Raw genomic sequence first — 57,671 nt, forward strand, 5'->3', positions numbered from 1 at the left:
ATCTATTATTCCCTTACCGGTTGCTTTAGCTGGGGCTGCGGCGGCAGGAGCTGCAGCAGCTGGCTGTTCTGTTTGGGCAGGTGCTGAAGGAATTTCGGAAGCAGCAGGGGCGCCTGCACCATCCTTTTTGGCGGTTTCATCTATTTGCGCCAGTAAATCACCAATATTTAAGGTGTCACCTTCTTTTCCAACCGTTTTAAGCACACCGGCTTTTTCCGCGTTTACTTCAAATGTCGCCTTTTCACTCTCCAGCTCCGCAAGCACTTCATCACGCTCCACATAATCACCATCCTTCTTCAACCATTTAATCAGCGTTACTTCATTGATAGATTCCCCAACTGTTGGAACTTTTATGTCAATCATAAATATTTATTTCTCCGTTAGTTTAATCTTTTGGTGGTCATCAGTGGTACTGGTATCATCAGCCGTTGCGTCGCACACTGCAGCTTTGGTTACAAAGCCCGGCAGTAGTCTGCCCAATCAAAGTACAGGCTTCCGGGTACCAGCTGCCGTGCCGAAAAAGTAAAATAAGCAATTATCAATTCTTTTCATCCCTCATCTACCTCGTAAGTTCAAAAGCATAAAACGAAGTCCGCTTATGCCAGGGTCGTATAGTTAATCCACTTTTTCAAGCTGCCCGTTGCACTATGATGTATAATCCGACGCAAATGCTTTGCGGGTACATGACTTATAATAGCATAAACAGGGTGGTCTCCAATTACTTAAGCAAACGGCAACGATCAATGGCAACTAGATTGTGAAAGCCGTCTCAATGATTTCAGCCTGTTCCTGTGCATGCACTTTCGCATACCCGGTAGCAGTTGCGGCACTTGGTTGCCTGCTGATCACCCCGTAATTGATACCCTTGAGGTTCATTTGTAAAAAGCTTGCCGCACCCATGTTAAATGGCTCTTCCTGAACCCAGAACCAGGTGGCCTTGTTGTATTTTTTATATAATGCTTCCAGTTGATTGGATGGCAGCGGATACAGTTGCTCTACCCTTATAATGGCTACCTCTTTACGGTTCTCCTTTTGTTGGCGCTCTGCCAGGTCAAAGTAAACTTTACCTGAGCAAAACAGGACCTTTTGTACACTTTCGGCATCGGCAAATGTATCGTCGATAACTTCCTTGAAACCTCCTGAAGTAAACTCGTCCACTTTACTGTAGCTGCCAGGATGCCTCAGGTTTGCCTTAGGGCTGAAATTAACCATTGGCTTTCGGAACGGCCAGATAATCTGCCGGCGGAGGGCATGAAAGAAGTTCGCAGCAGTGGTAATGTTTGTAACCACCATATTCAGCTCAGCGCACATTTGAAGAAAGCGTTCGATCCGGGCACTGCTGTGTTCCGGTCCCTGCCCCTCATAGCCATGAGGTAATAGCATCACCATTCCACTCATCTGGCGCCACTTGGTTTCACCGCTGGTAATAAACTGGTCAATCATCGTTTGGGCCGTATTGAAAAAGTCGCCAAACTGTGCTTCCCAAAGAACAAGGCTGTGCGGGTTCGCAATTGAATACCCATACTCAAAACCTAAAACAGCAAACTCGCTTAACAGTGAATTATAGATCCTGAACTTTCCTTCTGCACCTGGTATCCTGCTTAGGCGGCTGTAACTTTCGTCGGTATTCTCGTCGCGCAGTACTGCATGACGGTGCGAGAAAGTGCCCCTTCTTACATCCTGGCCACTCATCCGAACGTCATTTCCTTCGAGTAGCAAGCTGCCATATGCCATCAGTTCGGCTGTTGCCCAATCAACAGCTTTTTCGTTTTCAAATAACTTTATCTTATCCTGTAACAGCTTTTCTACTTTCCTCAACGGCTGAAATCCTTCGGGCCACTTCATGAGGCTCTCGAAAATGTTTTGAAATTGTTCCGAGTTGATTGCGGTGGTTGGCGAACTTTCAAAGTCCGCATCATTGGCCTTGCGTAGGTCACGCCACCAGAGTTCTGGTTTCTGGTAAGTATAAGGCAGTGGGTTTTGCTTTACCTCGTCAAGACGTTCCTGCAACTCGGCCCAGAACTTCTTTTCCATTTCTTTTGCGAGATCGGCGTCGATAGATCCGTTTGCAATTAACTGCTGGCTGTACACCTCGCGAGGGTTAGCGTGCTTATCGATAAGGGCGTATAGTTTCGGCTGGGTATACTTTGGATCATCTCCTTCGTTATGTCCATGCCGGCGATAGCAAACCATATCTATAAAAACGTCACTATTGAATTCCTGGCGGTACCTGGTTGCGATCTCTGCGCACTTTACAACAGCTTCCGGGTCATCACCATTTACATGAAACACCGGGGCCTGCACCATGGAGGCAACAGAGGTGCTGTAGTCAGCAGTTCTAGCGTCGTCGAAGTCGGTTGTAAATCCAATTTGATTGTTGATGACAAAGTGAATTGTACCACCGGTATAATAACCGCGAAGCCCGCTCATTTGCAACACTTCGTATACAATTCCCTGTCCGGCAACGGATGCATCACCGTGAATAAGTATGGGTAAAATATTATCGTAATCACTTTCGTAAAGCACATCCGCCTTACCACGTGAAAACCCAACAACAACCGGGTTAACAGCTTCAAGGTGCGACGGGTTTGGCGCGAGCTGCAGGTTTACTTTCTTTCCTTCAACCGTAGTATGCTCAGCCCTGAAACCAAGGTGATATTTTACATCACCACTTCCCATTGTTGTATCGGGTGTAGAGGTTCCTTCAAACTCACTAAATATTTGCTTATAGGTTTTACCGAGAATGTTTGCCAAAACGTTCAGTCGTCCACGATGCGCCATTCCGATCACGGTTTCCTGTACACCATATTCTGCAGCAATATTGATGATCGCATCGAGAGCAGGGATGGTTGTTTCACCACCTTCCAGTGAAAAACGCTTTTGCCCTACATACTTAGTGTGCAAAAACTTTTCAAACATTACACCCTGGTTCAGCTTTTCCAGAACCCGCTTCTTTTTTTCTATGCTCATCGGAGCATGAAAGGTTTGTTCAACTTCACGCTCTAACCAGTCTATTCGTGCCTGGTCATTGATCGCTGAATACTCAACTCCAACGGACGCAGTATAACATTTTTGAAGATGGGCAACGATGTCTTTTAATTTGGCATTGGGAACACCTATAAACTTACCGGCGTGAAAGCTTTTATCGATGTCTTGTTCTTCAAGTCCGAAAACCTTTAAGTCTAAACCGGCCCTGCGATCCTTTCTCTCACGAATGGGGTTGGTTTTTGCTACCAGGTGCCCTTTTCTTCGATAAGCCGTAATCAGTTGAAAAACACTAAACTCTTTGGCCAATTGGGTCTCGTCTACTCCATGGCTTGCTGAACCATTAACTGCAGCTTGTTTGGTGCCATTTGCAGATACCGATCCAATTGCAAAGTCAAACCCCTCAAAAAATTTACGGAGGTCCTGGTCGACACTCTCGGGATTTGCAACAAAATCGTTGTACAGGCTTTCGATATAGGCGGGGTGAGAATTGGTGATGTATGAAAAATCCTTCATAATGGCGATTTTGACCTTATTTGAAGCTGAAAAAGCTAAATGGAATGCAAATATCGGCTTTTGACTTAAGAAACATAGATCAAAAATAACCGGAATTGGCTCATTTTTGTGCCTTGATTTCAGCTGAATATACTGTGTACAGTGTGCATTAACTCCCTGTTTCTGGTTGCTGTAAAAAATGGATGGAACCCAATAAAGTGCTGATGAGTAAGAAACATAAACAGGCAGATAAATTTTTCTATTCTCAATTACGCAACTTGTTTTGTTTTCTCTTACCTTTGCCGTCCTTAAAATAAAATTATGGCAAACCATAAAGCTACCAAGAAAGATGTACGCCAGGCAGCAAAACGCAGAGAACGCAATCGCTATTACGGAAAAACAACCCGTAATGCTATACGTGATTTGAAAGAGGTGACAGAAAAAAGTGGATTCTCCGAAAAACTTCCTGACGTTTCTTCTATGATCGACAAGTTAGCCAGACGCGGTATCATACACAAGAACAAAGCTGCTAACCTGAAGAGCAAATTGGCGAAGCGGGTTGCTAAGTTGGCATAATCAAACTTGCATCAAAAAAATTAAAAACCTGCGTGAGCAGGTTTTTTTGTTTTGGCAATAATGCCCGTTATATCGTTTCAGTTGGGAAAGCATCTTTAAAAAGCCGGACAACACTTAGCAACCTCTAACGTTATTAGAAAGACACCCGCCTTGTCCATTTAGTTTCAATTATCCTTCCTGCTATACCTGCTCCTGCTTATCTACTTCTTTTAAAAAGTACCCGAATCCTGGCTTAGTATGAATGAGTTTAACCTCATGTGCTTTATCCAGCTTATTTCTTAGAAAGCTGATGTAAACCTCAATGGTGTTCGTACCGGTATCAAAGCTCAGGTTCCAGACTTTCTCCATAATCTCCTGCTTGGCGATTACCTTGCCTTTCGACTTCGCCAACAGCACGAGCAGTGCAAATTCCTTTGCGGTTAAGTTTATTTCTTTTCCTGCCCGCTTTACACTTTTATCCTGGAGATCAATTTCAAGATCAGCAATCACCATTTTTTCACCCGGATCAGGTGAACCATCCGAACGCTTAAGAAAAACTTTGATCCGTGCAAGTAATTCGTTGATGTGAAAAGGTTTGACCAGGTAATCGTCGGCGCCGAGATTGAAAGCATCTAATTTGTCATTGATCTCCCCCATAGAAGTAAGCATGATAATCGGGATGTTTCTTTTTGCCTCGCGAAACTCCTTACATAAGGCAAGTCCGTTTTTGTACGGTAGATTTACATCCAATAATACAATGGTGTAGTTGTGCTGAAAAAAGAGTTTTTCAGCAATCTGGCCGTCAAAAGCCACATCCACCTGGTATCCATGACGGGTTAGCTCCTCCTGAACGATTTGTCCAAGACGGGGTTCGTCCTCTGCCATTAAAATTCTGGGCTTATTTTCCATTCTTTTAAGCAAATTTTAATCAATTTAATGAAAAAAAAATTCTATCTGAGTTTTCTTTTGTTTTGGTGCCTTTTAACCAATGCTCAAAAACATATTACCACTTACGAAAAATCGGGTGGAAAAGAAACTGCTACCTACTTCGAAACCATAAATTTTTATGAACAGCTGGCTGCCAGCTACAGAAATATTCAGATACGAACATTCGACACCACCGATGCAGGATACCCTCTGCACCTGGTAATGTTTTCCACAGAAAAAGACTTGGATTGGAGTAAAACGGATAAGCAAGATAAAATTGTAATCTTAATAAACAATGGAATACATCCGGGAGAACCAGACGGTATCGATGCCAGCATGATGTTACTGCGCGACTATGTTACCGGCAAGCTTAAGCTACCGGCGAATATTGCACTTGCATTTATCCCGATTTACAATATTGGCGGCGCCCTAAACCGGAACCAGTTTTCCCGGGCAAACCAAAACGGGCCAGCAAGTTTTGGTTTCCGTGGTAATGCGCAAAACCTTGATCTTAACCGGGACTTCACCAAATCCGACTCCAAAGACGCACGGGCATTTGCATCGATCTTTCACTTCCTTGATCCGGACATCCTGGTTGACAACCATGTAAGCGACGGTGCCGATTACCAGTACACCATGACCTTGCTGACGACACAACACAACAAACTAGGGGGCGAATTGGGCACCTTCCTGCACAACGACTTTGAACCGGCGCTGTTCAAAAGCATGGACCTGAAAAAGTGGCCGATGACCCCGTATGTAAACTTCGAAGAGTCTTCTCCCGAAAAGGGGATGACAGCTTTTTACGATCCGCCGCGGTACAGCAGCGGCTATGCGGCCCTATTTCAAACGATTGCCTTTATGCCGGAAACGCATATGCTTAAACCGTTCAAATACCGGGTAACGTCAACATATGCCCTCATGCAAACCATTATTGAAGAAGCCTCAAAGAGTGCCCAAAAACTCAAAATGGCACGACGGGCAGCTATAAACTCGGTGACCACGGGAAAGACTCTTCCGTTGGGTTGGAAACCTGATAGCACCAGGTTCGAAACCATTCGCTTTAAAGGTTACGAGGCGCAAAGCAAGACCAGCGATGTCACCGGCTTACCACGGTTGTACTATGACCACAGCAAACCATTTGAGAAGGACGTTAAGTTTTTCAATTCGTTTCTTCCTGAAAAGAATATTACAATTCCACAAGCATACATTTTACCACGGGGATGGAACGAGGTTGCCCAAAATCTAAAAAGAAATGGGGTAAGAATGCATGAGCTTAAGCGAGACACTTTGATTGAGGTTGAATGCTACCATATCGAAAGCTATAAGAGCATGCCCAGGCCTTACGAAAAACACCACCGGAACTCTGATGTTGTAGTAAGCACCAAAAAGGAAAAGCTTCGATTTCTTAAAGGAGATTACCTGATCTATTGCAACCAACGCGCAAACCGGTACCTGGTGGAAATGCTGGAGCCAACAGGTGACGACAGCTTTTTTGCATGGAACTTTTTCGACGCGATACTCCAGCAAAAAGAAGGGTATAGTGACTATAGGTGGGAAGATCTTGCTGCAAGCTACCTGGCAACAAAGCCTGCACTAAAGAAACAACTTGAAGAAAAGAGAAGGGCAGATCCGACCTTCGCCGCATCGTCCAGTGCCCAGCTCAATTTCATTTACCGCAACTCGCCTTATTACGAACCGGAGCATATGCGATACCCGGTATTCAGACTACCTTTAAAATAGGGCGATGTTCCCGATAAAACAGGTGTACAAAACCCCGTGTAGTTAACCTTTTCAGGCCGCTGACACGGGGTTTGTATTTTGTAAAGAATATGGTAGGGAACTTACTGCCTGTCGAGTGAGCACAGATAAGTGCATTGCTGGGGCTATTCAGCCTGGCTTACCTTATCCACTGAGCCACTCCCGGTTATATTCTTTGATACATCGGCATTGCCGGCATAACGAATGCTCCCACTTCCCACGATTTTGGCTTTCAGCGCCACATCAGCAAAAGTTTCGGCGTCGCCACTCCCCACGATATTAATGTCTGCCACTTCTGCCTTGAGTCCTTTGCCACGATAATTACCACTTCCACTGATATCAACTTCAACATCCTTAGTTTCACCCGCAAGGTTTAGGTTACCACTGCCTGAGATATTGCCACGAACACGCGGGGTATTTACAATCATGTATATGTCGCCACTTCCGGAAATTGAGAACCGCATTGGTTGTTTTGAAGACCATTTATCTTCGCCAGTTACGTTGCCACCTCCGGATATTTCAACTGAGTTGAGCGTTGGTGTACTAACATAAACCTTAACCGGGTTGTCCGTTTCAATTCGCACATTTCTACGGTATCGGATTACGAGCTCACCATTCTTTACCACTGTTTCAACATAGGGCAGTATGTTTTCATCTCCTTCCAACCTTACGCTGGTCTCACCGGAGCTTAACTCTACATCTATCCCCGCCGTTAAACTAATTTCAGTCACCCCACTCACGCTCCTTGTTTGCGTTCCGGCTTTTCCATTTCCATTTACCCGGCGGTGATTGTTGAAGCAGGAAACAACCGCAATCATAAGGAAAAGCGCAAGGCATGGATAAAGTATTCGCATAACAGTTTTTCGCCAAATATGTAATTATTCTATTGAATTAGGAAGAAGCTGCAATTATCTTTTATGCATGGTCTTTTAAGTAAGAAAAACAGGGAGGTAAGTTTAAGCATCCGGTTTCAGAAATGCTGAACCAGCCTTATTTACTAAGTGGATAATATTCGTCCAAACCGGTACAGCCCAGGAGGCTGCCAGGGCTTAATCGTAATTTAACCGCCCTGCCCCAAAAAACGGTTATTCGCAGTCTGGTAGATAACTAGGCGACAATGCATGCACCTATTCGTACGACAATCCACTTCTCTTAGAAGGATCATAAAACAGTGGTTCAAAATTTTGCTCAAGGGTGTGGCATTGTACACTAATCGTATTGCAACTAACATTCCCGAATATCGTAGCCACAGCAGAATCTGCGGCATCACGACCAGTTGCAATTTTGATGAGCCCATTCAGCGGTGCAAGTTTCGTAGCATCGAAAAGTATCCAATTTCCACCGAGGTATGCTTCGAAACAGGCATGAAAGTCCGGTGGATTCAATTGATAGGCGTAGCCTGTAAAGTACCGGGCCGGTATGGTTAGTGCCCGGCATAAGGCGATGCCAAGATGGGCAAAATCGCGGCAAACCCCGGCTTGCTCGGTAACCGTATCGTAAGCCGATGTTTGCGAGTTTGTTGAGCCGCTCAGGTATTCAACGTTTTTATAGATCCAGTCTGTTAAGGCAACTACCTTTTCAAAGGGGTTCGCAATGTTTCCGAATTTTGTATTTGCAAATCGAAAAAGTTTGTCCGATTGGCAATACCTGCTTGGGTACAAGTAAGGAAAGACGGATGTTTCCAGTTTTGATACCGGCTCTTCCTCCAGGTTAGTAAAATCAATTGAAGTAAAGTGGTTATCTACGGTTGCTTTATAGGTTATGCTGATGTCGCAAGGTTCGGTAATCTCCAAACGGGTAAACCGGTTTTCACCTTGAATGGCATTCAATTCTTCAAAGCGGATGTATGGCTCAATGGTAAATAACTCCTCGATCACTGTTTGACGGGCGCTTCGGAGGGCATGTATATTTAACAACAATGTAGAAGGACTGGAGATGGTATAACTCAGGCTGGAGTTCACTTCGAATTTCATGCAGGGATGTTTAGTCTTTAAGGTAATTTATCAAGGATCGCTTCCATCCAGTCGTCGGGCATTTTTTCAAGGGCTACTTTCAACTCCTGCGCCCACAACGCTGAAATATTTTCCAGGTCCGACTTTTCGTAACGGTGTTCCGATAACTTAAAACTGTCTTTGCGATACAGTACCACATCAATTGGAAAGTCCACGTTATTTGAACTCACACGGGTGGAGTCGAACGATAGGAAGCCTGCTTTTAAGGCAAGACGCATGTCTGATTCGTGGGTAAGTGTGCGGTTCAATATAGCCTTACCATGACCGGAATTGCCAATGACTACGTAAGGTGCGCCATTGCCTAGTTCAACCCAGTTGCCCTCCGGGTACAATAGAAAAAGTTTATGTTCATCATCGTTCCGAAGCTGGCCGCCAATAATCGTATTCAGGTCGAACTTAAACCCTGAGCGTTCAAGATGGGCCCTGTCTTCTTCCCGAACCCGACGAACCTGTTCACCAAAGGCATTTACAGCTTTGTATAATTTGTCGTGATCCTCGTTTTCGATCAGCTCTTTAAAGTACACAATTGCCTTATCCCGCACTGAACGTAGACCACTGGTCATAATGAAAAGGGAATAATTATCTTTTTGAACCGTAAACACCTTCACTTTCACACTGGTGTCGGTTCCTGAGGTGATACGGGTGTCGGCGATGGCAACGAGGCCGGACTTTACTTTAATACCTAAACAATAAGTCATAAACGTTGGTGTGCTGATCCGTTTTTCCAGAAAATTTCCAGGACCACTTCGGTTGAAATATCCTGTTGCCCCCTCTATGGCGACAATCCTGGTTTACCTGCCGGTCGGCACCTGAACGGCTTTGCAATGCTATCCGGAAACAGATACAATTACTGTTATATCAAAAACCGGGAAGCAGGTTAGATGGTAGTGAATAAATGGTATGGAGCAATCGGAACGGCAACTTACAAACGCGCAAGTTGCCGGCAAATTAGATAAAGAGGCAGGTTAAAAGAACTATGCCATATAACCCGCAACTTTATGCTACTGTCATTCTAAATCAGGAAGACATGGTAGCTGCCTAAAGCTATGGCATTTTCTTAAACCCTTCCCAGCGTACTTTCCATGTTTCATCTTTTGGTATACCAGGATTAACAACCGTATTGCCATCATAACCTGCGCACATCATTGCGATAGCGGCAAGAACACCACCATTACCCGGTAAATAGATGCGAAGCCGATCATCCTGGTAGTTATGACCATTGGGTAGATACGTATTGGTTTGTATATTCATCAGTAATGCATCTATTGCTTTATCGGGCATTCCCAGGCGGGTTGCGGTCATGGCAACCATTGGAAAGTCCCATCCCCAGGTATCTTTCCAACTCCAGTTTTTCCAAACCCAATCAAACGTGTTTTTCATGATGGTTGTATCTACCTGGCCCGTTGAGGGCATCATGCCAAGTGCACCCAACACGGAAGGATGATCTGTTTTATACTCCGGGTTTGTATAACTGTCTGTGGCGCTTTCGGTGGCCAGGTAAAGGTTGTTTTGTATTGGCAGCTTCGAGAGCTTTTGCACCACTTCGTTCCATTTGGGATTGGGAGCAAGGTTTAATCGCTTACGCCATTCCGCGGCAGTCTTAAGTGCCCAATGCCAGTAAACCAATTCATAAGTCGGGTTAAATGTTTCTTCTGCTTTAAAACGTTCCTGGGCGGGTATTAGTCCCTTTCCCAAGATGTAACGATTTTTATCTTTCTCAAAGAACGGGTAGGATGCCATGAAGTCGGCCGTAGCAAATACCAGGTCCTTGTATTTGTTGAGCTCAGCGGCACCAGGTTTATCGCGGTAGGCCAACTCAGCGAAGTAGATCAGGTGTGGCTGTTGCCAGATCAGGAAAGCTCCTACCGAAGACGGAGCTTCCTGGCCGTCGTTATCGGTCATCTTTTGCCAGCGAACACCTTCATACCCCTGCCTTTCTGCAATACTTTTTGCAATACCGTACACCTTTTTGTACCATCCCAGGCTACGTTCCAATAGATCCATGCGGTTCCATAAAGCATACTGCATACTGTGCCAGTAATGCATTTCGAGGTGCGGTTTACCAAACCAGCTATTATAGGTAAGCCCGGTTTCCTGGGGTGGAAAATCACCCGCTTCCTGAATGCGAAGGAGGTACTGTGACAAAATTACCCGACGCTCGAGTTCAAAAGCGCGTTTATCCGTACTCCCCGAGAAGTCAACGGCAGCCCCGCTATTCCAGAACTGCGGCCACGCTTTAGTATTACCTGCCACGGTTTGCGCGTAGGAAGGTACGGTAGCACGTGCGTTGTTCGAAAACCGGCAACTGAATGAAAAGGTGTTACTTCCGGAAGGCGAAACCAGGAAGTAATGTGGTTCCTTTTGACTCGTCGTAGCTGTGCCATCCCATCCTATAGCGGCGTAGTAGACGGTGGTATCAAGCTGATGCTTCAACACCACACCACCTTTGCTGCTGTTTTGGATTGAAGAGCTATGTTTTTGAACGTTGCCATAATTCGCTCCTTCATCAATCCAGTCGCCGGTCGGATATGGAAAACGTACATTTATTTTAAGCCGGCCTGTTGTAAGTAGCGGTGAAACCACTTTTGCAGATATGGCATCTTCCTGCTGGTGACCAAACGTACTCACGTCAACAGGTACACCTTCAACAGAAAAGTGGCTTTTGATTTCACCGGTATACATATTTAGTTCCTGCCGTACGTCTTTAATATCATTTAAGCCGGCCAGCGATCCATCGGCAAGTTGAATGTCGAACCCAACGTTTCCGAGTTGAAGGCGGTGAGGGTTTTGGCGAAACCAGTTCGAAACAGCTTTGTTTCTTTCCGGGCTATTCCATTGAACCGTATAGGTTACATCCCTGCCATTTAGGTTGTATGTTTTATAAGCTTCGGATCGCTTATATCCGATCGTATCTATGAAGCTGTGCCAGCCCCACTCAGACTGGGTACCGAGGGGAACCCCGCGTGAATACTCCTTTGTAAAGGTTTGAAGGCCCGTGATATCTGTCGTAAAAGCAAAACGCCCGTTTCCTACCGAAAGTGAAGCGAGGGTGTCCGGTTTAGTCACCATAACGGTATGGCGCAAAACGAGCGCTTTCCGGTCAATCCGGGTTTGGGCAAAAACGGGCAAACAAATGATCAGGCAAGCCAGGTAAGCCGTAAAAAGGAGTAATTTTTTCATTTTGGAGCAGTGTTGGAGCATTAATATAGCCTTTCACCCGGCTGGTATTTATTTAGAGATACGGGGTCATCGTGCATGAAGGTATTCTGCGTGGAATAGTATGGAAACCAGTACAAGGTTGATTAATAAGTGTAGACCATTTATATTGGTTCGCTTACTAACCTACACGAGTAACCGGGTTGCTGTAAATATAAAGATGCCGGGCAAAACTGCCGGCATCTTTATTAATATTTCCCTTATGAAGCAGAGGATATCCGCCATTAGCGCCGCGGAGAACCGTTGCAGGTGTTATAGCTTTTTAGCCTTCATTGGAACTGCAAACCAGTCACAAGGCAATAATGCCTGGAAAACCAGAATGATTTATTCCGACGATTACTTGGCCTTTTCGTAAACAAGTTTCATTGCGTTTTCGCCGAAACTTGAAGAAGATTTAGAGTCCAGCACCAATGACTGTCCGTCGCTTGAAAGTTTGTAGGTTTCGGTAAGCTTGATCTCTGTTGACTCTCCATTCATTTCAAGCAGAATAACGGAATTTACGTTGAGTGTCTGACCGTCTTCGGCCCACTTTGCTGTAGACTTTTTCTTGGTGTTACCAAAAACGGTGCTCTCTGTTTCTTTGCCATCGAAAGTCAGCCGATCTTTCATGGTAAGTGCTTCGCCTTGTGGATTGCTTCCAGCTTTTTCGAAGTTGAAACCTTCGTTTTCTAAGGTTATTTTCATTGTTCTCGAAGCCATGCGAGCACCAAATTGACCAAGTTCACTTTTTGTTTCATTCAATTTCCACTCACCTGAAAAATCAGGGGTAGCAAGACGCGGAGCCTCGAATGATGACATGGTTGTAAAAGCAACCGCAGACAATACGAGGGTTTTAGCAGAGAAACGGGAAACGATGTTTTGATGAAAGCTCATTGTAGTGGATTTAAGTATTGAAATTAATTGTTTATAAAAGATTAGTAGATTATTGTACCAGGAATTTGTTCAGTGGCAAAGCAGGCAGCTTTCTAATGCCTTCAACAACGCCTGCTGCATTCAGCTTTGCGCCGGCCTTATTCGTGTGCGTATGATCTTTTTCTGTAAAAAATGCTTTTGCTTTATCACTCCCCAATTCGTCGTATTTATCCGCAATTATTTGGTTAAGGTCGACAAAGTAACTGCCGGTTTGTTGTGCAACCTGCGCCGCCCAACCTCCGTAACTGTCTGCTGCACGGCTTACCTTTCCTTCTTTAAAATTGTTGCGGGGTATAGGAGAACAGATAATTGGAATAGCACCCTTCGCCTTTGTATCTGATACGAATTTCCTAAGGTACCAGCCATAGGTGTATACGACTTCCTGTTTTTTGGTAATAGGGTTGTAAATTTCTTTGCTTTCGTCGCCTACACCCTGTATGGTTCCTCTTGCCCGCGCAGTATCGTCAAGTGGAGAGCCGTCGTTATGACCAAACTGCATAATTACATAATCACCTGGCTGCAATTTTTCCAGCACTTTATTCCACAAGCCCTGGGTTTGAAAAGTACGGCTGCTGGTACCCCCAAGTGCATGGTTTTGTACTGCAATCCGGTTTGTATCAAAATAAGCTGCTATAAAGTCGCCCCATCCCCATAGCCCGCCAGCACCATTGCCTCTTCCGTTTTTAACAGTAGAGTCTCCAATGGTATAGAATGTTGGTCTTTTTTCTTGCCTCAGGATGACAAAAGAAGCAGAGCAACAGAAAATACAAAAAACAAGTATAATGTGTTTTGCTTTCATATGGGGAGTACAATTGGGATTATCTATGACCTTCGCAGGTATTGGTTAAGGGCGAGTTTAGGTTGCATTTTAATGCCGTCCGCAACGGATTGGGCATTTAGTTCTGCCCCTGCCTTATTGGTATGTGTATGGTCCCCCGGAAAGAAGGCTTTTACGCTATCCGCACCCATGCGGTCGTATTTGTCTGCAGTTATTGCATTCAAATCAATAAAGGGTACGCCTTCCTGCTCCGCAACTTCCCTCGCCCACTTGCCAAAATCATTTGTCGCACGCAATAATTTCCCTTCGCGGAACTCGTTTCGCGGGATCATTGATAACACTATTGGAGTTGCCTTTTTAGCTTTAGCGTTTCGAACAAATTGCCGGATGTACCAACCATAGGTATGCACGGTTTCCTTTCGCCCATCACGGTATACAAGTTCAATAGTCTCGTCACCAGTGCCCTTAAGTGTTCCCCTGTTTCTTGCAGATGTATCAGGATAGCTGCCATCATTGTGTCCAAATTGCATCATGACGAAATCACCGGCCTTTAGTAAGGAGTCAACCCTAGCCCACCTGCGCTCATTGGTAAAGGTGCGGGAACTTCTACCTGCCATAGCATGGTTGGCAATTGTGATCCGATTGGTGTCAAAGTAGTTTGGTAGCATCGTGCCCCACCCCCATTGTTCCTGGTTGGAATTTCTGACAGTTGAATCACCAATGATATACAAAACGGGCCGTTGAATGTCGGCAAAAGCAGCCAGAAACACCATCACCAAAGCCAGTAAAAAAGAGTTTAAAATATACCTCATGAGCTGTGTTGTTTTCGCCATTACCCCTGTCGGAGTAGCAAAACCGATGCAATTCGGTTATCGATCCAGGTTGAGGGCGTCTGCAATTTGCAAACAACGTACCCATATAGGCATTAAGGAATAGTTATCGGTGAAATGCACGTACATAAAGGTAATCCCTGCCAGGTGCCTGAGGAATTTAGAACCTTGCGCGATTAACCATGAACTAAACTTAACACCTGAGACCGCTCAGTACTTCCCGCAGAGCCTAAAGCTCAATGTTGGGCTGAGCCACGACGGTTTTTGACCAGTACGCCTTGCCAATCTGCAACATACTTCGTTGGCCAGCAAAGTTACCGGTACTAAAAATGGCAGTCCCCCTTACGCATTTAAACCTGCGGGAACAGCAGAATAGCCAATCAGATGGTGTGCATGAGGGCAATAAGTTTTTGAAACAGGATTGCTGAGGATTTGGGCAAAGCGGCAACAACGCTTGTTCATCATCTGCTTTTCTCAATTCACATCATTATGTGGTGGACATCGGCTATACCGCATATTACTTTTGAATTCAGTTAAAGCCACGAACGGAAATTTAAGTGCCGGACTTACTTTCTTTCGCCGTGATTTTGACTCCATATCCTGCTAACAACTTCGCGCGACCGACAATTATAAAAACACATTTCAATTTAGATCAACAGCCTTAAAAAAGCGAGTACCTGGGGTCAGGGTATTACGCATTGTTATACTTGGGCACCTCACGGCTCATTGTCCCGCAATGCTCTCCAGTAATTCCATGTAATACCACTAAAATGAGATGTATGTCTTGATCCAGGGCGTCAGTCTCCAGCTATTATAAAAACAATATCAAAAAAACGAGTAAATGAAACAAAAAATATTATTTGTCAAAGCGGCAGTGCTGGCAACGGTTATCATAGCTGCTACATTAGGTTCCTGGGAAATGTATCTCCGGCACCAGGGCAGGGGAATATCTTACGATGATGGCGGCAGTCTTTGGAGCGACAAGCGTAAACAGGTTTACGAACCTAAAGACAAAGCCACTGTGTTTATCGGTTCCTCACGTATAAAGTACGATCTTGATATACCCACCTGGGAAAGTATCACCGGCAATCATGCCATCCAACTTGCAAACGTTGGCAGCAGCCCACTACCTGTACTAAACGATCTTGCAGCCGACGAGCAGTTCAAGGGACGACTGGTAATCGATGTCACCGAGTTTCTGTTTTTTCAACCAGCTCCTTATGTAAACAAAACACCGGTTGAAAACCTCGAGTATTTTAAAAAAGAAACCCCGGCGCAAAAGGTTGGTTTTGCCTTAAACAAGGCACTTGAGTCGGAATTCTTGTTCCTTGATAAAGAAGAATACTCATTGAATGCCCTACTCGCATCAACCCGCATTCCAAACCGCCCCAACGTTTACGAGTTTCCGGATTTCCCCGAAGGCTTTACTCCCGTAAGCTTTGATCGCCAGTCATACATGACGGAAAACTTTGTTAAGGATACAAACCTGATCAACCAGGTTACCGCAGTGTGGGCAATGTTTGGCGAGGCTGCCGCAAAAATGCCCCCAATTACGGAGGCGCAAATCAATGCTACCGTTGCAGCTGTAAAAGCAGCTTGCCATAAGATACAGTCGCGTGGTGGTGAAGTTATTTTTGTGCGGACACCAAGCAGCGGACCTATGCTTGCTATGGAAAAGATGGCTTTTCCAAAAGAGAGATTCTGGAACAAATTATTGGCTGCTACCGGCTGCCGTGGTATTCATTTCGAAGACTATCCGCAGATCGCCCACTTTCAATGTCCGGAATTTTCACACCTCAGTGTACCACAAGCAAAAACATTTACCGAAGCATTCATCAACATTTTACGCGAGAAAGGCTGGTCATTCCAAACAACGCAAAACACCATTGCCCTCAACTAACTTTTAAAATTACTATCATGGTATTTAATTCTTTAACCTTTGTTGTCTTCTTTGCAATCATGCTGGTATTGCACAACCTTCCGCTTGCATGGAAGGTTAAAAAGACAAACCTGCTCCTTGCCAGCTACCTGTTTTATGCAGCATGGAACCCTCCATTTATATTATTGCTTTGGCTTTCAACAGTGGTAGATTTTTTTGTTGGCAAAGCGCTGTACACCCAACAAAACCCAACCAAAAAGAAACTGCTGCTCGTTGTCAGCCTCATCGGCAACCTGGGTATGTTGTGCTTTTTTAAATATGGCAATTTCCTGCTCGAAAACTTTGTACAACTCATGTCGGTTATCGGGCTGGATTTTCACCCCGCAAAACCTAACATTATCTTACCAGCTGGAATTTCATTCTATACTTTCACAACGCTTTGTTATACGATCGACATGTATAAGAAGCGTAGTGAACCCGTAAAATCGTTACTCGATTTTTCGCTCTTTGTTACGTTTTTCCCGCACCTTGTTGCAGGACCCATTGTACGACCTGAGCAACTGGTACCGCAATTTGAAACTGCGCGTAAGGCCAATCAGACACAGCTGCTTCGTGGGCTATTTCTACTATCGCTTGGCTTGTTTATGAAGGTGGTGCTGGCAGATGGCATGCTTGCTTCTCCTGCGGATACGGTCTTTGGTTCACAGGCTCCTCTTGCAACACTGGATGCATGGATGGGGGTACTTGCGTTTTCGGGCCAGATATTCTTCGACTTCGCCGGATACTCTACCTGCGCCATTGCAGTGGCTATGTGTCTTGGCTTTGTACTACCCGAGAACTTCAAATATCCGTATGCCGCAAACGGGTTCTCCGACTTCTGGAAACGCTGGCACATCACCCTATCAACCTGGTTACGCGACTACCTCTACATTCCACTGGGTGGCAACCGCAATGGTAAATTCAGAACCCACCTCAACCTGATGATCACTATGCTGCTAGGCGGACTTTGGCATGGTGCCAACTGGACGTTTGTGGTATGGGGTGGCTTGCATGGATTGTTTCTTGTGGTAGAAAAGCTTATCCAGGACTTCACGAAAAAACAGGAAAGCGTTGTTGTAAAAAAACGTGCTTTCGCCATCCAGGGTATCAGTGGTGTGGAACTGCTAAGAGCAGCGTCATCATCCCGGTTGTTTGTTGTGTTGCTCACGTTTTTCCTGGTAAATGTTACCTGGGTATTTTTCCGTTCGCCCGACTTCACAACTTCATGGCGATTGTTAACTGCGATGTTTACCAATGTAAAAGGCGGCGCAGCCGTACTACCTACATTAACCATCATAAAGGTTGCTGTAATTATCACGCTCATGCTGGTATGCCATTGGGTTATGCGCAACAGGAGGGTATTACCGGTAAGCAGTAAAATCCGTTGGTGGGTACTTGGGATTGTGTGGGCCGCAATGGTTATCCTGCTGATGCTGAGCCAGGAAAGCTCAAACTCGTTTATCTATTTTCAATTTTAATGATTATAACTGTTAACTGAGCCAGGCGCTACAGAGACCAGCAAATTATATATACTGTAGTTGCAGGTTGAACCTGCAACTACAGTTTTTTTTGTTCAAGTATTTAGTGATTGCTTACCGCCAGGCAGCTGGTAGTATGATGTGTTTGGAAAATAATTGTTCCTGGCAACATGGTGCAGTGGCGGCGATGGCGTTTTATCTTCTTTGGGCGCCACCCCAAGCTGCGCAAGGGGTCGGGCTTTCCGCTACTACTCCGCCACAAGCTATACTGCAGGGCCTTCAGCGGGGTAGCCGCTTCAATCCCTGGCGCATGGTTTTAACTAAACCACATGCATTACCGCTCTCAAATTTTCGTGTTGTCAATTGACATCGGTTTCGATATATGCAGCACCATCTTTGACGTGGCACATGAAGGGGGGTGTTGTTGCATACTATTGCAACAAGGAAACCAGGAATAACCTTTCATGAAGTCACCAGCCTGTTATCACTTTCGCCGCGGTATGGTAACCTTCGGTTTGGGAGGTTGTTTCATGCCCTCGCCCATGTGAAATCCGGTATGCGGCGGCTGGTTATAAGCCACGTTTTGCCATGCAATACTCAAACGATATTGTGGATCGTTCATAAGGCTATAAAATTTTTTATTGGTTGGTATCGGAGTGGAAAATATTCGCAGTTCGTTATTGTCCTTTGTAGAAAAGATCACTTCTTCACGCCAGTCTCCAAGGATATCTGCCGATAACACCGGGGTTGATTTCGTTCCATTATTGCTTCTGCAACCAAACATGCCCGCATCGAGTAAGGGCTTTGTAACGGCGGCTGTATAATCCCATTTATCTATGCGGGTACTGTTTAGTATTTCACTTAATACATCACCGTCCCAAAAAATACCAAAATTGCAGGATGGTGTTCGATCAGCGATTTTATTGCCCTTACAATCAAACATTCCGGTAATGCCTGCGCCGGCAACCCAACACTCATAACCTGGATAACGCGGGTCCACGTCAAGCGCCAATCCACGTCCAGGTCCCTCTCCATCGTCGCCTGCTTTAATGGAAGCTTTTTTCCAGAGCACTTCACCGGTTTTAGCATCCCTGAAATTTGCACCCGCATCTCCAAAGCGTTCTTGTATGTCAAACACCTCAAGACCAGGGCGGGCAGGATCCAGATCGGAAACATGTAAGGCATCTCCGTGCCCAAGGCCTGTTGAATAAAGCCCTTTGCCATTATCATCGATGGTCATGGCGCCAAAAACAATTTCATCTTTGCCATCATTATCTACATCTGCTACAGATAAGTTGTGGTTACCCTGCCCACGATAGGCCTGGTTACCGGGGGTGCCATCATCACTGTCGAAAGTCCATTCCCGACTTAGCTTTTTTTCATCCCACTTCCAGGCTGTTAATACCGCGCGGGTATAGTATCCCCTTGTCATAATCAATGAAGGGCTTTTACCATCCAGGTAAGCAACACCCGCAAGAAAGCGGTCCATACGGTTACCATTGCCGTCGCCCCAGATTGCTTTCATTTCCTCCGTAGTTGGATTTGCAGAAGTGGGATGGCGCGCCGGAACAAAATCAGTGGTGAATAAGGCTGCCCCGGTAAGGCCGTCGAAAATGGTTAAGTATTCAGGACCTGCCAGGATGTAGCCCCGTTCATTTCTCCAGTCTTTTAAAGCATCCCCGATCACTTTACCTTTCCCGTCGGTGCTTCCGTCTGCCGTTTTCATGGCAATCTCCGCCCTTCCATCACCATCCAGATCATATACCATGAACTGGGTATAGTGTGCCCCTTCACGAATGTTTTTGCCAAGGTTGATGTTCCACAATAAAGTACCATCGAGTTTATACGCCTGGAAGATGGGCGGATCAGTTTCACCGGCATGACTGTTATCGTGTGCCCGCCCGGTTTGATGCAATATAATTTCGTACGCGCCGTCCCCGTCTAAATCACCAACGCTGGCGTCGTTAGGTGCATAACCCGCCGGCGTTTGCAAGGCAATGGAGAAGTAAGGCAGGCTGCCCCTTTTTAAAATGAAAGCCTTAGATGGCGGGCCTTCCTTCCTGTTATTTACCTCGGTTACATAATACTGTAATACCGAACTTGTATCTGCATGGTCATCTACAAAACCTGTTACTGTATTAACCGGGGCCGGGTTAATCTTTTGAGCTTTCCCGTTTGTTGACCGGTAAACATTGAAGGCAAGGCCATCAGGATCACTTGCCAGCAAACGCCAGCTTACAAATACTTTGGTGTCGGCGGTGCGCACGGCTACAACACCGCGGTCAAGGAATTCCATCACACGTTGTGCGCTTACCGACGAAGCGAAGAACACTGACGCAATAAGGAGTATCTTGTTCATAGCAATAAATTCAATTATTAACAACAAAAAATTTCACAGTTGCAAGTGCAACAGGGAAGATGCAACCACGAAGACGCTTATGGACCCAGCTTCAATAATTCTAATGGATGATCGAAATGGTACAGCCGGGTTTCTAAGAACTTCGATAAATAAGCAGCATTAATGACTACTATAAATTCAATGTCGTTTACTTAAGAGTATTTTGTTTGGTGACCAGCATAAGGAATACTAATCTCCATCGTTGTGTCACTCACTTGTACCGAATCGCTTTATTCACCACAGTCCTACTGCCGAGGTTAGGTAAACGACACTGACTCATAGCTCCTCTCCCCTACTGCTTCACACCGGTAGAATTCTTTATGTTCAGCGACGAGTTATCAGCGGCTTTGATCTCCATGTTTTCGAACTTCCAGTCTTTTGCGAAATTGATGTCGCCTGCGTTTGCAGCAACTACCTTTACGTTGCTGAAATTAAAATTATCAAGCGACGACTTTTCGTAGCCACTTGCATTAATCGCTTTCCTGGCATACTTCACCTGCACATTGTTTATGAAAATATCTTTGAAATGCGGCACTCCCTTTTCAGCAGGCTCAACACGTTGCAACATCGTTTTCCAATGCGCCGGAATGCTATCGTAATTGTAACCGGCAGGCAGGGTTGAATAGCTATAGGTTGGATTCCAGTTCATCGTATATAAAAAAGCGTTTCCAACCGTATCCATTACTACATTTTCAAAATGTATATCCTCAATCACACCACCGCGTGTTGCAGCAGATTTAATCTGGAAACCATTGCTTGTTCCCATAGCCCTTACGTCGGTTGCAAGAACATGACGTATGCCGCCCGATGTTTCACTCCCGAGTGTAAGAAGCCCGCCGCCTTTGCGCGCAATACACTTGCGGATAACAACATATTCCGTGGGGCGATTCACGCGTAAGCCATCCCAATCACGACCGGCCTTTAAACAAAAGTCATCGTCGTTACAATCAATGTCAGCATTTTGAATCAGCACCCATGATGAAGAGTCAACATCAATACCGTCCGTACTGGGGCCATGTCCGTCCTCATTGTTTCGAATGGTTACCCCATCAACGGTAAGATATTTTGAGTACAACAACTGAACGGTCCAAAACCCCGCGTTTGAAAAAGTGAGGTCCCGAAGGGTGATGTCTTCAGAAGACTGAACAAGAAAAGTACGGACCCGTTTTGCATCATAATCAACAATCCATCGCAATCCTTTTGGTTCGTATTCGCGGCGCATTGCCCAATATTTGTCCCAGCAAAACTTGCCCCTTGCATTCACTTTACCCTGCCCTGACACGGCAACATTTTTCTGATCGATAATATTGATAAGTGCAGCCGGCCATCGCATCTCTATACCGGCGATCCGGGTATCAATTTCAGGATAGTCCTCGAACCGCTGACTGCCCAGGATAAGCACCCCCTTGTCAATTTGCAGGTGCACGTTTGATTTGATAAAGATGGAACCCATCAGGTATACACCAGGTTTAAACTTTACGATACCGCCTCCTGCCCTGGCGCAAACATCAATGGTTTGCTGAATTGCCCTTGTGCTCATACGCGAGCTATCGTTAACAGCACCATAGTCGTTTACGAGGTACACCTTTTTGCCGATGGGTATACTGCGTGCACCAACCTTTTTTGTCCAACCCATATCAGGTTTAGCAACCACCCCGCTTGAGAAATGCAGAATTCCAAAAAATACCACCAGGCGAAGGACAATATTGGTAAGCTTGTTCATTATTGACTTTTTGACTACACGGGCTGACAAAGTCCCTGTTGATTATTAACTCAACCATTTACCGCCAATGGTTTTCCTGGTCTTTATTGTTTGATAAGTTTGGTGGAATACCGCTCATCGTTGTCAACTACTGTAACATTATAATACCCTGCTTTCATCGCCGGCAAACGCCTGTTGATCATGTTGCTTAATTGTGTAACCGAGCCTTTAGCTTCGAACAACAACCGGCCATCGGGCATGGTCACCCGAAGCACCAATGCACTGTTGTCTGATGCAAACTGAAGACGGGTACTGCCACTTGCCGGATTAGGATATAACTGCAATTGTTTAGTAGCCGCAAAGTTCAATGTGCGCGTGGTTGAATACGTTACTTTTCCATCGCGGTCCACCTGCTTCAAACGGTAATAATTTACTCCCGTATTCGGCTGGTCGTCGTTGATCGTATAGTAATTAACTGTGCCGGTATTACCCTTGTCCTGCACGGTAACAAGGGATGCGAAAACGGTACCATCAACGGAACGTTCCACTACATAATAATCAGCATTAAACTCGTTGGTTGCGCTCCATTTTACCTGTGCTTTTTTGCCCTGTTTCAGAACATCAAAAGAAAGCAGCTTAACCGGCAAGGGAGCTGCACCGGCAATAAAGATGTTTGGCCGCGGAGGAGGAAGCATTGAATCCCCGATGTAATAGGATGGATAAGGTGGCTGATTATAGGCCGAATTCTGCCAGGCAATTGCAACCCGGTACTGCGGATCGTGCATCAGTGTTGGAAGGCGCATTGTTGTGGGGATGGTGGTGGTGAAGAGCAGCAGGTTCTGATTGTCCGCGCTGCGGTAGATCATTTCTTCGCGCCAGTCGCCAAGAAGGTCAGCACTGAGACCGGGGTTAGCTTTTGTTCCGTTAACCGAGGCAGCATTACCGAAGTTGTTAATGGTTAGGAGCCGGTTGGAGGTTTTGGTGATATGATTCCATTTATCTAGCCTGGTACCATCCAGCAGTTCGCGCATAGGGTCACCATCCCACCAGATACCAAAGTTTACCGAAGGCTTGGTAGTTCCAATCTGGAGCCCTTTAACATTGTACAGGTTTCCTGACGATCCCCAAACTTCATAACCCTTGTAGGTCGGGTCGATGTCGGCAGCCATTGAACGTCCGATGTCGCCATTGTCGCCGGTCAGCGGACCCCATATTGGCTGACCCGTTTTAGCATCGCGAAACTCAAGCCCATAATTGCCGTAAGATCCCGGGTCCTCATGATTCTGCCATACTTCCTGCCCTGGCCTGTCAGGATCCATGTCGGTCATATGCAAGGCATCGCCATGTCCATGCCCTGGGGCATACAAGCCCTTTCCATTATCGTTAATAGCGCTGGAACCATTGATGACTTCGTCCTTGCCGTCTCCATCCACGTCGCCGATGGTCATGTTGTGATTGCCCTGCCCTGCGTAAGCGGCATTACCAGAGGCATTGCTGTCGAACACCCAACGAAGTGTAAGCTGGCCATTTCGCCAATCCCATGCTGCACGTACGAGGCGGGTGTAGTACCCACGCCCCATGATGAGGCTTGGTCTTGCGCCGTCGAGATAAGCAACTGCATTTACAAACCGATCCACCCTGTTGCCATAATTATCACCCCAGGAGGTTACTGCACCACGTGCGGGGATATAATCTTTGGTGGCCATGGCAGCACCGGTCATACCATTAAACATCGTTAAAAACTCAGGCCCTTCAAGGATATAACCGCCGCTGTTTCGATAGTCCCTGGAGGAATCACCAATGACGGTACCCGTGCCATCGATGGTGCCATCAGCCGTTTTGCAGGCCAGTTCGGCTTTTCCATCGCCATCGTAGTCGTACACAATAAACTGGGTATAGTGTGCACCTGCACGTATGTTTCGGCCAAGATCAATCCGCCACAAACGGGTGCCATTCATTTTGTACGCATCAATGTACACGTTACCGGTATAGCCGCTTTGCGAATTGTCTTTCGCGTTGGATGGATCCCACTTTAGAAATATTTCGTATTCCCCGTCGCCATCCACATCACCTACGCTGCAATCATTGGCAGTGTAGGTGTAGTTTTCACCTGATGGTGTAACCCCTGGAGGCGGTACTTGTAATGGAATGGTCTTGTAGATCTGCGACCACACGTCTACCGGGGGAGTTGCGGCCAGTTCAACCTGGTTGATAACCGGCCGGATGGAATAACTTCCGTCGGTGGAGCTGTTGTCAACGTAGTTGGTCGAGCCCGTTATTGGTGTATCGTTTAGCTTAACCCCGTTGCGATAAACGTTGAAGCTTATGGAAGAAGAATCCGTTCCTAACAGCCGCCAGCTTAGAAACACCTGTGTTACACTTGACCTGACTGCAACAAGGCCGCGGGTGAGAAACTCCATTTGTTTTGGTGTTGTTACTACCGAGTCTGCCGGAGGTGGAGGCGGTAGTGCCGTTAGCGAATACCTACGAACCACCGGGGTGACAACAGATGAGATACCCGCTTTAGTATAAACGATGTAAGGTTTGCTGCTGTCTTCATCAACAGCCAGGGACAAATTACCGGCGGGCTCATCAACCCCGTCGGTCACATCCGGACTCTTCAGTTCCGCCCAGGCAGTACCTCCGGCTGCCTGTTTGAAAACACGCGCAACACTCCTTCCAGAACCATTTGACATGGCATCGGTAAAGGTGCTGTAAAGGTTTCCTGCCCGGTCGCGATATAAGCTATTGTTGGTAACATCTCTTGTTGAAAGCGTTCCACCATAGCTCCATGTTGATGTTGTTCGATTGTAAGTAATAATGGTTGCACGATTGCTGTTGCCTGCGTTGAAATACGAGAGGACCGGGTTCCAGGTGCTGTTAAAGGTTATTGCTGAATGTCGCAGACCGGTTGTGGCCCCGGTGGTTGCACTTCCGCCAGGGATGGGGTTCGGAACGGGTACTGACTCCCAAACGCCATTGGTAAAGCGATAAAGTACGAGGTTGCCCGTAGTAGCGGTTGCCGAACCCTGGTTGAGGTAAACGACATAAGGTTGATTGGTTGCGCTATCAACAGCAATGCCCAGCCCAATTGCTCTTTCGGCCGACATCGCCGATCCACCAACAACTTCCCAGCCGTTAGCTGTAAAACGTTTTACAAAAGGGTTCAGGTTTGCGCCATCGGCGTAAGCGATATAGAAATTGCCATTGTTGTCGAAAGCGGCCGCGCTCCGGGCGGTAGTGCCATACTGACCAATGTTGTTGGTAACGCTTCCTGCAGAAACATACAGGTTAGCCGGATCACCATTAACCGGTTCCCACGCAGCTGCTGTGGCATTAAACGTTTTCACCGCCAGGCGATTGCCATTGGTCGCGTCAACATAGGTTGCATATAAACGGTTTGAAGCATCCGAATACAGCCGGGTATAAGTGGCATTTCCGGTAGAAACATTTCCACCCACTTGTTGCCAGGTGCCTGCGTTGTAGCGTTTTACTTTAGCAATGTTGACCTCTGTAAAAATTACATACGGCACCGATGCGTTACCTTCTTTGACCATCGTTAGCGAGGTATAATTTGAAGCTCCCGAAGCGATCTGCAACTCGCTGCCGATCACCTCCCATTGTTGGGCTATTACCGGTGTGGCAAACAGGAGGCAGGCCATGGAGAGGATATGAAGAAAGGCGCCACAGGAAGATTTTTTAGCAGCGCCAGCGAACCATTTCTGAGTAAAGTTTTGTTGCATAGCAATCGTTTAGAATTATGGAATTATGTATTGGAGAGGAACCATCCAACTCGGTAGTTACCGGGTTAGCGACCTATTATCAAATTACAATTAAACATCCGGCCTGCCCGATATAAGCAGGAGAATTAAGCCTGTCTTTAAGGATTGCCGGGCGTTTGAGATTTCCACTGATCTGTTCTGAATGGTGAAGCGGGCAGGCCCGAACCATTGAAAAGGTCTGCGACCGGGATGTTTCGCCAGGCATACCTGACCGCAACCGGCTGTGTGACCCCGGCAGCCGAAACCACTACCTTATCTCGTTCAATTACAGCTGTCGCCAACACAAAATGTTTATCTGCCCCTGCAATCATAAACTCTTTTAAACCCTGCGGACTATTGAGTCCCTGCGCATGGTCGAATTCTATAATGATCTTATCGCCACTTACCTTCATTGAACGGTAGAGCGGACCGGAGTACTCCCCCTTTTTGCCGTAGAGTTTATTCAATGCCCAAAGGCTTAATCGTTCTCCGACCGGTTTTTTATTGCGGGGGTGAATGTCGAGTGAGTCGCCATTGTCGGTTGTAACAACTATCCCGGTATTGGGGGTGTTACGATAAGTGAGTAATTGCGCCTCGCGTATCTCCGGATTTTGGCTGCGGTGAGGGGATATCTGCACGAAATAGAAAGGCAGGTTTTTGTTTTTAAAGTCGTAGCGCCAGCTGTTGATTAACGCAGGAAACAACTTCTGGTATTGCTGTGCCCTGGTCGCATTACTTTCGCCCTGGTACCATAAAATACCTTTAAGCGTATAGGGTACAAGCGGTGCAATCATCGCATTGTACAAACGATAGGGTGACTTATCGGGGTTGGGTTTAGCAGGTGCCACGGGTTTGGTTCTGGTTGTATCAGCGCTCCAGTTTGCCAAAGCCGATTTATGCTTTTCGGATGCTGCAGGATAGTCGGCCACCTGTTGATCATAACGTTCTATCAATCGTCTTAAGCCGGTATCTGCAAGCAAGACTTCTTTTTTAGTCCACGACTCGGCAGCGGTACCACCCCATGTGGAGTTGATAATGCCGATAGGATAGCCGGTTTCCTGGTGAACTTTTCTGGCGAAATAATAAGCTACCGCGGAAAAGGTGTCCACTGTTTGCGGACTACAAACTTTCCAGTCGCCCCTGAAGTCTTCCTGCGGCTCATCGGCGTTTTTGTTTGCCACGTCTATCTGCCGGATCATTGGGAAATTTGCCGCCTTAATTTCCTGTTCATAATTGATTACACCGGTATAGGAAGCATTACGTGTTTTGCTGACAAAAAACTCCATGTTCGACTGCCCTGAAGCAAGCCAGACTTCACCCAGCAACACATTTTGGACATTAAGGATATTGGAACCTTTGAAGGTAAGCTGATAAGGACCGCCGGCAGCTGTGGTGCTTATGGAAGCTTGCCATTTGCCATTGGTGCCGGTAGTTGTGGTAATACTCTTGTTGTTCCAGCTTCCGGTAATGGTAACTTTTTCGCCGCGTTCAGCCCAGCCCCATAAAGCTACCTTTGACTTTTGTTGGAGCACCATGTTGTCGCTGATCAGCGCTGGAAGCCGAACTTTTGCGTGTAAGGTTGTAAGCAGGAATAAGCACAACACTGCACTAATACAGCGCATGGAGAGGGTGTTCATACAACAGCAACTTTAGATGGTTAAGGTAACGGGAAGCAAATGCTTAGCTGTCCTGAGGCATCCTGAGGTGGGGAGTGGGTTGGGGAAGAAGTTGATAAGTTGATTGGTTGATAAGTTCGGTATTAAGGTATTAAGGTATTAAGGTATTAGGTATTGAGGAGAGAGTTGATAAGTTGATAGGCTGGGTATTAAGGTATTGAGGTATTTGAGGTATTGGGTATTGAGGAGAGAGTTGATAAGTTGACTAGTTGATAGGTTGATAGGATAGGTTGCTCAATTCATTCTGTGGCAATCCTTCCGATCCTGTCATCCGTGTCATCCGTGTTCAATTCATATTCATCCGAAATTCGCCAATCCGTAATCAGCTAATCCCTACCATCCTTGTCATCCGTGTTCAATTCATATTCATCCGAAATTCGCCAATCCGTAATCCGCTAATCCCTATCATGCGTGTTCAATTCATATTCATCCATTCATCCGTAATTCGCCATTCCGTAATCCGCTAATCCGTGTTCCATTAAATCAACAGTAATCCATCCCATCCGTGTCATCCGTGTGCCATAGTTATCCATCCCATTCGTGTGCAACTCCATAACTAATCAATCCTGCACATCCATCCAATCCGTGTCATCCGTGTTCCAAAGTTTTTTATTTCGAAGCGATTTTCCCCGCAGTGAGTTTTTCGAATTCTGCTTTGGTTACGGTGAAAATGGTTCCATGACGAACGCCTGCCGGTATCTTGATCTTATCCGAGATGTCGGTCCAGTTCTTCAGATCTTTTGATGCGACTGCCCCGTACTTGTGATCTCGGTATTTGTCGAAGTATACCACCCACTCTTCGCCTAACTTTAGCACCGTAGGTCCTTCAGCCCAATAGTTGCCGGTGATGGGTGCAGATGGTTTCGAATAGCCCTTTGTCAAATGTTTGCTCGTGGCAATACGCAGGTTCTTTTGCACGGGCCTGATGGTCTCATCTTTCAGGAACATGACATACCGGTTATCGATCTTTTGAATCGTTGCATCTATGACGTTGAAGTTTTGGTCGTACAGCAATTTGGCCTTGCTAAAATTTTTGAAGTCTTTTGTGAGCACGTAATAAATCCGGTGGTTATTGTCGCCCAGTGTGTCGGTTGCCGGGAACCTGCCCTTAATGGTTGTTGCCCAATAGATCATGTACTCTTTAGAGGAAGCATTGTAGTAAATCTCGGGCGCCCAGCAATTTTTGGCCGAATCTTCGTGCGCCATTACCGGGATATCCTGTTGTTCCGACCAATTGAGCAGGTCATCGGAACTCGCATAACCGATGCTGCGATCGTTCCAGCTCACGGTCCACACCATATGGAACCTGCCATCGCCGCCGCGAACGATGCAGGGATCACGCATCAGCTTGTCTTTGCTTACCGTCGGTCGTAAAATTGATTTATCGTTGAACATGGAGGTCCAGCTATAACCATCCTGGCTCGAGGCCAGGTGTAGGCCATCCTGCCCATTGTTTTTGAAATAAGCAAACAGGTAAACTTCGTTGGTTGTTTGTGCACCCGTTTTCGAAAACACGGAGAGGAGTAAAAGGCAGGAGAGCAGAGGTTTCATAAGGGAGCAGGTCATGGGTAATAAGGTATTTGGATTAGCGAATTACGAATTGGAGATCGGGTATTAAGGTATTTGGTGTTGGGATTAGCGGATTACGAATAGCGAATTACGAATTGGGGATTGGGTATTAAAGTTTTTGGTGTTGGGATTAGCGGATTACTGATACGAATTACGAATTGGAGATTGGGTATTAAGGTATTTGGTGTTGGGATTAGCGGATTACGGATAGCGAATTTCAAGGGATATGAGTTATGGGAGATGAGAGATGAGTCGTAATTGGTTGGAACCTAGTTTAGTTAATGAATTTACTACTTGTATTAAGTAATTAGGATCGGAAATAACCGGCGAATTGAGCTATGCCGTACAAGGGAGTGACACAACGATGTTGAAAAGAGTTCCATCAGCTTGTCCCAAAAAACTTCTTTAAGCACCGACATGTGTACTATATCGCGTAACTAAATTCAGGTACATGTATCAACAGCTCCGCTTTTCGAATTTTTACCTTTGACTTTTGCCTTTTACATTTTTCATTTTACATTTGATCTACTCTCTCACCAATGTCACGCTCATCAAACCAATAACCACATCGTTTGCGAGGGTTTGCAATACCAGGCTGGCCAACGTTTTCGAAGGATCCAGTGGCAGGTCAAGAACAGTAGCTGCGCCACCATCTATAACCCGGTTGGAAAATCCTTTTATACTCGTGTAGTTTTTGAATTCTCGGGTATCTATCCCTGATTGCAGGTGAACACGCACGGGTACAGGTGCATCGGTTGTGAAGGCATACCGATCATTGAGGTAGTCTTCCTGGATGGGCCACCAGTTTTCGGGGTTCTTCAACAACAACTTAGCACTTGTGCCATCTGTATATTTAATCAACACCTGGCCATTATCAAAGCGGCTTTGCATAGGGTTCGTAGAGCCAGCCATCAATAAATAAACATGACGGGCTTTACCACTCAAAGGGATACTAAGGGTATCGGGATAGTTGTCCCATAACGAGGTAAATGCAATATTGCGGCTACCATACTCGGCAGGGGTTGCAAGTGGTATACCCTGGCTAAGCACAATTTCGCCTTTACTGCCTGCCCTTTGCCTTAGCCCGGAGTCGTTGATGTGTGCCGTTACAAGCGGGTAACACCAGTTGCCGATACCCTGGATGGGAAGTTGCAACGTTGGTACGGCCGGCCGGGGTGACAGGTATTCGTTTTTGAATATGCTGGTGACCGCATCATTAAACCAGTCGTCCATATCAAGACGCTCTGTCTTTACTTCCGGAAGTTTGATGTTCCAATTGGTATAAGTAAGCGTGTCGGTATTTTGGCCGGATTGGAAAAACAACTGGTTGGTGCCGGGCATCAAGTGTTTCAGCGGCAGGTCAACCATCGTGTTACCATGTGCACTAATGCTGATTGCATGGTTATAGGGTGTTTTACCTTTCGTAATCAACCTGCCGGATAATGTGGAAGCACCAAGGTTCCTAATTGTCACCCGGTACGGATGCGCCGGCGTAGCAGCATCTACAAGTTGAAACCGATCGGCAATGTTAACGTTCAGCGGGATCCACCAGGTAAACTGTCCTTGCCTAACCTTCGCGAAGGCTGTGTTATCCGCGGTTTCCCGGGCGGTGGTTGCCGACAGTTTCAAAGCCGTATGCTTTACATCAATCAACAATTTTCCCGGATCGTAAATAGCTGCAAATTTTGCGAGTTTAGTCGAAACCACCAGGTTTGCTGCCGGTGTTAGTTGTGCCGGTATTGCCGGCCTTTCAAACGGTTTGCCGGCCCATGATACCTGCACCTCGTATTCGTTTGCTGCTGCTGCCCTTATTGCCATGCAGGGTGTTCCTATGGCATCAGCAACTGCATCCCAGTCAGCAGGTTTACCATTTACCGTTAATGAGCTTATGCTGTCCAGGCGGGCCGGCAGTTTGAGCAGCAAAGCAAGGGTTTTACCTTCCCGTTTGATTGAATAATGATCCTGTTCGCCAGTACGTTTAAATGCATAACGGATGTCCGGGGTTGAGAGTGATGCATGATCCCAGGCCTGCGGAAAACCCGGTGTAATGTGCAGGGTATCCTTCAACGCATCCGGAAAAATGCCAAAGAGTCCTTCAACAAGTGTGCGACCAGCCATACCAACAGGATCAGCAAAGTCGCGGTAGAGCTCACCCCTGATCGCATCGTAAAAAGAGAGCTGCTGAAAGCCGCCCGGACTCGACGATAGATACATGCTTTCAACAATGGCACTTTTCCAAAGCCGGTACGCTTCTTCTTTGCGTCCGCCCTGCCAGTACGCCAATGATGTATGCAATACCTCAGCAAGAGCTACATTGTTGATCGACCAGGTATAAGGTTGCCAGTTCGAGGTAGACAATAAGTACAGGCTTGTATCGGCAAGTCCCCTTGCACGAACAGGGATATGCGGGATGTGGGTGTCGATATAGCGCAACGAACGATAAGCCTGGAAGGGATCAGTAATTTTGGAGTCAATGGCGTGGTAGATGGTCCATATTCCCGGGTTTGTATGCACCCGCTTTAGCCCAAGCAAATCCTTGTATTCGGCATAAACTCCCTTTGCCGGCAACCAAAGGTTCGTATTCAGCGCTTTTAAGATATGATCCGCCTCAGCCTGGTAAGGAGTTGGATCTTCGCCAAGCATGGTAGCGAGCCCGGCGACGGTTTTATTCGCACGATAGTTATATGCCGAAGAATGGGTAACTCCACCACCGCTGTATTGCAATGCATCACTCGCCCATATCGCCGCATAAGCATCGTATAAACCATCTCCATCAACATCAAAGTTGCGCTTCTCCCATTTCAGGTGACGCTGCAATAGTGGAAACATTTTTCGGGCAAACGCAGTGTCGCCCGTATACTGAATATGGTTGAGCAGTTGATCAATAAACACCAGGTTCATATCGTAGTGATGCGCCCGGAAATCACCACCGGGATTACGGCTGATATAACCACTGCTGAATAACGAGGTCCCCAGCTTTTCGAGTTGCCGGGCAAGGTGTAATGCCGTATCCGAAACAACCGGACCGGTTTCGGGCGTGGTTACCTGCGAAAGGGCATAGCTGCTGAAATGTTTTCTTGCACGGTCGTGCCATCCCAAAGGATCCGCAACGTATGCACCACGCCATGCATTCAATCGCATTCGCCACGCCACGGCGCCGTGCAGGAAAGAAGGATCCTCCCAGATGGCATCGGCGGCCATTGATAATGCACCACCTATCGTGTTGATGAATGGATCAGGGGTGTTTACTTTAATCCGGCTGGCCAACGCCTTCGCTGCCGACTCTGCTTCAATGAAGTACAGCGGCAATTTTTTGTAGTCGACAATCTGGCTTGCCGATGGATTTTCAATACAATAGTAATAGGTATCGCTGCCCCTCACCAAGTAGGAGCCGCAAATAATGGGTGCCGATCCCGCCCTGGATTGTAATAGTTCTGTTGGCGAGGCTGCCAGGTTTGCTTCGGCGAGCCGTATGTCGGAGCCGGTTGGCACTGTTCCAAGCAGTTGCTTTCCGGCGACCTTCTCTCCCTTGATTGCTGAGTCGGGGCGATGCTGCACCTCGTAACGTTCAGCTTCCGACAGTATGGTACCCGTGCCATATTGAAGGCGAAATACGTTTTTATCTACCCGGTAGATGTTGTCGCGGCAATAAGCGGGTTGCATATAAAACACCGACTCCGGGTCGGCGCCAATATCGCCATCACGAGAGAATTTCTTCCCAGACGCGCCACCGTAAGCCCAAATCAAACGCAAGCTATCCACCGGCTGAGCAATTTCCGTTTTGATGATCATACCTTCCTTTCCTGCCAGCGCCAAAACCGTAACCCTGATCGTGCCGGTTCCCAACATTGGATCGGCAATATCGTAGATCATCGAACCTGTCCGATAGGTGGCTTTTACCTGCTGTGCAGCTGTCAGCCATTTACTATTTTGCCCCACCGCAATTCCCAGTTTAAAGTTGCCGCCCATGCCGGGCATATACAACGCAAATTCCGGCAGGTCACCAGCTTCCACCCGAAAGCCGGTATTGGTACCATAAAGTGCCCGGTTAAAACGTTGCCTGCCGTTTACGCAAATAAAGTCTTCACCCTGTGGTGTATAATGAATGCTTCGCGCCTTACCATGCCAGTTTCGTGTTGAGTCCGAAACCTGTCCACTTGAAACCGCAGGCAATAGCAGCCCCAGCAATGTCAAAATCATTAAGCTTCTAATCGTCATATTCAGACTAATGAGAGGGTTCAAAGTCCCCGATTTTGAAACAAAGTAAGTGCATGAAAAAATGTTTTTTATGGCCTTAGCGACGGTACTACTATTTGGCTTTTCTTGCCACGCCCGCCCGGCCAAGGCCATTCGGACGGGCTCGCTTGTACGGCAACACATTATTGAGCAAATCTGTAAAGCCATCTCGCTCACCAAGTCTTTCATATCTATACTCTATGGTTGCAATAAAACATTCTAAGTATCAGGATCGAAAAGTGTTGTTGAGCAGGGAAATGATTTAGTGTTCCCAGACTGATTCGACTGTCGTGCTCCTTTTTACTTTTTATTTTGACTTTAATTTTCTTAAAAAACATTATCAATCACCGGCCTGCTGTACTGCTCTTTACTGTTGTCTGTTTTAGGCAACCCAAAGTAGAAATAGAGGGTGCGTTTAATGGGACCTGCGATTTTCGTTGGCTCACTTTGCGGGCCAAGTGCTGATGTGTTGTAACTAATGTTTAGTGCCAGCTTGGTACCAATTGGCGGAATACAATCAAGAAACGAGATATTACCAACGGGCAGTTCGGGGTGGGGACGGGCACCCGTAAGCCCATAGAAATCGAATAGCCGTACGTATAGTCCAGTGTCTTTGCTGGCCATGTAAAACTTTCCTTCTACGGTACTAAATTCCATCCAGGTAATGTCGCCATAGTAGCCCTTAAATTCAGGTAATACCAGCGGAGAATAACCTGTCTGGGTATTGTTGTACATGTTCTGCCAAACATTCACCGGGGTACCGGCCATACGATTCTTCCACTGGCGAAGCGGCCCTTTTCCCAACCACTTTGCACTAAGCATAAAGTTTTCCGGGTAGCTGAAACTCACACCCGCAAAAGGGTAACTGCCATTGAGTGTATACTCATATTCAAGGCTTACCCATCCACTACCCAGCATCTTCCAACGCGCGTATTTCATTGCACCGTCATAGGTAAATTCAACAACATGGCTTTTACCTTCCTCGTAGTGCCTGCTGGAAACCACGTTTGCCGTTCCCTGCACCAGCACCGGTCCCTTTGCAAAGGATAGGTTGTCCATTGCAGCGTTTTTCGTTCCTGCCAGCATACCGGTACGTTTGTTCAAAAACACCGAATTTTCTCCGCCGCGTAAAATATAGGTGGTGTCTGTTTCCGTAAAAGCAGTTGCGCTGTCATTCTCCAACACGATATCAGCAAGTAACTGTGTATTGCTTTTCACCTTCCAGGTCCATTTATAGATTTCTTTTTTAAAAGGATCGAGTGCTACGAGCATTAAGGCATCGTATTTTTTATAATCAGCCGGAAGCTTTAATGCGATGTTACCTTTTGCAAGTGGGGCAATAGCGGTTGTGCTTGCTGATCCTTTTTGCTGCACAGTATAGCCATCAAATTGTTCCTTTGGCTTACGGTAGTTTACAAGTGCCCACTGAAAAGTGCATTGGTTAATGTTGGTAAAATGAAACCTGTTTTCTACTTCAATGCTGCCATTAAAGTTTGCAGGCAGTTCCGTCATGCGGATTTTAACCGGTGAAAATATTTCGCGTAGTGCATAATAACTGCCTTCTTTTTGCCGGTGTGGGCCGAGTATACCATCGGGTGCATTAAGTCCGTTTGCGTCGATGATGTTGTTCATGTCGGTGCGCACGATTCCTTCATCCACCATCGCCCAAATAAAGCCACCTCCCGATCTTTTGGCGTTCCAATGCAGTTCCCAAAAGTCGTGCATTGCCGAACCACCACCACCGTCATCCTGGGAGTGTAAAAATTCTGTCGGCATATAAATCAGGCTGTCGTTGAGGATCTTTTGGGTACTGTAATAATCTTCGTAGTGATTACAGTCGATGCCATTGAAGTCATTACCCGGCCGGTGGTGTGGATGTATCACTGGTCGTTTGCTATAATCCCATCGTACAAATTCTTTGTCGAGTTCTTTGTTGGTTCCACCCTCGTTTCCATTATCCCAGAAGATGATGGACGGGTGATTCAGGTCGCGGGTAACCATTTCCCTTACCAGTGGAATACCGGCTTTGGTACTGTAGAATTTCTGCCATCCTGCAAGTTCATCCAGCACATATATGCCGAGCGAGTCACAGAGGTTTAAGAAGTTTACATCCGGGGGGTAGTGTGAACACCGAACGGCGTTCATGTTCATTTCTTTTAGCAGGCGCACATCCAGCAGGTCAACATCCGGGTTGGTCGCCCGCCCGGTTTCGGGCCACCATACGTGGCGGTTGACCCCCTTCATTTTTATCTGCACCCCGTTCAGGTAAATGCCATCTCCCCGCCGTACCTCAATGGTACGGAACCCAAACTTTTCGCTGGCCTGGTAACCTGGCTGGCTGCCTGAGGCGAGACGAACGTTGACCTTGTAGAGGTTTGGTGTTTCGGAGGTCCATTGCAGGGCATTGGTGACTTTGGTATTCAGTACAACCATTGTGTCACCCTTTGCCGCTTTACCTGTTGCACTTCCAACAACTTCACCTTTTGTATCGGTGATATTGGCGGTGACAGTTGTTGGTTGCGATACCCCCCGCAGGTTAACCTGCATGCTAAACGAGCCATCTGCTTTGGCGTCAATAGCGGTATAATCAATATGGGTCTTGGGAACAGCTTCGAGCAAAACCGGGCGGTATATGCCACCAAATACCCAGTAGTCGGCCAGGCGCTCAGCATTGTTTACGCTTACGTCGGAGCTCATCTTACTTACCGTTACTTCCAGCAGGTTTGATTTGCCAAACTGGAGTTTGTCGCTGATGTTGTATTTAAACCGGTAGAATGCGCCCTGGTGAATGTCACCCGCTGGTTTACCATTAATCTTCACCTCGGTGTCAGTCATTGATCCTTCAAAAACAATAAATACTGTCTTGTTTTTCCATGCGGCGGGCACCATAAACCGGTGTTTGTACATCCCCTTCTCGTCGGCGAAGCGGAAGTTTTTACCGTAGGTTTTGTAGTCACGGCCATAATTGTACGCACCGAAACCCTGTTGTTCCCAGTGCGAGGGCACCTGGATTTTAGTCCATACCCCGCTATTGCGGCCGCCGGTGCAAAAGAAATCCCAGGACGCGGTGTTTTTCGTGTCGGTTCCGGAGAGATAGACCACCTCCTTGGTCTGCGCGAATGGATTAAGGCTTAGCAACAGGAGTACAACCAGTGTGGTAAAGGATTTCATATGAGCGTTAATTGTATTGATCTGCGGTACAATGTAGGAACAAACGGGGTATCCCAAGCGGGGGCGGCAGAAAAAATAGACTACAAGGGTAAGTTCAGAATCAGGTTAAAGTGCGAGGGAACAGCCGAAACCCGGAATGATGTTTAAAACAGCACGGGCGCGCGGTATGATAAGGCGAAAATTATCCCGCTGCAAAAGTGCTTACAGGCAATTGGCACGCCGCACTTCTGGCCGTACGTAACAGCTTTTACAGACAATAATTGGCAAATGCTCCCCAAAGCGATGCGGTTGAACGGAGCGTCGCAACCGGGGCTGATAAAAGAACATCCGCTGGTCAACAAAAAACAAAGCAAGTGAGTAGGTCTGCGCGTTATGGCTTGCCATACTTTATTCCCTCTGACGTCATAACGATGCGCTTTATCGTACCATCTTTATTGTAGTACAACCGGTCGATACAAACGGAGCGATGGTAACTTCCGGCATCGGGAACAAGCGCACCATTGTGGTAAATAAAGTAGGACTTATTCTTAAACTCGATTATGGCCTGGTGGTTGGTATTGCTGTTGCCGGCAATCTCGTTGATGATACCCTTAAACTCCCATGGCCCGTTGATATTACGGCTCATGGCATAAGCGATCTTCTCCGGGAACTCGTAAGCATACGAAAGATAATACCAGCCATTGTGTTTATGTACCCAGGGTGCTTCGGTAAAATGCGGCAATTTGATCGATTTAAATTCGCCATCCATCTCCACCATGTTGCTCTTCAGCTTCACATAACGCAAACCCGTGTTACCCCAAAACAGGTATGCCTGGCCATCATCGTCGATGAATACCGATGGATCAATATCATCCCAGGTGATTTTTGTATCGGTGGTCATATCATTGGTGATAAGCGCTTTGCCAATGGCATCTTTAAAAGGGCCCGTTGGTTTATCGGCAACTGCAACACCAATCGCTTTACCGTTTATCGTTTTATGTTCAACGGCGACATACCAATAGAACTTATTGTTCCGGTAAATAACCTGGGATGCCCACGCATCGCCCTTGGCCCATGAAAAATCCTTGACGGACATAGGTGAAGGATGTTCTTTCCAATTGACCATATCAGCAGATGAATAACACAACCAATCATTCATAACATATCGCGACTGCTTATCGGGAGCCTCATCATGACCGGTATACAGGTATACAGAGTCTTTAAAAACCATTGCCGCAGGATCGGCGGTGAACTTATCACGAATGATGGGATTCCCGGTAAAACGTGCGGTATCAACAGTACCACCGGCAGGCGCAACGGATCGGCGGCTACGGCAACCCCAATTTAATGCAAGCAAACTAAGTCCGGCAATTACGAGAAGTTTATTGATTTTCAATTTCGCAGATTTTGTGTTTACAAATGACAGCCAACCGTTCCTAAATTATTTCAATTGGATTTGAAGCGCCGCATCGGACAGGCCTGCTGAAGAAGCCCGCACAGTTACCGATCCTCTTGTTTCCTTTGCCTGGATGATGAGGAGAGCAAGCCCGTGAAATGCCTTTCTCGAATTGGCTTTGAACGACTCATGGCTAACCGGGTTACCGTTGTCGACTCCTGCAATTGTTGCTTCACCTTTTAGTTCGAACTGAACCAGGTTATCGGCATGGGGCACAAGATTTCCGCTTGCGTCCAGTATACGCACCTTAACAAAAGACAGGTCGGTACCATCCGCCTTTATCGATTTACGGTCCGCAGTAAGCTCAATTTTTGCAGGTGCACCGGCTGTGCTGATCTCCCTGGAAAGCACCACCGCTCCTCCCTTTCGGGATACGGCTTTTAGCGTTCCGGGTGTAAACGGAACCCGCCACATGATGTGCAGGTCGTTCCCTTGTTTTTGCTTTACCCCAAGCGATTTCCCGTTTAGAAATAATTCAACCTCATCAGCGTTGTTATAATATGCCCACACATCAACAAGCTCCCCTTCTTTCCAGTTCCAGTGCGGGAAAATGTGTAGCACATTCTTGTTGGTCCACTCGCCCTGGTACATATAGTAAACATCTTTGGGAAAACCCGCCAGATCGATGATGCCAAAGTAAGAACTCCGGGCAGGCCATGAGTATGGGGTAGGCTCGCCAAGGTAGTCGAAACCGGTCCAGATGAATAAGCCCGAAAGAAAGTCGTGTTGCTTGATCACTTTCCATGTTTCCTCGTGCGTAGACCCCCAGGGCGCAGATACATTGTCGTAGGCGGATACCATATAGTCGGGGTTCATGGCAGCGGGGGTACGCGGGCCGGAAGCAGGCCGGTTTTCGGGCCACCGCATGATGCTGTCGGATGGCATCTGGTAGAAACCACGTATTTGCAGAGCGGAGGTGGTTTCGGTGCCAATAAAGATTCTACCCGGGTACCGCTCGTGAAACTTTGCGTATTCGTTATGGTGGTAGTTGTAGCCGGTAAGGTCTATAGCTCCCGACTGAATAATTTTATTGCGCACATCGGGGTTGTTGTTGGCCGCGGTAATTGGCCGGGTGGTGTCGAGCGCCCTGATTATCCCGGCGAGTTTTTGGGCAAGTACCCCAGCCGAACTATCTGCCTGTTCCGGAATTTCATTGCCAATACTCCACATCATTACACTTGGGTGATTACGGTCGCGCTTCACCTGATCGGCGAGGTCCCTTTCATGCCATTCATCGAAATACAAATGGTAATCGTAGCGCATCTTACGCCTGCGCCAAACATCGAAAGCCTCATCCATGACCACGAAGCCCATGCGATCACAAAGGTCGAGCAGTTCAGGAGCAGGCGGGTTATGGGAGGTGCGAATGGCATTAACACCCATTGTCTTGAGGATCTCCAATTGCCGCTCGAGTGCGCGTGTATTTACAGCAGCCCCAAGCGCGCCGAGATCGTGATGATTGCAAACACCAAGCAGTTTCATCGGCTTGCCGTTCAGGCTAAAACCCTTGTCAACATTAAAATCGAAGTAGCGTATACCAAATGGGGTTACATAATCGTCCACCAGTTTCCCGTTTACCAATACCCTGGTTAAGACCGTATAGTTGTATGGCCGTTCAACCGACCATAGTTCGGGGCTTTTAATGGAAAATGTTTCCGGGAAACTGACTGCTCCTTTTGCCGACATTCTGCCCTGCTCCGTTTTTCGTGTAACTTCTTTGCCGGTGGCATTGCGGATGATTGTCTCAACAATAAATCCAACTGAACCTGCGCCTGCACTTTTTAGACTGGTTTGCACAACTACAGTTGCGAGCCCCTTGTTAACTACGGGAGTACTAACAAAAGTACCCCACTGCTGAACTGCTACGGGGCTGGTGGTAATAAGGCGCACGTTGCGATAAATGCCGGAACCCGAATACCAACGTGAATTGGGTTGCTTTGAATTATCCACTTTAACTGCAATCACATTCGGTTCACCAAACTTCAGATAAGGCGTAAGGTCATACGAAAACGAGATATAACCATTCGGCCGCAATCCAAGATAATGGTCGTTGATCCAAACTTCAGATCGTTGATAAACACCATCGAATTCTATGCTCACCAACTTACCTTTTGAAGTTGCTGGCAGGTTAAACCGCTTACGATACCAGCCTATACCACCGGGCAGCGCGCCACCTTCGGGAGTGGCCGGATTGCGCCGATCAAATGCCCCTTCTATGCTCCAGTCGTGTGGAAGATTTAGCGTGCGCCAGGCGCCGGAATTAAAGCCGGCATCTTTGTACTGGTCGTTTTTATCCACTGTATCGGCATAATAAAATTGCCAGGTTTTATTGAAGTTTTGGATTTGACGTGAACCCTGTTGAGCAAAACAATTATGCATGCAAAAGGCAGCAACGACGAAAGCGATCAGCAACAACCTGGTCATGGCAACGATGGTATTTAAACAATTCTACGAACCTATTTTGTAAAGCTGTGCAATTCTAATCAAACCATCAAATGCATGCACAATGCATTAAACATTAATCCCCCGGAACGGCTACCGTTACAATCAGATACTGCCACCATCCACGTTAAATTAAAATACAACAACAAATGATGTAGGGTCGTGTGCTGTATTGCAACAAGCGGACATGGATTTTAGTGAGCCTGAAAGCTAACCGGGGTAATTGTTACCGGCCCCAACAGACCTGAAGGAAGCGGCTGCCAGCCTGAGGCATCAAAAATGCCGTTTTTTGCATTTTCACGCCTGCGGGCAGGCATGTTGGTATTATAGAACTTCTTCCAGGAAATGTTGTTTTTGTCCATGTAGATGATCCGGTTTGCCATCAGGTTTGCGATAGTAATTTCGAGTTGATTGGTTGCCTTCAACGCTGTAGCCGGTATAACCAGCAAGAAGTCGGGGCCTATTAAAGTACCCAATTTTTTTCCGTTCAAAATCACTTCAGCAGTTTCGTGCACCTTGCCAAGATTAAGCTTCCATCCGGTTGCGGAGCCTGCAGGTTTTGCAAATGCAATGGCGTATCTGGCTGTGCCTGAAAAGTACTTGTAAGCGTCGCCTTTCAGATCTGTCCATGAACCTAGGTTCGGTATCACGATATTAGCCGGCAGAGATGGACCACCTTCAATAAAGGTCAGTTTCCAATCACCCTCAATTGGCTGTGCTTCCCCGGTGACGGTAGCATACGGATATTTGTTACCCGACTTAACGGATGTAAACAGTTTCACAATTACAGATTCGTATGGCTGTAATTGGAGCAGTACTTCAGTTGTGCCGTCTTCACCGGCTCTAAACCTTGCGATGCCACTGTTTGCCGTCATGGCATCAAACAAGGCAACCGATCGGGCCTTTCCCTGCAACGATACCCAGCTTTCAACCGCTTTATCGCTTCGGTTTGCAATGAAATAGGTTTGTCCATCCTTGTTCTTGCGCCGGATAAATTGTAGACCTAAATCGTGCAAAGTTTCCCGGCGCACCTTAGCCGCTGATAGCATTGCCTGCATATCGTTGCTAACCATAAAGAAACCTTTACCAATTGTTGCAGATTGCACATTACCACTGCCGGTAAACTTTAGAGCAGCCAGGTTGTTTTGAAACGCTGCCCTGTTCTCTTTAAGGTGAGCGTAGCCCGGAACATCTTTCGGCAGTTTTTTATACACCAAAATAGTAGCACCATTTCTTGCAAGTGCTACCAACTTTTGGAACGATGCTGCAGGTATATATTCATTGGCAGGCAGTAAGATGGTTTGGTAGGCATTGCCACCTGTCAGCACCTGTTTGCCCCCGCTAAAATGTTGAAGTTGCTTATCTGAAAAGAAGTCGAAGCTGTAACCATTTGCCTGCATCCATTCTGAAACCGATTTGAAGTCTGTACCTTCAAACTCGCGACCCATGCCGTCGAAGTGCTGCAGGAGCTCGTTCTCCGGAACAGCATATCGGTCGGCCAACGGGTAGTAAACAAGGATATCGTTATCGGGTTGTCCCGCTTGCAAAAACGACTGGTTTCGGGCGACATAGGCATTCAGCTTATGAAAGTCTTTCCACTGTGGATTGGTTTGTTGAAAATGAACGGCTGCATAAAAAAGCCAACCGGGCCATTGTTCTTGTTTTGGCGAGTAGTTTACCCCATGGTAGAAGATGTGGTTAACCCCACCAAGCATAAACAAGTCGAGGATTTTTTTTACATCTCCCCACGACGATAAGAAATGTTCGTTCAGCCAGGTGGCAGCTTCGCAGGAAGCAAGCGGCTTACCCAGAACGTGGGCCGCAGATGTTGCAAACTTATAACGCATGATGTCAATACCCTCTGTTTCGGGTATATCAATGGCACCATACAAGTCGAGCAGGTTGGCAGGTGAGCCATGCGATTGGTTACGGATGATTGCGCCTTTTGTTGTCCCCCATTTTTTCCACTCCTGGGTAAAGTCTTCTAGGATCAGTTCGCCAATGGTGGTGCGATAATCAAACAGCACCCGGCTGTTCAGGTCAGCATCGGATTTTTGAAACAATGCCGGAAGAAATTTGCTGAGGTCGTAACCTCTTCGGCGTTGAAATTCCGACAGCAGGTTAGCTGTCCAGTTCGACTGACCGCGGGCATCATCCACTTCGTAGCTATCGTTAAACAGTGCACGGATACCGGAGATGTCGTGACCTTTAAAAGCTTCATCGAAATTTTTGAAGTAGTGTTTTAATGCATCAGCAGAAAAGTGATCTATGGCATATCCTTCACCGCCGGGTGCCGCACGCTCCACCATCTTACCATGCAGTGCTTCAAATAGACCATAAAGGGTCCAGTTACCTTGCGGGGCTTTCCAGTTCAGCTTTCCTCCTGCGCCTACGTTTGCAGTGATGTTTATGGCTTCACCCTTATCGCTGTATGCCATCAGCAATTTCAGGGGCAGTTCTCCTCCGAACTTTACCTGGTCGAGTGCAAGTTCCTGAAGGTTCTTGTTTTGTGCAATTACCGGAAGTATGTCTTCCACTTTCGCCGTCTTATTGTTTGCAGTTCGCACAAAAGGCTCTTGTACATAAGTGATGTTATCCCTGAGCTCCTCGCCTGATGCAAGTGCCCAAGTTTTGTATACAACCGTCTTACTTGCTTCCTTTTTGGTTATTGCTGGCCCACCAAATGGCCAACCTGTACCGTTCGCGAGATCGATGCCCAACCCCAGGCGTTTTCCTTCTGCAAGTGTATGGTCGAGCATGGCCATCCATTGCGGGGATAGAAAGCTGAGGAACTGTTTTTCATAACCCATCACACCATAGATGGGCGTAATTTCCAAACCGCCCAAGCCAGCCGCTTTGTACTCCTGCATGTTGAGGGTGAGATCTTTTTTATTTACCGCACTTCCCTCCCACCACCATCTTGCCCAGGGTTTGGCTTGTTGTGTTATCGCGGGCCATGTTACCTGCGCCTGTGTAGTAATTAACGATGTACTTATAGCAATGGTTAACAGCGATCGTTTTATACTCATCGTGTTGTTAAGTTATGTTGAATGTTGTATGTTAAATTTTGAATGAAGCGTTACAGTTGTTTAATACGATGTGAAGCTTTTCCAATTTCATTGTGTTTATGAGGATTTGTAGGGTACTAGCTGAAGAGTCTTCCGACAACATCGGCGTGCGGCGACGTTCAACTGCTTAGCGTGTCATTCTCTTGTACGTTCCGTGATTCATTTGCAGCCTTTACGGCTGAACTTTAAATTAATAGAATTAGGTTCAAAAATGCTGCGACCTTTATACTCCGAGTACAGTGCGATTCGAAAACAGCAACACCGCTTTTGCATTTTTAATTTTTAATTTTTAATTTTTAATTTTCTCAATCTCTACTGCATAAGCCTCATTTTTTCCTTCGAAATTGGCGCGGAAAATAACCCATTTCTCGTCCGGCGAAAAGTGCACATTGGGTTCGAACTTATATCCATGATGCTTCATGTTTACCAATTTTTCACTTACCAGTTTATCACCTGTTGGTTTAAACAGGTAGATCCACATTCCATCTTTTGCTTTTGCTACCTGTGTTTCGTTTCCACCATCGCCACAAAACATTTTTTCATCTCTTGTAACGTTGAAATGGATCGACCATTCGTCGCGGGTCATCCGGTATCTTTTTTCGACACCAGTTGCTATATTGGTGCCCGCGAGATAAAAAGTCTCTCCTTTTGGCATTTGCAAATCGAACCAGATGGTTTTGCCGTCTGCACCAAAAAACTCATGGCCGGCAATCTCCATATCCATGCTGCGTTTATGCATCAGTTTTACCTGCTTACTAACTACATCGATCGTCCATATGCGATCAACTTTATGCCAGGGCCCTTCATGGCAAAACATCAGCATGCGACTGTTTGTCGGCGAAAACTGCACATGACCTAACCAGGTATTTTCGGTATGGATCTTTGTTAATTCTTTAGTCCGGATGTTAATGCTGAAAAGATCGTTTGGCAGGTGCGCGTCGAAGATGCGGTTAAAGAAATCACTTTTTTCAGGATATTTTTTCAATATTTCTTTTTGCTCGTCGCTTGCTTTAGCACCGGCGAACCGGGTTTCATCTGCATTTATGGTGGTGATATTTCCCTGGTAGTCTGCAGGAAAAACATACAACAACCTGGTTTGCCTGGTATTTATGTTGGTGGAGAAAACACTGTCTTTTACCTGGTAATAAACGTTGCCGGTTTTCTGACCAATGATCTCACCAATCATCGGTGATGTGTGGTTGGTTAAGCGATCAATGGCAAAGGTCTTCAGGTCAACACTATACAATTGTTTTCCCAATGCATCGGTGCTGTAAAACACCATCTTGTTGCCATAAAAGGGTTTATTGTGAAAATAAAAGCTTGCATTTTGTCCATCTTTTCTCGACAGCCGGACAATGCGGTGCCCGGTATCTTTATCGATCCATTCGTCGGGCATATCTTTTCCGCCGGTTTCCATAAGGGGCTGGGCGAAGCTGACAAAGATGTTCAATAAACCAATCGTGGTAAGCAAAAGAATTTTCAGGCAGGCATTCATAAACCAGGGATTAAAATTGTGGACTGAAGGTAGGGGTTATGAGCTTTTTGTACGCGGGCTGCCTTGTTTTGTTGCGGTAAGTGTAAAGCTGCCAGGCTGAATTTCTGAAAAACCAGGCCTATAAAACAGGGTGCTGCTGCCCCGTATTCCCCGGCAATCCCGGGGTAGTTCGCCGAACATTTATGGAGTAAAGCTGAACATCTACGGAGTAAAATTTAAGCTCGATGTATCGAAAACATAAGGGAACAGCCAACCGGATTAACGCGCAATGAAGGTTCTGGATGCGGTTCCCGTTCAGTTCAGGCAGCTTGCAATTCGCATAGTTAAGCCAATATCCGTTTAGAGCGTGCAAACATAAACGGCACTTGATCCCGGAGGAACTGTGCCTTGTTACGGACGTGACAAGTTATGTTTATAGTTGCTCGATGTATGTCCGGGAAAGTAGGCCGCCCAATATCTCGTTAAGTAAGAAGTTCTCATCGTTATTGGGTCCATTTGTCTTTACAGTACCATCCATATTCAAATCCTCGGGGGCATAGGCGTTAATTATCAAAGACGATAGTAATCCTTTGAGCTTGATGTTACTTATCTGGTTCTGGTCGTTTTCGGGGCCATTCGCTTTTACGTTACCGTTTGCATTTGCATTGCCACTGCGCATCAGCCATACATCGCCCACCTGGACCATCGACGTATAACTCTGGTTTTGGTAGGCTTTGCCGGCAGCAGTGGTGAAGTCGTAATTCGCCGAACCCGCATAAAAGTCAAGTGCAAGGGTCGACCTTATGCCCAAATGATTGCGATGCCGGATCGTGACAAAGTATGTACTCTTCTGCACCCCGGGAAAGGAAATTCCTGTAGTTACCCCATCGCTATCAACGAGTGTCCCATCACGCTTTACAAATGCAGCTCTCCTTGCCACAACAATTGCAGGGGCGTAAGCAGCACGAAGTTCAACAAGAACCCAATCCACAATATCAGGATGCTGTAGAAAGAATGTAGCCGGTACGCTTTCCGCACCCTGGTAGTTGTAACCAACAGCATAGGGTTGGGTTGCAGCCCTAGCCTGGAGAATACCCATACTGTTAAGCGTTGACACCATGGTACCCGCCGAAGCGCGGTAAGCGCCCTGCAGCAATACCTTTCCGGAAAAACGCAGCGGTTGGTCAACAATGAACATATAAAGGCTCAGGGCATGCCCGCCGGACCAGTCACCGGCATATAGGCGCACGTCGTAATTACCGTTTGCAAGGGGTGTTCCCGAAATAACCCCGGTACTGGTATTGGCGGAAAAATTTTCCGGCAGTAAGGCAAAGCTGTAGCTAACAGCAGGTCGGGTAGTTTTAACCTGGTAACTAAGCGGTTCTCCTACCCTTCCTTCAATCCCGAACGGACCAAGCAACTGGGGCGAGTATGGAGCACTCGCAAAGGTTGGTAGCACCGTTAACTCCAGCATGGCCGAACCCTGGCCGTGGCTGTTGGTAGCTGTAACAGGAACGCTGAATGTTCCCGGCATCAGCGGCTTACCAGTAATCATTCCGGTACCGGGGTTGATGCTGAGGCCGGCGGGTAGCGAGGCACTAAATGCCACAGGTGAACCACTTGCCTCAATCATAAACCTGAATGCGTGATCGAATCGTCCTGACACCGTTAAACTGCTGGTAATAACCGGCGGAGCCGATGATGTGGGCACGGCGGAAACACGAACCAAATATTTACCGATGCTGCCGTACCGGCTATAACCACCCGCATTTGGGTTGCCCTTGCCATTCCCTGAAACCCGTAAGTAGTACATGCCTGCAGGAACCACAGCCCTGATTACGGCGCCAAGGGTGTCAGGCGGGTCAGCAAACGTTACGGGCTCGCCGTCTGCATTTAAAAGCACGAGGTAAACATCAAGGTTAGCGCCCTGGTTATCGGAACCCGCACCTTCCGGTTCAACGTTGAGGTAAATTGTTCCGGCTGCAGTGGTAAAGCTGAATAAGTCAACGTCGCTACTGGTTCCGATTATACCGGTACTCCGGAATACCCCATTTTCATTACTTAGCTGCGATGCTGAAACCCGGGTATCACCAAGATCATCGGCGGCATACCCCAGATAAAATGCAATTTGCTCGAGGTCGTCCTGGCGATTGGTAGCGTTGCCGTATTCGCCCCTGGACCATTGGGATAGTTTTTCGCGATAGGCAATGCCCATGATTGGCGCCCATCCGGTGGCGCCATACGAATACTCCCAATAGTTTCCGTTGTTGATTTCGCCATCGTGGCCGAGGCCAAGCGTATGACCAGCTTCATGAGAACCAACATCTGCCACCTCCCGGTCGTTTTGTTCCCACATGTATTCCGTGAATACAAAGCAAGGCGTTTCAGTGGACTGTCCGAATGTATTGAACATGGCAATACCTGATGCACCGGGGTACCACGACGGGGTTGAGGTAAAGATCACACGCTGCCCGAAAGTCTGGTCGCTTCCGTTAGACCGGATCAAGCCATCGGCTCCGGGATCTTCAGTGGTAACATCAACATCAAAACCAATAAAATCCTCCGCAACACGCTGCCAGACATGCTGAATTCTTTCCAGCTCGGCCGGGCTAAAGGTAGAGGAGTCCCCATCGAAGTCAAAAGCGTCGGAGTTATTCGCCTCCTGGGGCCACCTGTACTGGACCGCCGTATGCCCATCAAAATCGAGATACAGCTTCTTTGTAGAACCTGGACGACTATGCAACGCAAAAGTTTTTGCCAAAGGTTCAACCGTTTTGGTAACCCCTGTAGCTGAACGGACCGACTGTTGTTTGTTCAGGTGACCGGCACCCCCGAAGCCACACACATAGCGTAAATGGTCATCGTGCCCAACCCACAGATCCTGGTCGTGCGAAAACATGGTTTTTAGTTTGCTGGCATCGATCCGGTGTCTATTTGCAACCTCCGGTAGTCTTGTTCCCAGGTATGCTATGGCATCGGTTCCGCGTTTTAAATGTGCCTCACCCGGAACCCTTACCCGGGAATGGGTTCTTGTCGTATCGTTTTGCGCAATAGAAATGGCAGGAACCACGAAGAGTAAACCTGCTAGTGCAAGGAGGCAGCCGCTGTAGAAAAATTTCATATGTCAGGTGTAGAAGATTGTAAGAGCCTGCATCTAAAAGCAATAGTGGCACCGCTGTTCGCGATACACCCTTCCGTTTTTCTTGCAGCAGCATAAGGTAATCTTTTCGGTGCTAATTTCAAAGTCAAAGATTTTTGCGTGTAAAACGTGGGCGGCTTTTAGATTATGTTGAATGTTGAATGTTGTATTAGGAGGTAAGTGAATTGGAGATTATTTTGAATGTTGTATGTTGAATGTTGTATGTTGTATTACGAGGTAAGTGAATTGGAGATGAGTGATGAGACGTGAGTGGGTTATTTTGAATGTTGTATGTTGGTTGTTGATTAGGACTTGGTTAAATTAGCGATGAGACGTGAGTGGGTTATTTTGAATGTTGTATGTTGAATGTTGTATTAAGTGGTAAGTGACTTAGAGATGAGTTATGAGAGATGAGTGATGAGACGTGGTGGGTTATTTTGAATGTTGTATGTTGAATGTTGTATTAGGACTTGGTTAATTAGAGATGAGACGTGAGTGGGTTATTTTGAATGTTGTATGTTGAATGTTGTATTAGGACTTGGTTAATTAGAGATGAGACGTGCGTGGTTGTTTTGAATGTTGTATGTTGAATGTTGTATGTTGTATTACGAGGTAAGTCAATTGGAGATGAGTGATCAGAGATGAGTGATGAGACGTGAGTGGTTATTTCGAATTTTGTATGTTGAATATTGTATTATGGGTTGAGTTAATTAGAGATGAGACGTGAGTGGGTTATTTTGAATGTTGAATGTTGTATTAGGACTTGGTTAATTAGAGATGAGACGTGCGGGGTTGTTTTGAATGTTGTATCGTCAATGTTGTATTATGGGTTGAGTTAATTAGAGATTAGTCGTGCATGATTATTTTGAATGTTGTGTGTTAGATGTTGTATTGGTAATTTATGCGTAAAAAGAGATTTGTCTTTCCCAACTATGTTAAATGTTGACTTACAAATTAGACTTAAATAGAGATCGGCTATAAGACACCGGGAAATATTGCAGGCAAAATGATGACCGTTGCCTCAAATGATTTATTTTGGTTACGAGCTGGAAATCTTTGTTCAACATCGTTGCCCTCCCGGATGAACCCGGTTCTGACGCCCGCCCGGATGTACCGAGTCGGACGAGGGTGTCACTCCCTTGTACAAATTGTAATCCTATTTAGCGAAATTGGGAGTCATAATGTTAAATAGTGTATCAATGCCGTTTACTTAAGCAAATTTTTATGGACCCGGCCACAGGAATTCTATAGGACATCGTTGCGTCGCACTCTTGTACCATTGGAAGTAGCTGGGCAAACAAATTACATAATCGGCTTAACTAAACGACATTGAATAGTGCATGTTGAATTGGAACTTAAGCTACAAGAGAAGAGACGTTTGGAATTATGTTGCATGTTATATGTTGAATGTTGTATTAGAACTTGTGCTTAGTAAGAGATGAGCCGTTTGGGAATATGTTGAATTTCGTCTGTTATATATTGAATGTTCAATTGGGTTAATTTGGGATGAGACGTGTGAAATTATTTTGAATGTTATATTTTGAATGTTGAATTAAAATCCTCGTGGTAAAGATGAGGTATTAAACTTCCGATAATGTTTGATTTCAATTGTAAAATGCAGATATCAGATAGTCATAAATATAAAAGTAATAAGCCCTAAAAGTTTGCAATTCATCGTTGGGTTAGCAATACACCATTTTGAATTTTTAATTTTTAATTTTTCTTCTCAGGTTATTTTAAATATAAACGGTGATGCGGTCATGTATTTACCACCCTGTGATGTGGTAAATAAATAGGCGGGTTTGCCGTCCATAAATAATAGTTGTGGTCGTTCGAAGCGGCCATATTTTTTGAGGTTTGCAGGAGCCGGAGGTTGCACAATGTATTTTGCTGCACCGTAATAGGCGATTTTAGGTTCGCGCCATTTTAACCCATCTTTCGACTCCATCAATAACCCAACTTCATGGTTGTAGATGCCCATATCACGTGCAATCATTTTGAACATTCCACCCTCACGCCAAACAAAGGCATCTTCAAACTGGCGGTTATGGCCCCTGCCCGAGAAGTCGATCACCGGGTTACCTCCGTACTTCACATAGGGCCCTTCCAGCTTCTCTGCAATGGCAAGCCCGTACTTGCGGTTACCACGAATTGCCGGATCGGTTGAGGTGTCGTATTCTTTTGTGTTCCACGATTTGTAATACAGCCAGTATCGCCCATCGGGATGTTTGATGAATGCGGGGTTCGTGGTGCAATGATCGTCCCACGCTCCCGCTTCACCCGCCGGCAGCAGTGGCTGATCAGGTCGTTTCCATGGACCATACAATGAGTTTGATGTAGCCAGCCCGATGAGTTTGGTATTGGTTTTACCATTGCTGTTGCCCATATAAAAAAGGCAATACTTGCCATCAACTCGTTTGATCAGGGGATTGTGACAAGTAGTTGCATCAAAGTAGCCTGGTCTTGGCGCAAATACAACATCTACAAACCGGAACGGCTGTTCGGGATGGTCGGCAACGGCATGCGCAATTTCACTGCTGTTGATCCAGCCGCCCATTCCCTTTTTGGCGTTCCACCTCGAAAAGAAAACATGAATTTTGCCGTCCTCACCCACAATCGGGCTCACACACCATACATAATAGCCTTCCATCTCTAAGGCGCGGCCAACCGGAGTTATTCGCCGGGCAAAAGAAGACTCGCTGTTGTCGAAATTATAGAAAGCACCCGCCACCGAGGGCAAACCAGCGGCAGCTGACAACAGGCTAAAATCCGTTAAAAATTTTCTTCTATCCATAACAAGGCTTTATTTGGTGAGCTGGCAGATGACCGTGCTGCTATCGCAGCAAAAGTTAATCAAAGCCGGGCAATCCACCAGAACACGCCTGGGATTACCTACAATTAATATCAGGGCGGATCAACTCTCCGGCTTACCCCATGATTCTTAGCATAGCGGGAAGCTTGCTGTAGTACAAACGGTTTTTGTTGTCGCAAATACAAACCCATAACAGCCCGGCTTGCCAAATCGCTGCTAACGAAGCCCATATAGTTAACGCGTTCTGAGCACCTGGCTTTTTATGTTAGCTAGAATCGCTGATGCCATGAAAAGTTACCGATGAACCGAGCGTGGCAACGATTTCGCCCAAGGAGTCTATGACGGTCCCATAATCATCCTGTTGCGTGCACAAACCTTTTTATAGCAACAGTTAAATCAATTCCGGATCGTAGTACACGTAATACCGGTGTTCAGGCTATTGTATCAATCAGGTAATAAATGCGCAGAACCGGTTAATTACGGATAAACTATCCGGTTGCAATAGGCTTAATTTGGACAATTAATCTTATTAAAAAAGGTGTGATAATGTTTTCAAGAAAAATTTTGCTGATGGCAATGTTTGCCTGCGGCTCGGGTACTGTGCTTGCACAGCCGGCGACAAATGTGAGCCAGGCTTCCGTAAAGTCGAAGGTCACGAACACCCTGCCTGCCTACCAGCCTTCCCGCTCCGAAGTGCTGACAAGGTACAAGAAAGCAGGTGTGATGGACAGTATTGCCCGGGACAAGGTTTATAAAACCAATGTGCTTGCTAACTGGCAACCTGATGGTGAAAGTTTTTGGTATCGAAATACATTAAAAGATACGGTACTGGAATATATCTATGTGAACGCGGCCACCGGGCAACGGCAGCCGGCGTTCGACCATGATAAACTCGGGCAGGGGCTGTCGAAAGCTGCGGGAAGGAAGTATGATCCCAAACGCTTACGCATATCCAACATGTTTTTTGAGCAGGATGGTAAGCAGGTAAACCTGCAGCTCGATGGCAAATGGTGGAAGGCCGATCTGAACAACTATACCATTTCGGAGGGCAAAGCACCGGAAGGTTTTTCGGAGAATATGGAGTTCAGGCGTGCAGGGGCAGCACGGGGCAGCTTTACGCTTGCCAACCAGCTTGGTCCGGTAAGAAGGCGGGCGCGGGCATTTCGTTCGGACAGCAGTTCGCCCGACAAACTATGGGTAACCTTCATCAGGGATGGTAACGTATACCTGCGTGCTGCCGGAACAAGCGACTCCACCCAGTTGACCACCAACGGTACCCGTGAAAAGCCGTATGGAAACCTAAGTTGGTCGCCCGATGGCAAATACCTGGTTGGATACCACATTAACCCCGTGGTAGAAAAACAGGTCGCCTATATTCTCACCTCCGCTTCGGGAACACGCGGCGAGGTTCGCTCACGCGGGTATGCGCAACCGGGAGATGAAAATACAAGTTACGAAATGTTTGTTTTTAATGTTGCGGGTAAAAAACAAACCCGGGTTGAAACTGAAGTGATCAATTTTTCAGGCGCGCCCTATATCAACTGGCGCGCAGGCGATAGCCGTTACTTTACTTTTGAGAAGGCTGACCGGGGACACCAGCGTTTTCGCATTATAGAAGTAAATGCCGAGACGGCTAAAACGCGCGAACTGGTAGATGAAAAAACAAAAACCTTTATTTACGAACAAAAGATACTCACCCACTATATGCCCGACACCCACGAGATATTGTGGGTTACGGAAAAAGATGGCTGGAGACACATTTACCTGCTGGATGAATTAACGGGTAAAGAAAAGGCCCAGGTAACAAAGGGTAATTGGGTGGTTCGTGAAGTGGACAGTGTTGACCAAAAGAAACGCGAAATATGGTTCCAGGCAAGTGGAATGAACCCTGACGAGGATCCGTATTTCATTCACCATTACAGGATAAGCTTCGACGGCAAGGGGCTTGTAAAGTTGAACGAGGAAGCCGGTAATCACCGGGTAAGCTATTCTCCTGATCGCAAGTACTTCATCGACAACTATTCGCAGGTTAACGTACCTAACGTTATCGAACTCAGGCGCACAGCAGACGGCAAAAAGATCGCTGAACTCGAGCGCGCCGACATCAGTGCTTACCTCGCAACAGGCTTAAAGCTACCAGAACCATTCAAGGCCAAGGGTCGCGACGGCAACACAGATATCTGGGGTGTTATATTCAGGCCCAGCGACTTTGATCCAAAGAAAAGCTACCCTATCATTGAACAGATTTATGCAGGTCCGCAAGACTCTTTTGTACCCAAAACTTTTACGGCATATGGCGAAACGCAAAGCCTGGCCGAGCTTGGCTTTATCGTAGTACAGATCGATGGTATGGGCACGTACAACCGGTCAAAAGCTTTCCACGATGTATGCTGGCAGAACCTGGCAGATGCCGGTTTTCCCGATCGTATTCTTTGGATGAAAGCGCTTAACCAAAAATATCCGTATGCCGACATCTCCAGGGTAGGTGTTTATGGCACCTCGGCCGGGGGCCAGAACTCAGCCGGGGCGGTATTGTTTCACCCGGAGTTTTACGATGCTGCGGTTTCAGCATGTGGTTGCCACGATAACAGGGTCGACAAACAATGGTGGAACGAGCAATGGATGGGCTACCCTGTTGGTAAGCACTACGATGAGCAGTCGAACATTACAAATGCGCATAACCTTCAGGGCAGCCTGATGCTGATTGTGGGTGAGGCAGATGAAAATGTTCCGCCGGAATCCACCTACCGGGTTGTTGATGCATTGATTAAAGCTGGAAAAGATTTTGATCTATTATCGGTGCCGGGCATGGGCCACAGCGATGGCGGACCTTATGGACGCAAGAAAAAACGCGACTTTTTTGTAAAGCACCTTTTGGGCGTAGATCCACCCAATCGGAACATGCGGGAGCTCTAAACATATTGGTATCGATAATGCAACGACAGCCGTTCCTGTAAAAGGGAGCGGCTTTTTTGTGGACGAATGTGCAATATTTTAACCCTTTGAGGACCTTTTTCAGCGCTTTTCTCACTAAAAATGACTGAAAGCCGGTGAAAGTCAATGTTGTCTTAACAAAAATTGTCAACTACTAACCATATATTAACCGGTTTAGCAGTCGATTCATGATTTTTGAGTTAAATTTTTGTAGCTTTCCAAGACTAATCACAAAACCCTCCCGACATGAAAATCTTACCTTTTACCATCCCGGTTTCGCATGATAAGACCATTCTAGTGCAGGAGGAGCAACTCCCCCATTTTTATCCCTATTTACACAGGCACGAGGAAATCCAGTTAACATTAATTCTTAAGGGGGAAGGAACGCTCCTGGTTGGAAACAACATGCATACTTTTGGTCCTAACGAAGCCTACATGATCGGTGCGAATATGCCGCACCTGTTTAAAAGCGACGCCTCTTACTTTGAGCCCGGCAGCAACAAAGAGGTGCATGCACTAACCATTTTCTTTAACACCAAGGGAAAGCTTGCATCGCTTTTCGATCTGCCTGAATTGAAGAATGTTTATTCTTTCTTTTCCAGTCACTACAGCGGTTTTCAAATTCCACAGCATTCTTTTTCCGACATCTCGGGGCGTTTGCTGAGCATTAAATATGCGAATGGCATGGACCAGCTAATGCAGTTTTTTCAATTGCTGAAATCGTTGAGTGCTATCGAGAATACGTTTCCGCTTGCGCCGGATGTTCAGCCTACTACGTTTAGCGACTACGAGGGTAAACGCATCAGCAACATCTACAGCTTCATTATGCAGCACTTTAATCGCGACATCACACTCGAGGAAGTTGCAGCTGCAGCCTACATGACCCCCCAGGCGTTTTGCAGGTATTTTAAAAAACATACACGGGTAACTTTTGTAACCTTCCTGAATGAGGTACGCATTAATGAGGCGTGCAAAAAACTTATCGACGGCAGTTACGACAGCGTATCATCGGTGGCCTACGATTGCGGCTTCAACAGCATTACAAACTTCAACAGGGTGTTTAAATCCACCACGGGTAAGTCACCCCGCGAATACGCTAACGTATTCCTGGGCAACCTTAACTAATATAAATGAAAACGGGTACTCCACATGAAGTACCCGTTTTCATTTATGATTTTCTATTTGGTACCGGCGGAAACACATTGGGCAACATCGTTGCTACGTCCGCCCGGCTAATAGTTGTTCAAATAATTCTAATTAGCCATTCGGACGGGCTCAGTTCAAGAGTTGTGCAGGGTTGATCCTTTTATGCCTGCGGGGCAAATGTTTGTACCCACAACTCTAAAAATTCCTCGACACCAATCGCCCACAGCTATCACCTACTACGCCAATCTCAATACCTTGATACCAATTCGCCATCCGCAAATGCGGCATGCGCTAATGCAATGTAAATTTTACTTATGCTTCACATTTAAGTTAGAAATTTCTACTTGTCCGTCTTTGTTTACCAGGTAAACCTTCATCGATAACTGGTTCACCGCAAAATACTCCTGTACCCGTTCTATTATTGCTTTGTATTTATCAACATTGGGCAGGGCCATGGCAATGTCGGAACTATCGTCCGAATAATACTTTCCAAAATTTACCAGTGAGTTAAACAGCGACTCCGTAAGCCACGCTTTTGCATTGTGAGAAGGATTGTTTTTTTCCATCACTTTCAACAAGCTATCCCTCCCGCTGGTGTCGGTAAGACCACGAATACCGATCACCTCCTTGGTAAAAAATCGTGAGGCGGTGATAATCTTGTCGTTTCTGCCGACTTCACGGCTGTCCTTATGTATCCTGAAACCGTTTTCTTTCAGGTATTGGACAATACTCGTGGCAATAAAGTCTTCAGTATACCAATGCTGATTCTCCTCGGCGTGAGTTTCAGGTTGGCAATGATCGTTTTCCATAGTAAGGTCTTGTACTTGCAGTTTAAAACACTAATCTAACAGTTATATTGTTCAAACAATTTATCATGTTTTCCACACGATGAGGGTAAGTCAACCAAAGCCAACACCGACTATTCGCCTTGTGCCATGCAGGTCACAAGTGTTATACGGAATTTAGGCTCAACTAGTTGTATACCTCAGGAATAACCTGCAATAATAACAACACCAGCAAATAATTGTATAAGCGTACCGCTACAAGTGGATAAAGTGATGGAGGGACGGGAATTATGCACAGGGAAAAACGGAGATGAGCAAACGTGAGATGAGTTGTTGCTACATCGGAGGGGTAAGAGAGGAGCCCCTGAGAAACTCCTATAAGTCAGGGAGATAAAATAAAAAGACCTCCCTGATGGGAGGTCTTTGTTGCGAAGGGAGGGTTCGAACCTCCGACCTTCGGGTTATGAGCCCGACGAGCTACCGCTGCTCTACTTCGCGATTTGGATTGCAAACATAAGGCGGGCATACTTACCCACCAACTTTTATTTCATAAAAGCCTGCAATAGTTTTCTTAACGTTTTTTGATGCTCGCTCCAGCGCTTGCATTCAGCGAGCCAGTGGTTGCATTACCTTCATAACGAACAGATGATCCGCCACTCGCGTCTGCCGTAAAGGCTTTGATTGCCGTAATGTTTACCGTTGAGGCCCCTGAAGCATTTACCCTCACGGTTTCAGCCTTTAGTTCATAACCATGAACCCGGGCAGCTCCACTTGCATCGATAGCCGCGCTTTCTGTTGTTCCCGACAGCCGGATAACTGATGCTCCTGATACATCCAGCTTAAGTGTTTTAAGCTCTACCCTACCCTTTACTTCGCTTGCACCCGAAACACTTACGTTTAGGGCCTGCGCTTTGAACCCTTCCATGATATTGGCCACAGATGCTCCCGATACCTCGAGCTTTTCGAGGCTCGGTAAGGATACATAGGCCTTTAGTTTACGATTGGCCCAGCTGAAGCCGTTCCACACCCCACCTTCAACAGAAATTTTTAGTACCCCGTTGTTTACTTCAGTTTTTATTTTCTCATTGTATTTGGCTTCACCTGCGCTTACGGCTACAGCATGTGTGCTTCCCTGCGAAACATACAGCATAACTGTCCCCGACACTTCTATACTCCTGAAATTACTGACACTTCTCACTTCTGCATTTTCATCGTAAATCACCTGCTGTGCGCCTGCTGAAGTAATTGCCAGTAGCAAAATCCACATCATGTATACACCCTTCATACTTGTAATTTTTAATGAAACGAACGATGTAAAAAAAAGTTACAGCACTTCTTAAAATTCGCCATTACTTTTGTTCAATGGATCGAAGCCTTGGCTTCTCCATTCCCGGGGTGCTCCTGAGTGTCGCAAACACAAAAGGGGCTGAGATCATACCCGTAGAACCTGAACAGGATAATGCCTGCGAAGGGAAGGTGCACTTCTATATAATTTATTACGCCCCCTCCTCTCCGGCATTCGATTGTTCAAAAATCAGTAATCAATAAAGTTCAGATAATGAAGCGATTTTTGACAACCCTTATGGCGTGCTTTGTAGTGCTTTCTGTTTCGTCGCAATACAACATTAAAGGGGTGGTACTTGACAAAGGAAACAACCGCCCGCTTGAAGGTGTAACCCTTACCCTCCAAAGCCGGGGACTTACCGCGCAGACACTTTCAGCAAAAGATGGCTCTTTTAACTTTAAGGGGATAACAAGAAAAGGTACTTATACCATCAGCACGGGTTTCATCGGGATGGAAACCAAAACGCTTGAGGTTGAGGTTATTGAAACTGCCGCTGCCCTTACGCTGGAGCTACAGGCACAGCCTTATTTTCTTGAGCCACTTGAAATCCGTTCGACCCGGGCTTCTGAAAGGGCACCATTTACCAAAACCAACATTGGTAAACGAACCATTGAACAAACAAATCTCGGCCAGGACCTGCCGTTCCTGCTTAATCAAACGCCCTCGGTGGTGGTAAATTCTGATGCGGGCAACGGTTTCGGGTATACGGGG

The 57,671-nt window shown here is 46.5% G+C and carries 31 protein-coding genes, 1 tRNA gene, 1 pseudogene and 1 riboswitch (2 of these 34 cut by a window edge); of the genes and pseudogenes, 7 read left to right on the forward strand and 26 right to left on the reverse strand.

The features are described 5' to 3' along the window. Nucleotides 1-363, reverse strand: the 5' portion of a protein-coding gene (gene odhB / locus EXU57_RS10170; protein ID WP_133268096.1) for a 2-oxoglutarate dehydrogenase complex dihydrolipoyllysine-residue succinyltransferase. The gene continues 1,206 nt to the left of window position 1, outside the view; only the first 363 of its 1,569 coding nucleotides appear in the window; it begins with the start codon at nucleotides 361-363; its stop codon lies off the left edge, out of view. 387 nt (nucleotides 364-750) lie between these two features. Further along, a complete protein-coding gene (locus EXU57_RS10175) occupies nucleotides 751-3,501 on the reverse strand; it encodes a 2-oxoglutarate dehydrogenase E1 component (protein WP_133268097.1) in 2,751 nt (916 codons plus the stop codon). A 300-nt stretch (nucleotides 3,502-3,801) separates the two neighbouring features. On the opposite strand from EXU57_RS10175, the gene rpsT reads away from it, so the two are divergent. Further along, nucleotides 3,802-4,056 (forward strand): 30S ribosomal protein S20, encoded by a 255-nt coding sequence (gene rpsT / locus EXU57_RS10180; protein WP_133268098.1) that lies wholly within the window; start codon nucleotides 3,802-3,804, stop codon nucleotides 4,054-4,056. A 180-nt stretch (nucleotides 4,057-4,236) separates the two neighbouring features. Here rpsT and EXU57_RS10185 read toward each other — a convergent pair whose 3' ends face one another. Continuing rightward, nucleotides 4,237-4,920, reverse strand: a complete 684-nt coding sequence (locus EXU57_RS10185; RefSeq protein WP_243745562.1) for a response regulator transcription factor — start codon at nucleotides 4,918-4,920, stop codon at nucleotides 4,237-4,239. 51 nt (nucleotides 4,921-4,971) lie between these two features. Here EXU57_RS10185 and EXU57_RS10190 point away from each other — a divergent pair, with 51 nt between their 5' ends. Then, nucleotides 4,972-6,705: a M14 family metallopeptidase gene (locus tag EXU57_RS10190; protein ID WP_133268100.1), complete on the forward strand. Its 1,734-nt coding sequence runs from the start codon at nucleotides 4,972-4,974 to the stop codon at nucleotides 6,703-6,705. 143 nt (nucleotides 6,706-6,848) lie between these two features. On the opposite strand, the gene EXU57_RS10195 is transcribed toward EXU57_RS10190, so the two are convergent. The 7 genes from EXU57_RS10195 to EXU57_RS10225 form a co-directional block, all read right to left on the reverse strand. Then, nucleotides 6,849-7,577 (reverse strand): head GIN domain-containing protein, encoded by a 729-nt coding sequence (locus tag EXU57_RS10195; protein WP_133268101.1) that lies wholly within the window; start codon nucleotides 7,575-7,577, stop codon nucleotides 6,849-6,851. A 273-nt stretch (nucleotides 7,578-7,850) separates the two neighbouring features. Then, entirely contained in the window at nucleotides 7,851-8,696 is an 846-nt protein-coding gene (locus EXU57_RS10200) for a transglutaminase-like domain-containing protein (RefSeq protein ID WP_133268102.1), read from the reverse strand. 17 nt (nucleotides 8,697-8,713) lie between these two features. Beyond that, the gene (locus tag EXU57_RS10205) at nucleotides 8,714-9,433 is read right to left on the reverse strand and encodes a peptidase (RefSeq protein ID WP_133268103.1); all 720 of its coding nucleotides are present in this window, start codon (nucleotides 9,431-9,433) and stop codon (nucleotides 8,714-8,716) included. 346 nt (nucleotides 9,434-9,779) lie between these two features. Beyond that, entirely contained in the window at nucleotides 9,780-11,915 is a 2,136-nt protein-coding gene (locus EXU57_RS10210; RefSeq protein ID WP_133268104.1) for a hypothetical protein, read from the reverse strand. A 372-nt stretch (nucleotides 11,916-12,287) separates the two neighbouring features. Next, complete coding sequence (locus EXU57_RS10215) at nucleotides 12,288-12,824, reverse strand: hypothetical protein (RefSeq protein ID WP_133268105.1); 537 nt, start codon at nucleotides 12,822-12,824, stop codon at nucleotides 12,288-12,290. A 49-nt stretch (nucleotides 12,825-12,873) separates the two neighbouring features. Continuing rightward, nucleotides 12,874-13,662, reverse strand: a complete 789-nt coding sequence (locus EXU57_RS10220; RefSeq protein ID WP_133268106.1) for a rhamnogalacturonan acetylesterase — start codon at nucleotides 13,660-13,662, stop codon at nucleotides 12,874-12,876. A gap of 23 nt (nucleotides 13,663-13,685) precedes the next feature. Further along, entirely contained in the window at nucleotides 13,686-14,453 is a 768-nt protein-coding gene (locus EXU57_RS10225; RefSeq protein ID WP_133268107.1) for a rhamnogalacturonan acetylesterase, read from the reverse strand. Between the two features lie 859 nt (nucleotides 14,454-15,312). Here EXU57_RS10225 and EXU57_RS10230 point away from each other — a divergent pair. Both EXU57_RS10230 and EXU57_RS10235 read left to right on the forward strand, forming a co-directional pair. Then, complete coding sequence (locus EXU57_RS10230; RefSeq protein ID WP_133268108.1) at nucleotides 15,313-16,371, forward strand: hypothetical protein; 1,059 nt, start codon at nucleotides 15,313-15,315, stop codon at nucleotides 16,369-16,371. 17 nt (nucleotides 16,372-16,388) lie between these two features. Further along, nucleotides 16,389-17,867 carry an MBOAT family O-acyltransferase gene (locus EXU57_RS10235; protein WP_133268109.1) on the forward strand — a complete coding sequence of 493 codons (1,479 nt, stop codon included), beginning with the start codon at nucleotides 16,389-16,391 and terminating at the stop codon, nucleotides 17,865-17,867. Between the two features lie 484 nt (nucleotides 17,868-18,351). Here the strand turns inward: EXU57_RS10235 and EXU57_RS10240 are convergent, their stop codons facing one another. From EXU57_RS10240 to EXU57_RS10300, 13 genes and pseudogenes are all read right to left on the reverse strand, one after another. Continuing rightward, complete coding sequence (locus EXU57_RS10240) at nucleotides 18,352-20,226, reverse strand: rhamnogalacturonan lyase (protein WP_133268110.1); 1,875 nt, start codon at nucleotides 20,224-20,226, stop codon at nucleotides 18,352-18,354. A 331-nt stretch (nucleotides 20,227-20,557) separates the two neighbouring features. After that, nucleotides 20,558-21,988 carry a glycoside hydrolase family 28 protein gene (locus EXU57_RS10245; protein ID WP_133268111.1) on the reverse strand — a complete coding sequence of 477 codons (1,431 nt, stop codon included), beginning with the start codon at nucleotides 21,986-21,988 and terminating at the stop codon, nucleotides 20,558-20,560. A gap of 83 nt (nucleotides 21,989-22,071) precedes the next feature. Next, a complete protein-coding gene (locus EXU57_RS25815) occupies nucleotides 22,072-25,710 on the reverse strand; it encodes a T9SS type A sorting domain-containing protein (protein WP_133268112.1) in 3,639 nt (1,212 codons plus the stop codon). A 137-nt stretch (nucleotides 25,711-25,847) separates the two neighbouring features. Beyond that, the gene (locus EXU57_RS10255; RefSeq protein ID WP_243745563.1) at nucleotides 25,848-27,365 is read right to left on the reverse strand and encodes a sialate O-acetylesterase; all 1,518 of its coding nucleotides are present in this window, start codon (nucleotides 27,363-27,365) and stop codon (nucleotides 25,848-25,850) included. Between the two features lie 648 nt (nucleotides 27,366-28,013). Next, the gene (locus tag EXU57_RS10260) at nucleotides 28,014-28,955 is read right to left on the reverse strand and encodes a glycoside hydrolase family 43 protein (RefSeq protein ID WP_133268113.1); all 942 of its coding nucleotides are present in this window, start codon (nucleotides 28,953-28,955) and stop codon (nucleotides 28,014-28,016) included. A 543-nt stretch (nucleotides 28,956-29,498) separates the two neighbouring features. Continuing rightward, a complete protein-coding gene (locus EXU57_RS10265) occupies nucleotides 29,499-33,215 on the reverse strand; it encodes a DUF4450 domain-containing protein (protein WP_207955454.1) in 3,717 nt (1,238 codons plus the stop codon). A 321-nt stretch (nucleotides 33,216-33,536) separates the two neighbouring features. Then, the gene (locus EXU57_RS10270; RefSeq protein WP_133268114.1) at nucleotides 33,537-36,380 is read right to left on the reverse strand and encodes a glycoside hydrolase family 2 protein; all 2,844 of its coding nucleotides are present in this window, start codon (nucleotides 36,378-36,380) and stop codon (nucleotides 33,537-33,539) included. Between the two features lie 370 nt (nucleotides 36,381-36,750). After that, the gene (locus tag EXU57_RS10275) at nucleotides 36,751-37,755 is read right to left on the reverse strand and encodes a glycoside hydrolase family 43 protein (RefSeq protein WP_207955455.1); all 1,005 of its coding nucleotides are present in this window, start codon (nucleotides 37,753-37,755) and stop codon (nucleotides 36,751-36,753) included. A gap of 45 nt (nucleotides 37,756-37,800) precedes the next feature. Continuing rightward, the gene (gene galB / locus EXU57_RS10280; protein ID WP_133268115.1) at nucleotides 37,801-40,239 is read right to left on the reverse strand and encodes a beta-galactosidase GalB; all 2,439 of its coding nucleotides are present in this window, start codon (nucleotides 40,237-40,239) and stop codon (nucleotides 37,801-37,803) included. 212 nt (nucleotides 40,240-40,451) lie between these two features. Further along, nucleotides 40,452-43,286, reverse strand: a complete 2,835-nt coding sequence (locus tag EXU57_RS10285) for a glycosyl hydrolase (protein ID WP_133268116.1) — start codon at nucleotides 43,284-43,286, stop codon at nucleotides 40,452-40,454. A gap of 328 nt (nucleotides 43,287-43,614) precedes the next feature. Beyond that, nucleotides 43,615-44,820: an oligogalacturonate lyase family protein gene (locus EXU57_RS10290; protein ID WP_243745564.1), complete on the reverse strand. Its 1,206-nt coding sequence runs from the start codon at nucleotides 44,818-44,820 to the stop codon at nucleotides 43,615-43,617. 1,207 nt (nucleotides 44,821-46,027) lie between these two features. Next, a pseudogene (locus EXU57_RS10295) lies at nucleotides 46,028-47,920 on the reverse strand (putative Ig domain-containing protein); the annotation flags it as partial. Between the two features lie 1,744 nt (nucleotides 47,921-49,664). Further along, nucleotides 49,665-50,732 (reverse strand): glycoside hydrolase family protein, encoded by a 1,068-nt coding sequence (locus EXU57_RS10300; RefSeq protein WP_133268118.1) that lies wholly within the window; start codon nucleotides 50,730-50,732, stop codon nucleotides 49,665-49,667. A gap of 564 nt (nucleotides 50,733-51,296) precedes the next feature. On the opposite strand from EXU57_RS10300, the gene EXU57_RS10305 reads away from it, so the two are divergent. Continuing rightward, nucleotides 51,297-53,666, forward strand: coding sequence for a S9 family peptidase (locus tag EXU57_RS10305; protein WP_207955456.1), 2,370 nt, complete (start codon nucleotides 51,297-51,299; stop codon nucleotides 53,664-53,666). 264 nt (nucleotides 53,667-53,930) lie between these two features. Continuing rightward, nucleotides 53,931-54,809: an AraC family transcriptional regulator gene (locus tag EXU57_RS10310; RefSeq protein WP_133268119.1), complete on the forward strand. Its 879-nt coding sequence runs from the start codon at nucleotides 53,931-53,933 to the stop codon at nucleotides 54,807-54,809. Between the two features lie 329 nt (nucleotides 54,810-55,138). On the opposite strand, the gene EXU57_RS10315 is transcribed toward EXU57_RS10310, so the two are convergent. The 3 genes from EXU57_RS10315 to EXU57_RS10325 form a co-directional block, all read right to left on the reverse strand. Continuing rightward, nucleotides 55,139-55,639, reverse strand: coding sequence for a hypothetical protein (locus tag EXU57_RS10315; RefSeq protein ID WP_133268120.1), 501 nt, complete (start codon nucleotides 55,637-55,639; stop codon nucleotides 55,139-55,141). A gap of 402 nt (nucleotides 55,640-56,041) precedes the next feature. Next, nucleotides 56,042-56,113 (reverse strand) — tRNA-Met (locus EXU57_RS10320). 73 nt (nucleotides 56,114-56,186) lie between these two features. After that, nucleotides 56,187-56,900, reverse strand: coding sequence for a head GIN domain-containing protein (locus tag EXU57_RS10325; RefSeq protein ID WP_133268121.1), 714 nt, complete (start codon nucleotides 56,898-56,900; stop codon nucleotides 56,187-56,189). Between the two features lie 96 nt (nucleotides 56,901-56,996). Beyond that, nucleotides 56,997-57,107: riboswitch (TPP riboswitch) on the forward strand. Between the two features lie 66 nt (nucleotides 57,108-57,173). Between EXU57_RS10325 and EXU57_RS10330 the strand changes: the two genes are divergently transcribed. Next, nucleotides 57,174-57,671: the start of a TonB-dependent receptor gene (locus EXU57_RS10330; RefSeq protein WP_133268122.1), read on the forward strand. 1,887 nt of this gene lie beyond the right edge of the window; the window shows 498 of its 2,385 coding nt (coding positions 1-498); the start codon lies at nucleotides 57,174-57,176; its stop codon lies beyond the right edge, outside the window.

Origin of the sequence: Segetibacter sp. 3557_3 (assembly GCF_004354985.1) — a bacterium.
Taxonomy (GTDB): domain Bacteria; phylum Bacteroidota; class Bacteroidia; order Chitinophagales; family Chitinophagaceae; genus Segetibacter.

Bases quoted from the DNA above. Each gene is read 5' to 3' on its own strand.
- EXU57_RS10175 (WP_133268097.1), bottom strand. From the start codon at position 3,501: ATGAAGGATTTTTCATACATCACCAATTCTCACCCCGCCTATATCGAA.
- rpsT (WP_133268098.1), top strand. From the start codon at position 3,802: ATGGCAAACCATAAAGCTACCAAGAAAGATGTACGCCAGGCAGCAAAA.
- EXU57_RS10185 (WP_243745562.1), bottom strand. From the start codon at position 4,920: ATGGCAGAGGACGAACCCCGTCTTGGACAAATCGTTCAGGAGGAGCTA.
- EXU57_RS10190 (WP_133268100.1), top strand. From the start codon at position 4,972: ATGAAAAAAAAATTCTATCTGAGTTTTCTTTTGTTTTGGTGCCTTTTA.
- EXU57_RS10195 (WP_133268101.1), bottom strand. From the start codon at position 7,577: ATGCGAATACTTTATCCATGCCTTGCGCTTTTCCTTATGATTGCGGTT.
- EXU57_RS10200 (WP_133268102.1), bottom strand. From the start codon at position 8,696: ATGAAATTCGAAGTGAACTCCAGCCTGAGTTATACCATCTCCAGTCCT.
- EXU57_RS10205 (WP_133268103.1), bottom strand. From the start codon at position 9,433: ATGACTTATTGTTTAGGTATTAAAGTAAAGTCCGGCCTCGTTGCCATC.
- EXU57_RS10210 (WP_133268104.1), bottom strand. From the start codon at position 11,915: ATGAAAAAATTACTCCTTTTTACGGCTTACCTGGCTTGCCTGATCATT.
- EXU57_RS10215 (WP_133268105.1), bottom strand. From the start codon at position 12,824: ATGAGCTTTCATCAAAACATCGTTTCCCGTTTCTCTGCTAAAACCCTC.
- EXU57_RS10220 (WP_133268106.1), bottom strand. From the start codon at position 13,662: ATGAAAGCAAAACACATTATACTTGTTTTTTGTATTTTCTGTTGCTCT.
- EXU57_RS10225 (WP_133268107.1), bottom strand. From the start codon at position 14,453: ATGAGGTATATTTTAAACTCTTTTTTACTGGCTTTGGTGATGGTGTTT.
- EXU57_RS10230 (WP_133268108.1), top strand. From the start codon at position 15,313: ATGAAACAAAAAATATTATTTGTCAAAGCGGCAGTGCTGGCAACGGTT.
- EXU57_RS10235 (WP_133268109.1), top strand. From the start codon at position 16,389: ATGGTATTTAATTCTTTAACCTTTGTTGTCTTCTTTGCAATCATGCTG.
- EXU57_RS10240 (WP_133268110.1), bottom strand. From the start codon at position 20,226: ATGAACAAGATACTCCTTATTGCGTCAGTGTTCTTCGCTTCGTCGGTA.
- EXU57_RS10245 (WP_133268111.1), bottom strand. From the start codon at position 21,988: ATGAACAAGCTTACCAATATTGTCCTTCGCCTGGTGGTATTTTTTGGA.
- EXU57_RS25815 (WP_133268112.1), bottom strand. From the start codon at position 25,710: ATGCAACAAAACTTTACTCAGAAATGGTTCGCTGGCGCTGCTAAAAAA.
- EXU57_RS10255 (WP_243745563.1), bottom strand. From the start codon at position 27,365: ATGAACACCCTCTCCATGCGCTGTATTAGTGCAGTGTTGTGCTTATTC.
- EXU57_RS10260 (WP_133268113.1), bottom strand. From the start codon at position 28,955: ATGAAACCTCTGCTCTCCTGCCTTTTACTCCTCTCCGTGTTTTCGAAA.
- EXU57_RS10270 (WP_133268114.1), bottom strand. From the start codon at position 36,380: ATGAAATCCTTTACCACACTGGTTGTACTCCTGTTGCTAAGCCTTAAT.
- galB (WP_133268115.1), bottom strand. From the start codon at position 40,239: ATGACCAGGTTGTTGCTGATCGCTTTCGTCGTTGCTGCCTTTTGCATG.
- EXU57_RS10285 (WP_133268116.1), bottom strand. From the start codon at position 43,286: ATGAGTATAAAACGATCGCTGTTAACCATTGCTATAAGTACATCGTTA.
- EXU57_RS10290 (WP_243745564.1), bottom strand. From the start codon at position 44,820: ATGAATGCCTGCCTGAAAATTCTTTTGCTTACCACGATTGGTTTATTG.
- EXU57_RS10300 (WP_133268118.1), bottom strand. From the start codon at position 50,732: ATGGATAGAAGAAAATTTTTAACGGATTTTAGCCTGTTGTCAGCTGCC.
- EXU57_RS10305 (WP_207955456.1), top strand. From the start codon at position 51,297: ATGTTTTCAAGAAAAATTTTGCTGATGGCAATGTTTGCCTGCGGCTCG.
- EXU57_RS10310 (WP_133268119.1), top strand. From the start codon at position 53,931: ATGAAAATCTTACCTTTTACCATCCCGGTTTCGCATGATAAGACCATT.
- EXU57_RS10315 (WP_133268120.1), bottom strand. From the start codon at position 55,639: ATGGAAAACGATCATTGCCAACCTGAAACTCACGCCGAGGAGAATCAG.
- EXU57_RS10325 (WP_133268121.1), bottom strand. From the start codon at position 56,900: ATGAAGGGTGTATACATGATGTGGATTTTGCTACTGGCAATTACTTCA.